49 protein-coding genes, 2 pseudogenes and 1 other annotated feature (1 of these 52 running past the window's edge) are annotated in these 57,671 nt (G+C 49.9%); of the genes and pseudogenes, 34 read left to right on the top strand and 17 right to left on the bottom strand.

Annotated elements, in window-relative coordinates; translation table 11 throughout:
• The first annotated feature begins 91 nt into the window (after positions 1-91).
• The 29 genes and pseudogenes from wbaP (at position 92) to FCN45_RS12400 (ending at position 36,781) form a co-directional block, all read left to right on the top strand.
• Entirely contained in the window at positions 92-1,525 is a 1,434-nt protein-coding gene (wbaP, locus tag FCN45_RS12540) for an undecaprenyl-phosphate galactose phosphotransferase WbaP (protein ID WP_008104880.1), read from the top strand.
• Positions 1,526-1,798: 273 nt separating this feature from the next.
• Complete coding sequence (locus FCN45_RS12535) at positions 1,799-2,929, top strand: polysaccharide export protein (protein WP_101763361.1); 1,131 nt, start codon at positions 1,799-1,801, stop codon at positions 2,927-2,929.
• Between the two features lie 9 nt (positions 2,930-2,938).
• Entirely contained in the window at positions 2,939-3,373 is a 435-nt protein-coding gene (locus tag FCN45_RS12530) for a protein tyrosine phosphatase (RefSeq protein WP_101763362.1), read from the top strand.
• A 12-nt stretch (positions 3,374-3,385) separates the two neighbouring features.
• Positions 3,386-5,563, top strand: coding sequence for a tyrosine-protein kinase Wzc (gene wzc, locus FCN45_RS12525; protein WP_137386121.1), 2,178 nt, complete (start codon positions 3,386-3,388; stop codon positions 5,561-5,563).
• Between the two features lie 181 nt (positions 5,564-5,744).
• Entirely contained in the window at positions 5,745-6,881 is a 1,137-nt protein-coding gene (locus tag FCN45_RS12520) for an EpsG family protein (protein WP_137386120.1), read from the top strand.
• A 15-nt stretch (positions 6,882-6,896) separates the two neighbouring features.
• Entirely contained in the window at positions 6,897-7,619 is a 723-nt protein-coding gene (locus FCN45_RS12515; protein WP_137386119.1) for an SGNH/GDSL hydrolase family protein, read from the top strand.
• A 24-nt stretch (positions 7,620-7,643) separates the two neighbouring features.
• Positions 7,644-8,822 carry an acyltransferase gene (locus FCN45_RS12510; protein WP_137386118.1) on the top strand — a complete coding sequence of 393 codons (1,179 nt, stop codon included), beginning with the start codon at positions 7,644-7,646 and terminating at the stop codon, positions 8,820-8,822.
• A gap of 74 nt (positions 8,823-8,896) precedes the next feature.
• The gene (locus tag FCN45_RS12505) at positions 8,897-9,814 is read left to right on the top strand and encodes a glycosyltransferase family 2 protein (RefSeq protein ID WP_101763367.1); all 918 of its coding nucleotides are present in this window, start codon (positions 8,897-8,899) and stop codon (positions 9,812-9,814) included.
• A gap of 73 nt (positions 9,815-9,887) precedes the next feature.
• Positions 9,888-10,640 carry a glycosyltransferase family 2 protein gene (locus FCN45_RS12500; RefSeq protein ID WP_137386117.1) on the top strand — a complete coding sequence of 251 codons (753 nt, stop codon included), beginning with the start codon at positions 9,888-9,890 and terminating at the stop codon, positions 10,638-10,640.
• A 50-nt stretch (positions 10,641-10,690) separates the two neighbouring features.
• Positions 10,691-11,725: a glycosyltransferase gene (locus tag FCN45_RS12495; protein WP_137386116.1), complete on the top strand. Its 1,035-nt coding sequence runs from the start codon at positions 10,691-10,693 to the stop codon at positions 11,723-11,725.
• Between the two features lie 57 nt (positions 11,726-11,782).
• A complete protein-coding gene (locus FCN45_RS12490; protein WP_137386115.1) occupies positions 11,783-13,993 on the top strand; it encodes a phage tailspike protein in 2,211 nt (736 codons plus the stop codon).
• A gap of 232 nt (positions 13,994-14,225) precedes the next feature.
• Entirely contained in the window at positions 14,226-15,488 is a 1,263-nt protein-coding gene (wcaK, locus tag FCN45_RS12485) for a colanic acid biosynthesis pyruvyl transferase WcaK (RefSeq protein ID WP_101763371.1), read from the top strand.
• Positions 15,489-15,492: 4 nt separating this feature from the next.
• A complete protein-coding gene (locus FCN45_RS12480; RefSeq protein WP_137386894.1) occupies positions 15,493-16,716 on the top strand; it encodes a glycosyltransferase in 1,224 nt (407 codons plus the stop codon).
• On the top strand, positions 16,713-18,053 hold the full coding sequence (locus tag FCN45_RS12475) for an MOP flippase family protein (RefSeq protein WP_137386114.1): 1,341 nt from the start codon (positions 16,713-16,715) through the stop codon (positions 18,051-18,053). Before FCN45_RS12480 ends, FCN45_RS12475 begins: the two co-directional genes overlap by 4 nt.
• 326 nt (positions 18,054-18,379) lie before the next feature.
• Entirely contained in the window at positions 18,380-19,273 is an 894-nt protein-coding gene (gene galF / locus FCN45_RS12470; protein ID WP_101763372.1) for a UTP--glucose-1-phosphate uridylyltransferase GalF, read from the top strand.
• A gap of 48 nt (positions 19,274-19,321) precedes the next feature.
• Positions 19,322-20,335 (top strand): UDP-glucose 4-epimerase GalE, encoded by a 1,014-nt coding sequence (galE, locus tag FCN45_RS12465; protein WP_137386113.1) that lies wholly within the window; start codon positions 19,322-19,324, stop codon positions 20,333-20,335.
• 309 nt (positions 20,336-20,644) lie between these two features.
• On the top strand, positions 20,645-21,412 hold the full coding sequence (locus FCN45_RS12460; protein WP_064739220.1) for an ABC transporter permease: 768 nt from the start codon (positions 20,645-20,647) through the stop codon (positions 21,410-21,412).
• Positions 21,412-22,149, top strand: a complete 738-nt coding sequence (locus tag FCN45_RS12455) for an ABC transporter ATP-binding protein (protein ID WP_064739219.1) — start codon at positions 21,412-21,414, stop codon at positions 22,147-22,149. The genes FCN45_RS12460 and FCN45_RS12455 overlap by 1 nt, the downstream gene beginning before the upstream one ends.
• 11 nt (positions 22,150-22,160) lie before the next feature.
• Positions 22,161-24,065 (top strand): DUF4422 domain-containing protein, encoded by a 1,905-nt coding sequence (locus tag FCN45_RS12450; protein ID WP_137386112.1) that lies wholly within the window; start codon positions 22,161-22,163, stop codon positions 24,063-24,065.
• A 5-nt stretch (positions 24,066-24,070) separates the two neighbouring features.
• Complete coding sequence (gene glf, locus FCN45_RS12445; protein ID WP_137386111.1) at positions 24,071-25,222, top strand: UDP-galactopyranose mutase; 1,152 nt, start codon at positions 24,071-24,073, stop codon at positions 25,220-25,222.
• Entirely contained in the window at positions 25,219-26,118 is a 900-nt protein-coding gene (locus FCN45_RS12440; protein ID WP_137386110.1) for a glycosyltransferase, read from the top strand. The genes glf and FCN45_RS12440 overlap by 4 nt, the downstream gene beginning before the upstream one ends.
• A complete protein-coding gene (locus FCN45_RS12435) occupies positions 26,119-27,246 on the top strand; it encodes a glycosyltransferase family 4 protein (protein ID WP_137386109.1) in 1,128 nt (375 codons plus the stop codon).
• A gap of 13 nt (positions 27,247-27,259) precedes the next feature.
• Positions 27,260-28,486: a hypothetical protein gene (locus tag FCN45_RS12430; protein ID WP_137386108.1), complete on the top strand. Its 1,227-nt coding sequence runs from the start codon at positions 27,260-27,262 to the stop codon at positions 28,484-28,486.
• A 160-nt stretch (positions 28,487-28,646) separates the two neighbouring features.
• Positions 28,647-30,056: an NADP-dependent phosphogluconate dehydrogenase gene (gndA, locus tag FCN45_RS12425; protein WP_137386107.1), complete on the top strand. Its 1,410-nt coding sequence runs from the start codon at positions 28,647-28,649 to the stop codon at positions 30,054-30,056.
• 127 nt (positions 30,057-30,183) lie between these two features.
• Positions 30,184-31,371: pseudogene (locus FCN45_RS12420) on the top strand (IS4 family transposase).
• A gap of 169 nt (positions 31,372-31,540) precedes the next feature.
• Positions 31,541-31,918: a GtrA family protein gene (locus FCN45_RS12415; RefSeq protein ID WP_246862527.1), complete on the top strand. Its 378-nt coding sequence runs from the start codon at positions 31,541-31,543 to the stop codon at positions 31,916-31,918.
• A complete protein-coding gene (locus FCN45_RS12410; RefSeq protein WP_137386106.1) occupies positions 31,915-32,922 on the top strand; it encodes a glycosyltransferase family 2 protein in 1,008 nt (335 codons plus the stop codon). The genes FCN45_RS12415 and FCN45_RS12410 overlap by 4 nt, the downstream gene beginning before the upstream one ends.
• Positions 32,915-34,960, top strand: coding sequence for a hypothetical protein (locus FCN45_RS12405; protein ID WP_137386105.1), 2,046 nt, complete (start codon positions 32,915-32,917; stop codon positions 34,958-34,960). The genes FCN45_RS12410 and FCN45_RS12405 overlap by 8 nt, the downstream gene beginning before the upstream one ends.
• A 729-nt stretch (positions 34,961-35,689) precedes the next feature.
• Positions 35,690-36,781, top strand: a complete 1,092-nt coding sequence (locus tag FCN45_RS12400; RefSeq protein WP_137386104.1) for an acyltransferase — start codon at positions 35,690-35,692, stop codon at positions 36,779-36,781.
• Positions 36,782-36,802: 21 nt separating this feature from the next.
• Here the strand turns inward: FCN45_RS12400 and FCN45_RS12395 are convergent.
• From FCN45_RS12395 to hisL, 13 genes and pseudogenes are all read right to left on the bottom strand, one after another.
• A pseudogene (locus FCN45_RS12395) lies at positions 36,803-37,242 on the bottom strand (transposase); the annotation flags it as partial.
• Positions 37,243-37,332: 90 nt separating this feature from the next.
• The gene (locus FCN45_RS12390; RefSeq protein ID WP_137386103.1) at positions 37,333-38,448 is read right to left on the bottom strand and encodes a succinylglutamate desuccinylase/aspartoacylase family protein; all 1,116 of its coding nucleotides are present in this window, start codon (positions 38,446-38,448) and stop codon (positions 37,333-37,335) included.
• 111 nt (positions 38,449-38,559) lie between these two features.
• Positions 38,560-39,357, bottom strand: coding sequence for an ABC transporter substrate-binding protein (locus FCN45_RS12385; protein ID WP_137386102.1), 798 nt, complete (start codon positions 39,355-39,357; stop codon positions 38,560-38,562).
• A 66-nt stretch (positions 39,358-39,423) separates the two neighbouring features.
• Positions 39,424-39,900: a YbaK/prolyl-tRNA synthetase associated domain-containing protein gene (locus FCN45_RS12380; protein ID WP_137386101.1), complete on the bottom strand. Its 477-nt coding sequence runs from the start codon at positions 39,898-39,900 to the stop codon at positions 39,424-39,426.
• 93 nt (positions 39,901-39,993) lie between these two features.
• A complete protein-coding gene (gene hisIE / locus FCN45_RS12375; protein ID WP_101763386.1) occupies positions 39,994-40,605 on the bottom strand; it encodes a bifunctional phosphoribosyl-AMP cyclohydrolase/phosphoribosyl-ATP diphosphatase HisIE in 612 nt (203 codons plus the stop codon).
• Positions 40,599-41,375: an imidazole glycerol phosphate synthase subunit HisF gene (gene hisF / locus FCN45_RS12370; RefSeq protein ID WP_137386100.1), complete on the bottom strand. Its 777-nt coding sequence runs from the start codon at positions 41,373-41,375 to the stop codon at positions 40,599-40,601. The genes hisIE and hisF overlap by 7 nt, the downstream gene beginning before the upstream one ends.
• Entirely contained in the window at positions 41,357-42,094 is a 738-nt protein-coding gene (gene hisA / locus FCN45_RS12365; RefSeq protein ID WP_137386099.1) for a 1-(5-phosphoribosyl)-5-[(5-phosphoribosylamino)methylideneamino]imidazole-4-carboxamide isomerase, read from the bottom strand. Before hisA ends, hisF begins: the two co-directional genes overlap by 19 nt.
• Complete coding sequence (hisH, locus tag FCN45_RS12360) at positions 42,094-42,684, bottom strand: imidazole glycerol phosphate synthase subunit HisH (protein WP_101763389.1); 591 nt, start codon at positions 42,682-42,684, stop codon at positions 42,094-42,096. The genes hisA and hisH overlap by 1 nt, the downstream gene beginning before the upstream one ends.
• Positions 42,684-43,751 carry a bifunctional histidinol-phosphatase/imidazoleglycerol-phosphate dehydratase HisB gene (gene hisB, locus FCN45_RS12355; RefSeq protein WP_137386098.1) on the bottom strand — a complete coding sequence of 356 codons (1,068 nt, stop codon included), beginning with the start codon at positions 43,749-43,751 and terminating at the stop codon, positions 42,684-42,686. Before hisB ends, hisH begins: the two co-directional genes overlap by 1 nt.
• On the bottom strand, positions 43,748-44,824 hold the full coding sequence (hisC, locus tag FCN45_RS12350; protein ID WP_137386097.1) for a histidinol-phosphate transaminase: 1,077 nt from the start codon (positions 44,822-44,824) through the stop codon (positions 43,748-43,750). Before hisC ends, hisB begins: the two co-directional genes overlap by 4 nt.
• Positions 44,821-46,128 carry a histidinol dehydrogenase gene (hisD, locus tag FCN45_RS12345; protein WP_137386096.1) on the bottom strand — a complete coding sequence of 436 codons (1,308 nt, stop codon included), beginning with the start codon at positions 46,126-46,128 and terminating at the stop codon, positions 44,821-44,823. The genes hisC and hisD overlap by 4 nt, the downstream gene beginning before the upstream one ends.
• 4 nt (positions 46,129-46,132) lie before the next feature.
• Positions 46,133-47,032, bottom strand: coding sequence for an ATP phosphoribosyltransferase (gene hisG, locus FCN45_RS12340; RefSeq protein ID WP_137386095.1), 900 nt, complete (start codon positions 47,030-47,032; stop codon positions 46,133-46,135).
• Between the two features lie 53 nt (positions 47,033-47,085).
• Positions 47,086-47,207: a sequence feature (His leader region), on the bottom strand.
• The gene (gene hisL / locus FCN45_RS12335) at positions 47,183-47,230 is read right to left on the bottom strand and encodes a his operon leader peptide (RefSeq protein ID WP_100396937.1); all 48 of its coding nucleotides are present in this window, start codon (positions 47,228-47,230) and stop codon (positions 47,183-47,185) included. (Overlaps the previous feature by 25 nt.)
• Before the next feature lie 176 nt (positions 47,231-47,406).
• On the opposite strand from hisL, the gene FCN45_RS12330 reads away from it, so the two are divergent.
• Positions 47,407-48,234: an SDR family oxidoreductase gene (locus tag FCN45_RS12330; protein WP_137386094.1), complete on the top strand. Its 828-nt coding sequence runs from the start codon at positions 47,407-47,409 to the stop codon at positions 48,232-48,234.
• A 100-nt stretch (positions 48,235-48,334) separates the two neighbouring features.
• Here FCN45_RS12330 and FCN45_RS12325 read toward each other — a convergent pair whose 3' ends face one another.
• From FCN45_RS12325 to puuD, 3 genes are read right to left on the bottom strand one after another with little or no spacing between them, the layout of a single operon-like run.
• Positions 48,335-49,612 (bottom strand): FAD-binding oxidoreductase, encoded by a 1,278-nt coding sequence (locus FCN45_RS12325; RefSeq protein WP_137386093.1) that lies wholly within the window; start codon positions 49,610-49,612, stop codon positions 48,335-48,337.
• A 24-nt stretch (positions 49,613-49,636) separates the two neighbouring features.
• The gene (gene puuR / locus FCN45_RS12320; RefSeq protein WP_008104818.1) at positions 49,637-50,194 is read right to left on the bottom strand and encodes an HTH-type transcriptional regulator PuuR; all 558 of its coding nucleotides are present in this window, start codon (positions 50,192-50,194) and stop codon (positions 49,637-49,639) included.
• On the bottom strand, positions 50,191-50,955 hold the full coding sequence (gene puuD / locus FCN45_RS12315; protein ID WP_137386092.1) for a gamma-glutamyl-gamma-aminobutyrate hydrolase: 765 nt from the start codon (positions 50,953-50,955) through the stop codon (positions 50,191-50,193). The genes puuR and puuD overlap by 4 nt, the downstream gene beginning before the upstream one ends.
• A gap of 213 nt (positions 50,956-51,168) precedes the next feature.
• On the opposite strand from puuD, the gene FCN45_RS12310 reads away from it, so the two are divergent.
• The gene (locus tag FCN45_RS12310; protein ID WP_101763399.1) at positions 51,169-52,584 is read left to right on the top strand and encodes a glutamine synthetase family protein; all 1,416 of its coding nucleotides are present in this window, start codon (positions 51,169-51,171) and stop codon (positions 52,582-52,584) included.
• 371 nt (positions 52,585-52,955) lie between these two features.
• Positions 52,956-54,314 (top strand): APC family permease, encoded by a 1,359-nt coding sequence (locus FCN45_RS12305; protein WP_101763400.1) that lies wholly within the window; start codon positions 52,956-52,958, stop codon positions 54,312-54,314.
• Between the two features lie 193 nt (positions 54,315-54,507).
• Here the strand turns inward: FCN45_RS12305 and ygbI are convergent, their stop codons facing one another.
• Positions 54,508-55,269, bottom strand: coding sequence for a DNA-binding transcriptional repressor YgbI (ygbI, locus tag FCN45_RS12300; protein ID WP_137386091.1), 762 nt, complete (start codon positions 55,267-55,269; stop codon positions 54,508-54,510).
• Positions 55,270-55,528: 259 nt separating this feature from the next.
• Between ygbI and ltnD the strand changes: the two genes are divergently transcribed.
• Both ltnD and otnK read left to right on the top strand, forming a co-directional pair.
• On the top strand, positions 55,529-56,437 hold the full coding sequence (ltnD, locus tag FCN45_RS12295) for an L-threonate dehydrogenase (RefSeq protein ID WP_101763402.1): 909 nt from the start codon (positions 55,529-55,531) through the stop codon (positions 56,435-56,437).
• 2 nt (positions 56,438-56,439) lie between these two features.
• Positions 56,440-57,671, top strand: partial view of a 3-oxo-tetronate kinase gene (gene otnK / locus FCN45_RS12290; RefSeq protein ID WP_137386090.1) — the 5' portion only. 28 nt of this gene lie beyond the right edge of the window; the window shows 1,232 of its 1,260 coding nt (coding positions 1-1,232); the start codon lies at positions 56,440-56,442; its stop codon lies beyond the right edge, outside the window.

The following is a 57,671-nucleotide window of genomic DNA, read 5'->3' as shown; positions in this document are numbered from 1 at the left end:
ATTGCCTCAACAAATGCAGTGAATATTTCGCTCATTTATCAAACAGCGTTGAGGCATTAGGGATTAAAGAAATAATATAAAAGAGTTAACTATGCGCGATAACGAAATTACATATAAAAGTCTTCTGACAAAAATTTTACTGGCGTGCTCGGATTTAATTTGTTTCAACGCAGCATTATTTATTGCGATGGCATTGATTAATTCGTTTACCCATTCTCCACTGGCAGATATATCTGAAAAATACCTGCATTTAAAAATTGCTACGCACATTGCGCTTTCCGTTATTTGCGTGGGCTGGTTCTGGGTTCGCCTGCGTCATTATACCTATCGCAAGCCATTCTGGTTCGAGCTCAAAGAGATCTTTCGTACCATTCTTATTTTCTCTGTCATCGATTTGTCAATTTCAGCCCTTTCACAGTGGCAAATGTCGCGCTTTGTCTGGGTAGCGACCTGGGTTCTGGCGTTGATTTTGATTCCTTTAGCGCGCGCCATCTCTAAGCGTGTGCTGAATCATTACGGCATGTGGAAGAAGCAAACCATCATCATCGGCAGCAGCCGCAATGCTCAGGAAGCCTGGCAGGCGCTGCAGAGCGAAGAAGTGATGGGCTTCGATGTTATCGCCTTCTTCGATGTCGATAAGAGCAGCCCACAGGCCAGCATCTCAGGCGTACCTGTGCTGCACAACGAACAAGAGTTGTGGCAGCTGACCAACAGCGAAACCCAGTTCATCGTGGCGGTGGAGTTCGAACAGAGCCAACACCGCGATCACTGGCTGAAAACCCTGGCGATGCACAATTGCCGTTCGGTTTCTGTTATTCCAACACTGCGAGGTGTACCGCTGTACGGCACCGACATGGCTTACATCTTCAGCCATGAAGTGATGATTCTGCGTGTGAATAACAATCTGGCGAAGCGCACATCACGTTTCCTTAAGCGTGCATTCGATATTGTCGGCGCGCTGAGCATTATCCTCGCGCTGTCCCCGGCGTTGCTGGTCCTTGGATTTATGGTTGGCCGCGATGGCGGACCACCGATTTACGGTCATGAACGTGTGGGCTTAGGCGGCCGTAAGTTCAAATGCCTGAAATTCCGCTCAATGGTGATTAACTCGAAAGAGGTGCTGGAAGAGGTACTGCGTACCGATCCTGTTGCCCGCGCCGAGTGGGATAAAGATTTCAAACTGAAGAACGATCCGCGCATTACCAAAGTCGGCCATTTCATCCGTAAAACCAGTCTGGATGAGCTGCCGCAGCTGTGGAACGTGGTACGTGGCGATATGAGCCTGGTGGGGCCGCGCCCGGTGATTGAAGATGAGCTCTGCCGTTATGCCGGTGATGTCGATTATTACCTGATGGCGAAACCAGGCATGACGGGATTGTGGCAGGTTAGCGGTCGTAACGACGTTGACTATGAAACACGCGTCTATTTCGACTCGTGGTATGTCAAGAACTGGTCGCTGTGGAATGACATCGCGATTCTGTTTAAGACGGTTGGCGTAGTGCTGAAACGCGACGGCGCCTATTGATAGACAGCGAAGCCGGGGAGGGCATGAAGCTTCCCGGTTGAAAACTGCGGGTGCTGGGTGTGTCGTTATTAGACAGCTGCACTGATTGAGTCTGTATAACCATTTTAATTGATGTCGTCTTTAGACTCGGTGACAACATAAAACCAAGGGAGCGCATAATAATGACCCACAGTTTCAGTGTTTAACCCGTCACATTCCATTTTTGTAAGACGCTACACAGCGGGCGATTTCGCCTCTATCAATCAATAACTGATAGCGAAGAATCAGATGATAATGAAAATTAAATTGATACCTTTACTGGTATCCGCGACTTTTCTCTCCGGATGCACCATTGAGCCGGGTTCTCACCTTTCCACCAGTGGAAAAGATGTCATAGAGCAACAGGATAGCAACTATGACATCGACAAATATGTCAACGTCTTCCCGCTGACGCCGCGTCTGGTTGAACAGATGCGTCCGAAGCCGTTAGTCGCGCAGGCTAACCCGATGCTGCAAAATGAAATTCAGAGCTACGAATACCGTATCGGTGTCGGCGACGTGCTTAACGTCACCGTCTGGGATCACCCAGAGTTGACCACACCTGCCGGTCAGTACCGTAGCGCCAGCGACACCGGTAACTGGGTACAGGCAGATGGCACCATTTTCTACCCGTACATCGGTAAAGTGCGCGTAGCAGGCCGAACGGTTACCGAGATCCGCAGCGAAGTGGCGCGTCGTCTGGCGCAATACATCGAAAGTCCGCAGGTTGACGTTAACGTCGCCTCGTTCCGTTCGCAGAAAGCGTACGTGACCGGTTCGGTCACCACCTCCGGACAACAGGCGATCACTAACGTGCCGCTGACCGTGCTGGATGCCGTCAACGCCGCCGGCGGTTTAGCGGCTGACGCTGACTGGCGCAACGTGGTGCTGACGCACAACGGCAAAGAACAACGCCTTTCGTTGCAGGCGCTAATGCAAAACGGCGACCTGAGCCAAAACCATCTGCTCTATCCGGGCGACATCCTTTACGTACCACGTAACGACGATCTCAAAGTCTTCGTGATGGGTGAAGTGAAGCAGCAGTCAACGCTGAAGATGGACCGCAGCGGCATGACGCTGGCCGAAGCACTGGGCAACTCGCAGGGTATGGATCAGACCACCTCTGATGCCACCGGCGTGTTCGTGATTCGTCCGATTCGCGGCGCCAACCGCACCAAGATCGCCAACATCTATCAGTTGAATACCAAAGATGCGGCATCGATGGTGATGGGCACCGAATTCCAACTGGAGCCGTACGACATCGTCTATGTCACCGCGACACCAATCACCCGTTGGAACCGTGTGATTTCGGGCCTGCTGCCGACCATCGTAGGTATTGACGATGCCAGCTCCTCGGCCCTTCGTTTCCGCAACTGGTCGAACTAAGGGTTCGCCATGATTAAGTCCGTGTTAGTCGTCTGCGTCGGCAATATCTGCCGCTCCCCCACCGGGGAGCGTCTGTTCAAACGCGCGCTACCAAACATCCGGATTGCCTCCGCAGGGCTCAGCGCGCTGCAAGGCTATCCGGCGGACCAGAAAGCCCTGGCTGTGGCCGCCGAACACGGCGTGTCGCTGGAAGGGCATCAGGCTCAGCAGTTAACGGCCAGCATGTGCCGTGACTATGACCTGATTCTGGTAATGGAAAAGCGCCATATTGAACAGGTGAATCGCATCGATCCAGCCGCACGCGGAAAGACCATGCTGCTTGGCCACTGGCTCAATCAGCAGGAAATTGCGGATCCGTACAAAAAAAGTCGCGAGGCCTTTGAAGAGGTCTACGGGTTACTGGAAAACGCTACCCAGAAATGGGTCAACGTATTAAGCCGATAGTTGGGAATATCCATGAATATCAAAAACAAGGTTATGACCGCGCCAAAGGAAGATTCGAATGGATGGGATCTGGCGCATCTTGTGGGACAGCTGATTGATCATCGCTGGATCATTGTTGCCGTTACCGCCTTCTTCATGCTGGTAGCCACGCTCTACACACTGTTTGCTACACCAATCTACAGCGCGGATGCGTTAGTCCAGGTTGAACAGAAGAATGCCAGCTCAGTACTGAATGAGTTAGACAGCATTCTGCCGCCAACGCCGGCGTCCGATACCGAGATTCAGATTCTGGAATCGCGCATGGTTATCGGTAAAACCGTTGACGATCTGGGTCTGGACACCGTTGTCACCCAGAACTATTTCCCGGTGATTGGTAAAGGTCTGTCGCGTTTGATGGGTAACAAGCCATCAACCGTCGCCATCTCCCGCCTGGAAATTCCACGCACCATCGATAAGCGTACTGTTGAACTGGAAGTGACCGGTCCTGACTCGTATACCGTGTCAGCGGACGGTGATGAACTGTTCAAAGGTAAAGTCGGTCAGCTGGAAACGCACGGTGATGTGACCATGCTGGTAAGCGGCATCAATGCCGATGAAGGCACCAGCTTCAGCGTTACCAAACTGAACGAGCTGCAGGCGATTAACTCGGTGCTGGCCAACCTGACCGTTGCGGATAAAGGCAAAGACACGGGCGTGCTGGGTCTGGAGTATCTGGGTGAAGATCCAGAGCAGATCAGCAAAGTGCTGAACCAAATCGTCAATAACTACCTGCTGCAGAACGTTGAACGTAAATCTGAGCAAGCGGAAAAAAGCCTGGAATTCCTGCGCAACCAGCTGCCGCAAGTACGTGGCAAACTGGATGATGCCGAAGACAAGCTGAATACCTTCCGTCGCCAGAACGAGTCGGTTGACCTGTCGCTGGAAGCGAAATCGGCGCTGGATTCTTCTGTCAGCGTGCAGAGCCAGTTGAACGAACTGACCTTCCGTGAAGCCGAAGTGTCTCAGCTGTTTACTAAAGATCACCCAACCTACCGCGCGTTGCTGGAAAAACGCAAAACGCTGGAAGGTGAGCAGGCGCAGCTGAATAAAAAGATTTCTCAGATGCCACAAACGCAGCAAGAGATCTTGCGTCTGACGCGTGATGTGCAGTCTGGTCAGGAAATCTACATGCAGTTGCTGAACCGTCAGCAAGAGCTGGGTATCAGTAAAGCCAGCACCGTGGGTGATGTACGCATCATCGATGGCGCAGCAACCGGCAACAGCCCGGTGGCACCGAAGAAACTGCTGATCATCGCGGCGAGCGTGATTCTGGGTCTGATGGTTTCTGTTGGTCTGGTGCTGCTGAAAGCGCTGCTGCATCACGGCATCGAAAATCCAGAGCAGCTGGAAGAGCTGGGCATGAACGTCTATGCCAGCGTACCGCTGTCAGAATGGCAACGTAAGAAAGATACCGAAGCACTGGCGCGTCGTGGCAACAAGGTGAAAACCGATCCCCACGAAACGCTGCTGGCGCTGGGCAATCCAACTGATCTGTCAATTGAAGCGATTCGTAGCCTGCGTACCAGCCTGCACTTCGCGATGATGGAAGCGAAAAACAACATCCTGATGATCACCGGCGCCAGCCCAGGTATTGGTAAAACCTTTATCTGTGCCAACCTGGCAACGCTGGTCGCCAAAGCGGGCCAACGTGTGCTGTTCATCGATGGTGATATGCGTCGCGGTTACACCCACGAACTGCTGTCAGCCGATAACAAATCCGGTCTGTCTAACGTGTTGTCAGGCAAAACCGAGTTCAGCCCGGCGCTGATTCAGAAAGGCCCGTACGGTTTTGACTTCCTGCCACGCGGTCAGGTGCCACCAAACCCATCTGAGCTGCTGATGCATCGTCGCATGGGTGAGCTGCTGGATTGGGCGAGCAAGAACTACGACCTGGTGTTGATTGATACGCCTCCGATTCTGGCGGTCACCGATGCGTCCATCATCGGTAAGCTGGCCGGTACGTCGCTAATGGTGGCGCGTTTCGAAACCAACACGCCGAAAGAACTGGATGTCAGCTTCAAGCGCTTTGCCCAGAACGGTATTGAGATTAAAGGTGTGATCCTTAACGCCGTGGTGCGTAAAGCCGCCAACTCTTATGGTTACGGTTACGACTATTACGACTACGAGTATGGCAAACCGACCAAAAGTTAATTTGCCCGTCATTCACAGTTAATGATGAGGGTAATCCGGTGAAGAAAGGGGCGGGTTGACCGCCCCTTTTGATCGCACCGTTTGAATGACGACACGCAACGATTTACACAGGTGATTCTCTCTATAACGCCATTAAAAGCCACCGCTGGCACGAGAACTTGTGGAATTAAGGAATCACACCATGGCTCCATATTGGTATTTATCAGGGTTTTTGCTGTTGCTTGCGCTGGTCGAAATCCTGTTGAAGAAAGACGAACGCACCACCCATATTCTGACTTACCTGCTGTGCATCGCCACGGTCACGCTGATTATTTTTGCCGGTATTCGCGGTCTCGGTACCGGGATGGACGACTATCAATATCGCAGCTTCTTTGCCGACTTCGTCCGCCGTATTGAGGTCAACGGTTTTGCCAACACCGTCGCCTTCTTCCGTTATGAACCGCTGATTTTTGCTATCGCGTGGATCACCAGCCTGTTTTCACACAATGCCAGCGTGTTCCTGTTTGTGTTCAGTATTCTGGCAGTTTCAACCAATGCCATCTTCTTCAAAAAGATGTCACCGTATCCGGTGTTGGCATTGGCGCTTTACTCGGCGCATATCTTTATCAACAAAGACGTAAACCAGATTCGTTTTGGCCTCAGCTCGGCGCTGTTCCTTGGCGTGATCTGGACTATCTACCTCAAGCAATACTGGTGGGCGTTTGCCTTCTTTATTCTGTCCTTCCTCAGCCACAACACCGCAGTAATGGTGGTGACCATCATTCCGTTCCTGTTTATTCGGGAATCGCGCTGGTGGCCGGTGGCCATCATTATATTCAGTGTGCCACTTTCGGTGGTGGGCGGGACCGGCTTTATTGCCTTGATCGCCGGACATCTGGGATCGATGGGCGAGAGGGCCGCAGGCTACAGTAACGAAGCCTCGAATGCCGGTGACGGCAGCGTGGTGTCAGTCTCCAACCTGAAAAACATCATGCTGGTGTTTATCTTTGTCTACTTCATGCTGAGCAACCAGCTCAAGCGCGAACAGTACGACGTGTGGAAGCTGAACTACCTGTTGATTCTCACTTTTGCCATCGGCGGCGGCATCAGGATCTTCTTCTACAACTACTCATCGGGTGCGCGCCTGTCGAATTATCTGCTGCAGGTCGAACCGATTATTTTGACATCGCTAATCTTCCAGTCAAAACGCGTACTGAAACCCGCGATGTTTGCGATGTTCGCTTTCTTCCTTGTTTATTACCTCTACTACAACACGATCTCACTGAAGCAGGCCGTTGTGGGCTATGAAGTTGCTCGTGAATTCAAATTGTTTCATTAACCGATGAGAGGAAATATGCGGAAGACTTTACTGGCAATTCTGATCACCTCTGCGCCGTTTCTGGCGCAGGCAGAGGATCATCCCGGCACCTTTATCATCGCCGCCTACGGTGACTCCACCACCGCTGGCGTTACCGCGTCGGGCAATCGCAATATCCTCAGTAAAAATAATGAAGTGAGTTTTTTGCAGCAGATGTTGCGTGAGAAATACGGCAACAACATTGAGGTGAAGAACCACGGCATGCCGGGTGCACAGGTTTCGGTGCTGGTTTACGACAAAGACAATACGCCGATGGATTGGTCAGAACGCATGGCGAAATCCGATGCCAATATGATTTTGATTAACTATGCCATCAACGATGCGCGCATCAACTTCTTCAAAGATAAAGGCGAGCGCATTGAAACGCCGCAAGAGTATAAGCGCATCATCACCGAGCTGGTAAAAGGCGCCAAAGCGAATAACAAGCTGGTGGTGTTACAGGAACCGAATCCCATTTGTGGCAAAGCCGAGCGCTGGAACGTCTGGCCGTATGTTTATCAGTTAAATGAAGTGGCTAAAGAGCAGCAGGTACCGATTGTGAAGCAGTACAGCGCCATCAAGCAGAACCGTGACTGGCAATCTGAGATGTCGCCTGATTGCATTCACCCGAACGAGATGCTTTATAAGCAGAAAGCAGAAAGAACCTTCAACGTCTTAAGCAGCACTTTCGATAGCGTTTTGTCGCGGCACAGCAGCTAACCCAACTCAGATTCAGGAGCTGACATGTATGTATTAATCATGGTGCTGTCATTTTGTCTGGCGCTAATCATTCTGCGAGTATTCTCCTTCCACAAAGGCGTGTACAACAGTAGCGGTATTAAAAGTATCTCTGGCATGCGCGCGCTGCTGGCCAGCATCGTGGCGTTCTCACACTTCGCGCACTACATCTATTCGCTGGATGGTCAGTGGGTGTTCGATAAAGACTATTTTGCCTGGTTCTCCGAAGGCAACTTCTTCGTTAACTCCGGTAAATTCGGTGTACTGCTGTTCTTCATGATCTCCGCCTTCCTGTTCTATCGCTGGCTGGATAATGAAACCCTGACGCCAGGGCAGCTGACGCACAAGCTGCTGAAGTCGCGTATCCGCCGTATCGTCCCGATGTTCTGGTTCTCCGGTTTTGTCATCATCGCGGTAGGCGTGGTGCAGGGCGATCTCACTTATAGCCTCACGGCAGTAAAAGATGCCGTGCTGTGGTTGCTGTTTATTGGCAGCTACCGCATGGGTGATTTCCTGACGGCGGATGTCAACGCCGGTGTGGAATGGACGCTGCGCCTCGAATGGTTGCTGTACCTGTCGATTCCGCTGATTTACGTGCTCAACCGCGCCACCAAAGGTAAATACAAAACGTTGCTGATTCTCGGCTCGATCGGCGTGATTTTCTGCGTGGCGGTTGGCCTGCGTCTGTGGGGCAAAACCTATACCGATCCGCGTCCGGTGCTGGGCTTCGCCATGGGTTATCTGGCGTATAAATATCGCGACATGTTTGCGCACTACAAAACCTCCAGCCTGGCCGGCTTAGCGGTGATTGTGCTGTCGCTGTTCTCGCTGTCGTTTACCAGCAACACCTTCTGGTATCTGATTTTCCTCTGCTGCCTGACGGTGATCTTCTTTATTGTCAGCAGCGGCAACGCGGTGTTTGGCATTCTGGAAAACAAAACCCTGATGTCGATTGGTGAGGTGAGTTACAGCCTGTATCTGATTCACGGTGTGGTGCTCTATTTCATCAAGCAGATCCCGGAAACGCTCTATCCGCATTCGTTCCTGTTCTACACCTTGCTTTCAACGTTGTTCTTTGTCGCCTCCTTCTATGTGGCGAAATTGACGTATCTGTTTGTCGAGAAACCGTTTATCGGCAGTAGCAACAAGAAGAAAGTGGCGATGAAGACCTCGCCGACAAATTAGGACATCACCCATTATTCTTTTGAGCCCACAAGTTATATCATTGATTTTGTAACTTTTTTAATGAGGTGCTGGCAATGCAGGAGATTCGCTTCTCAATTGTTATTCCCGCGTATAACGCGTCGAAATCGATTGTCACGACGCTAGATTGCGTCAAAGCGCAAACCTATCGCAATTTTGAAGTCATTATTGTTGATGACAAATCGGCCGATGCGGCTGAACTGGCGCAGGTGGTACGCAGCGAACGTTATCAGGATTTGGCTATCAAACTGGAGCTGTCTGAGGTCAAACTCAACGGCGCTGGCGCCCGTAACAAAGGTATTGAGCTGGCAACCGGCGACTTTATCAGCTTCCTCGATGCCGACGATGAGTGGCATCCGGACAAGTTATTGGTGGCGAGTGAAACCATCGCCAAACTGGAAGCGCAGGGCAAATCGCGCTACGTCATCTTTAGTCAGGTGAACATCCATCAGGATGGCAGCTTCCTCAAGGTGATGCCGATGCAACCGCCCGGCAAAAACGAAACCGTGGCCGAGTATCTGTTTGGCTGTTACGGCTTTATTCAAACCAGCACCATTGTGCTGAAGCGCGAAGATGCGGCGCAAATCCAGTTTGACGCGCGCTATATTCGCCATCAGGATTATGACTTCTGCATCCGCGCTGACCGCATGGGTTATGCCTTCGTGATGATCGATAAGCCGCTGGCAACCTACCATCTGGTGACCAAATTTGGTTCCAAGCACAAAGGCGAATCGGTCAAATACTCGTTCTTCTGGCTCGATACCATGAAGCCGCATCTGACCACGCGTGACATCCATACTTACAAGGCGTTCAAGCTGCCGCTGCGCTACAAGATGGATGGTAAATCGCTGCAGGCCAGCCTCAGCTTTGCACGCTACTTCTTCCTCACCAACCGTGACAATCGCGCCTACTTCATGAATCGCCTGCTCGATAAGGTGAAGTCGCGCTTCTCGGGCAGAAGAGCCGTCTCCTGATTCACTTTTAAACACTTTCACTTGCTCCCTACACGGGGGCAATTTTTTGGTTCCTGAAACTCCGGGTAGACAAATGACAAATCATGTTGGCACCGTCGGTATTGTGATGCCGATGTATAACGCGCGAAATACCGTTCTGCGCGCGGTTGAGTCGATCATCAACCAGACCTACAGCGACTGGCATCTTTACCTGATCAACGACAAATCCACCGATGATTCACTCGCCTTGGTGCGTGAACATTGTCAGGACGCGCGTATCACCATTCTCGACAACGAGGTCAATCAGGGCGCAGCCGAAACCCGTAACGTGGGGCTGCGCGCGGCGAAAGAAGAGATCATCGCGTTTCTCGACAGCGATGACGAATGGCATCGCGAAAAACTGGCCGAACAGACGGCTGCGATCGCCGCCGGCGATGATTTCGTGATCACGCATTATCACTACAAAACCAAAACCGCTGACCACGATATCAACTACAGCAAACCCTACCTACAGCAGGAAAACTTCGTGAAGAAGCAATATCGTGTTTGCTTCTCCTCGGTGTGTTTCCGCCGTCCTCCACAGGGCATCTTCTTCCAGCGTAAAGGCCACGAAGACTTCCTGTTCCTCTATGAGTTGTTCCTCCGCTACAAACAAGCCCGCGTGATCCAGAAAACCCTGGTCAACTATTACGAGTTGGGCGATTCACTGTCGCGCAACAAAAATAAAGCGGCGAAGTGGCACCTCGAATTATTAAGAATTATCTATAAAAACAATCCGTTAAAAGTATATTACTATTATACATGGTACATGGTGAACGGGGTTCTTTTTGCCTTAAAACACCGCTAAGCGCAACGGTGATTTAGCTGCTTATATATTTTTGAGGTGGAAAGGATTGTATGAAAAAGATCGTTTTGGTGATTAAAGATGCCTACTCGTATGCGGGCACGGAAAACATCTGCAACTTTATGTCTGAGTGCCTCGGCGAGCAGCATGAAGTCACCATTTACTCGCTGGAAGGCCATGGCAAAACCTTTTATCCGTTCGAACGGGTGAAAAAAATTGTCAGCTTTGAAGGCCACAGCAACCCAATTAAAAGCGCCGTTAGCAGCATTCATCGGGAAGGCTTTGACAGCGTATTCCTGATCAGCATGGGTCGCCTGAGCGTGATGTTCGCCTTCTGGAATCTGATGGCGCTGAAGAAGAAGCGCTTCAAGGCGTATGCCTGCGAACACATTGCGATTAACTCGTTCAGCAAGCCGATTAAGCTGCTGAAGTGGCTGATGCTGCGCTATTACGACCAGGTGATCGTCCTGACCTACAAAGATCATCAGGTGTTTAACCGCTGGAATATTGCCAGCCAGCAAATCCCCAATCCGGTGGTGTACAAAGCGTTTCAACGTCAAACGCGCAGCCGTCAGGCGCTGGCGGTGGGGCGTCTTGATAACCAGAAAGGCTTCGACCTGCTGCTGGATATCTGGGCCGACTTCAGCAAGAAACATCCCGAGTGGAAACTGGTGATTGCCGGTGACGGCGAACTACGCCAGCAGCTGCACGATCAGGCTGCGGCGTTAGGTATCACTAATAGCGTTAACTTTGTCGGCAAAGTCAGCAACATCAACGATTACTACCGCGAAAGCGACATGGCGCTGATGACGTCGCGCTATGAAGGCTTGCCGCTGGTGCTGCTGGAAGCCAAATCCTGGTCGCTGCCGGTGGTGGCGTACGATTGCCCAACCGGGCCGCAGGAGATCATCAACCACGGTGAAGATGGCTTCCTGGTGCCGATGAATGACAAAACCACCTTTATCAAGCGGATGGAGCAGCTCGCCAGTGATGATGGCCTGTTCTACGCCATGAGTGAAAAAACCAAAGAAACCGCGCTCAAGTTTGACGGTAATCAGATCAAGCAGAGCTGGCTCGCCCTTGTTTAGCGACAATTATCGTGCCTCGGGAATCCTTTTTGGCCGCACAACCACGGGAATTGAAGCATGAAAAGAAGAGAAGTCTTGCAGGCCGCAGCCTCCTCGATTGTTACTGCGCTCTCAGTGAGTGCGTTTTCCAGCTACGCCGCAAAAAGTGGTCAGCCAACGTTAAAATCCGTCGATCCTGCCAGCGTACCGGCAGGCGATGTGCCGATTCTGACGCCAGAAAACGTCTATACCATGCCGCCGCAATTCTGGCAGAACTTCGAGGGCAAACTGTGGATCGGTAAAGCGGGCAGCGATGCCAGCCAGGCCGGCAATCAGATCCCGGTGTTTCTGCGCGATGCCAATGGCAAAGTGTCACAAATCAGCCAGCCGATTGCGTTGAACAAGGGCAACTTTGCTCAGTTCATTCACGACAATGCGGCGCTGATCGCCAATCCCGCGCACTCAATGGTGGTGGAGGACGATCAGGGCCACACGCTGTTTTCCATCAGCGATGTCTCGCGCCCTAATCAAAGCAACTTCAGCCAGCGTCTGGCGCAGCCGAATGGTTACCAGCTGATTGGTGAAATCCCATCGGTTGAAGAGCTGCGCAAAACCCGTCCGCTGTTTGCCGGTGCCAAAATCAAGCTGAAAAGCTGGCACGAAGGGCTGGAAGTGGGCGGCGGCGAGTTCGTCGGCACCTTCGGTGATGGCAAAGATGACGGCGGCGTGAACTTCAGCGGCAACGGTTTTACCTGGCGTCGCGTGGTGGAAGATTTTAATCGCCTGACGCTGTTTGATTTCGGTGCTATTGCCGACGGCAAAACCGACACGGCACCGGCGATCAAAGCCATGTATCAATGGTCGATTGATGCCAGCCAGCAGATTTGCGTGCAATTCCCGGCTGGCACCTTCTTTGTCTCTGAATGTGATTTCGGTGACGAAGGACGTCGCTTCTTCCGCATTTCCGGCGCGATGGTCAACTTCGGTTACTTCCCGGCGACCACGCTGGTTTCCGACGGTCGCTCCGAATTCCTGTTCCAGGTGAATGCGCGCTGGACGGAAATCTCCAACCTGAATTTCAACGGCAATACCGACAAGCGTCCGAACAAGCAGGGTTTGTTCCGCAATACCTGTCCGGGCGGCCAGTTCTTCCGTGGTGCCTGCTTGCGCTTCAATCAGGTGGGCGGCGTTTCGCTCAGCCTGCTGGATACGCTGGATTGCAAAATCGACCAGTGGTACGCCAACGCCTGTACCGGCGATGTGATTAAGGCCAGCTGGTCGGGGCAAAAGGCCGGTGCCTGGGACCACAGCACCGCGATTGAGCTCTCCAACTTCAACGCCCAGCACTGTAAAGGCGGCATGGTGTTGAATCTGCCGCGCTGCAGCCAATCCATCATCCACAACGGCTGGATTGAGCACAGCGATTTCCCTGGCGATATCTCGAACGGCCAGTGGATTGTCGATGCGCTAAGCATTGAGGATTGTAAGAACCCGCTTAACGCGCGTAACTCGCGCCTTAATATGCGCCAGACCAATCTGCAGTCGGGCAGCTGGATTGATAACTCGCTGGAAGGCGAGCGCTGGCTGAACATCTGGGAAATGGGCTCAACGCGCATTGAATCTTACGGCGTCGCCATTGATGGCAGTCTGAAATACAACTACATCACCTCGCGCTTCCGCCTGACCAACAACAGCGATCAGCAAACCTGGTTTGAACTCGGCAACTTCTACTCGCCTACGGTGGGCGATAGCTGGGAGATCGAGGTATTTGGTCAGTCACAGTTTAATAACGGTACTGCCAATCAGCCGCTGATGGATGTCATCGACGGTAAAGGCACCGGCGGTCGCGCGGTGATTCATCTGCAGCGCAAGAAAAACAAAGCGGAAGCCAGCTGGTCAGCGGAAGGTAGCTCGCCGGTAGTGGAGGTACGTTTCGAACCGCGCACCGATACCGACACCAAAGTGTTCGTGAAGTTAGCGGGCTGGACGCCGACCACCGCTGTGCTGATCAAAAGCACCGCCAAGGATCGCTTCCTGACCGGTCGCTGCGCGCGCGTTGACGCCGTGATGGACAAAGGCGCGCCGGGCAGCGCAGCGCAACAGGCCCCGCAGCGTTTTAGCCTGCACAACGGCAAAGCCGGCGTCGGCGGTAACGAGCAGGGCGATCTGCTGCTGGCCTCGCGCGCGCTAAAGCCGGAACAGGTGGATACGCGCGAACCTAAAGGTTTCATCTCGGTGGTGATCAATGGCGAGCAGGTGGCTATGCCTTATTTCGCCGTTAAATCGTAACGCACACTAATCGTAGCGGCGCAATTCATTGCGCAATGCCAATTTCAGGTACGCGCGATGAATCGCGCCGCTACGGAATGTGCATAGTTTGTAAGCAGTACTGAATAGAAATGCAATTAGCACCACTTTTTTGGGGTTTACTCCCATTGCAGTCCTTTGAATCAGAGTTCACTTTGCCAGTGCAGCTATTGGCGGCTTGTAAAAATTACAAAAATTTTTCCGGAGTTTTTTTATGAAGATTTTATTGGTAGGAAACCATACCTGTGGAAATCGTGGGGATGGCGCGATTTTACGTGGGCTGATTGATTCACTGAAATCCGCGCGTGCGGATTTGGATATCGATGTGATCAGCCGTTATCCAACAAGCTCTGGCTATTTACTGCAGCAGGATATCCAGCAGGATTCCCTGTTCCTGCACAACAGCAAGTCGGGCAAAGGGTTAGTGGGCAGCCTGAAACGCAAGGTGGCGAACCGCTTGATGCCGGACATCATGATGGCGCACCTTGGCAAAGGCGGCGTATACAAATCCTTCTCGGTGCCACCGCATCTGGCGGCGTTCACCCAAAGCCTTGCGCAGTACGACGCGATTATTCAGGTTGGCGGCTCGTTCTTCGTCGATCTCTACGGCGTGACCCAATTCGACCACGCGCTTTGTGCGCTGATGGCGAAAAAGCCGCTGCATATGGTCGGTCACTCGGTCGGTCCGTTCGAGAACCCGCGCGTTAATGCGCTGGCGAACTTTGTCTTTGATCGCGTTGACAGCCTGGTGCTGCGCGAAGAGGTGAGCTACGACCGCCTGAAGCAGGATGGCGTGACCACCAGCAAAGTGAAGAAGGGCGTTGATACCGCATTTTTGGTTGAAGCGCGTGAAGTGGCCAATCCAAGCCATAACCTGCTGCACTGGCAGGCGATTATCAGCGCACGCAAAACCATTGCGATTACCGTGCGTGAACTGGCGCCGTTCGACAAACGTCTTGGCGTAACACAGAAAGAGTATGAAGCTGCCTTTGGCCGCGTGATCAACGCGATGATTGCCGAAGGTTATCAGGTGGTTGCCTTCTCTACCTGTACCGGTATTGATAGCTACGCCAAAGATGACCGCATGGTGGCGCTGACGTTGCGCGATCATGTCGAGCATCCCGAGCATTACCATGTCATCATGGACGAGTTCAACGACCTCGAACTCGGCATCCTCCTCAGCCATTGTCATCTGACCATTGGTACCCGCCTGCACTCCGCCATCATCTCCATGAACTTTGGTACGCCAGCCGTGGCCATCAACTACGAGCACAAGTCGCTCGGCGTGATGAAACAGCTTGGCCTGCCGCAGATGGCCACCGATGTGCAGAGCCTGATGGACGGTTCGCTCATTGATAAAGTGCAGACGGTGCTGGCCGACTACGACAACGTGAAACACAAAGTTGATACCGCGGTGGCGCAGGAGCGTGAGATTGGTAACCGCATTACAGCAGAAATTCTCAACGTCCTGGGGTGAAGTGATGAAGCTGACCTTTTTCACCATGCGTTTTCCTGTTGCCTCTGAGACCTTCGTGCTCAATCAGGTGACGCATTTCATCGACGCAGGCTACGACGTGGAGATTATCTCCGTGTTTCCGGGCGATATGATTAATCGCCACGCCGCGTTCGATGACTACAATTTGGCAGCGAAAACCCACTATTTACTGCCGGAAGAGAAAGTATCCAATCTTGATAAGCTGACGCAGCGTATCGGGTTGATACTGCCGAAAATCACCAAAGGCGCGCTGCTCAAGTCGCTGAATGTGCGTCGCTACGGCGCACAGGCCAGCAAACTGCTGCTGCCGGCGATTGTCGCCAATACTAAACAGCCTTACACCGCCGATGTGTTTCTGGTGCACTTCGGCTATGCCGGCGCGCTGGCTAACAAGCTGCGCGAACTCGGCGTGCTGAAAGGCAAGCAGGCGACGGTGTTCCACGGTGCGGACATTTCGCGTCGTCACATCCTCGAAGAGCATAAGCTCGACTACGTCAACCTGTTCAAACAGAGCGAACTGATGCTGCCTATCAGCCACTTGTGGGAGAACAAGCTGATTGAGATGGGTTGTCCGCGTGCCAAGGTGCATGTCACGCGTATGGGCATCGAGCCGGAGAAGTTTAACTTCCGTCCGCGCGAGGCGTTCCATCAACCGCTGCGCATAGTCTCAGTGGCGCGTCTGACCGAGAAGAAAGGGTTGGATGTGGCCGTGAAAGCCAGCGAAATCCTGCGCAATAACGGCGGCCAGTTCCAGTTCACCATCATCGGTAACGGCGAACAGGATGGCATGATGCGCGAGCACATCGCGCGCGCTGGATTGCAGGATTACGTCACCATGCCGGGCTTCAAGCCGCAGGATGAAATTCGTCAGGCGCTGAACGAGGCGGACATCTTCCTGCTGCCGTCTAAAACCGCCGCAGATGGCGATATGGAAGGCATTCCGGTGGCGCTGATGGAAGCGATGGCGGTTGGCTTGCCGGTGGTGTCGACCTATCACAGCGGCATTCCTGAACTGATTGAGAACGACGTCAGCGGATGGCTGGTGGCCGAAAACGATCCTGACGAGCTGGCAGCGACGTTGATGCGCCTGTCGCGTGGCGACGTGGATGTGGCACCGGTGGTCGCCGCTGCGCGGCAGAAAGTCGAAACTGAGTTCAATCAGCACATCGCTTACGGTGAGCTGGCGAAAATTCTGGAGCGCATGGTGTGAGCGGATTAAAAAAACAGGCCGTTTGGCTGTTTGGTAGTACCTGTTTTGCCGCATTGCTTCAGGTGTTACAGCTCGCCGTGCTGGCGCGCAAACTGGAAACGCACGAGCTGGGTTTACTGGCGATCATCAATGCGATTCTGGCGGTGGCGACCGTGCTGCAGGATATGGGCATGAGCAGCTATATCGTGCATCGCCAGGATATTAATCGCCGCGAGCAGAGCACTATTTACTGGGTGAACGTGTCGCTCAGTTTCTGCACCGGCTTGATTATGCTGGCGATTGCCTATCCGGTGGCGTGGTTCTATCACTTGCCGGAGCTGGTGGGCCTGATCATGCTCACCAGCCTCAACTTCCTGGTATTGGGACATCTGTCGCAGTATCAGGCGCACTATGTGAAAACCAAACGCATGGTGACGCTGGCGAAGATTGAGATGGCCACCAAGATGTTTGCGTTCCTGTGTACCGTGGCGATGCTGTATTACACCTCGCTTACCGTGGCGGCGGCGATTCTTGGTCTGTTCATCAACGCCTTCACGCGCATTCTTTGCATGATCTACTTCGGCGAGAAATCCTGGCGTCCGACGTGGGAGTTCGACGGCAAAACCTTCGTCAGCGCCGTGCGTTATGGCGTATATCAGCTCGGTTCGCAGACCATCAACCAGCTGCGTACCCAGGCCGATGCGCTGATCGTCGGTAAAGTGATGGGTGCGGAGATGCTGGGGATTTACTCGCTGGCAAAAGAGCTGATTCTGCAACCGCTGAAGCTGGTTTCGCCGGTGATTAACCGCCTGGCATTGCCGCGCTTCGCTGAGAAGCAGCACGATCCAGAGCAGCTGAAAAAGCTGTTCCTGAAAGGCACATTCGTCATCATGCTGTTCAGTAGCGCGATGTATCTGGCGATTGGCATCCTTTCCCCGGTCATTGTGCGCGTGCTATACGGCGCTTCACATGAGCAGGTTTACCATCTGATTCCGCTGATGCTGCTGTTTGGCATGCTGCGTCCGATGGGCGGCTTAACCGGCGCGATTTCGCAGGCCAACGGCCGCACCAATGTTGAGTTCTACTGGAACATTGTGGCGAGCCTGGTGGTGGTTGCGGTGCTGGCGACGACCTACATCTGGCCGAACGTGCTGTATGTGGCGCTGACGCTGTCGATCTCGCAGGTGCTGATTTCGGCCTTTGCCCATCCGTTCTTCATCAAGCCGGTGATTGGCATCCGCTTTATGCCGTATGCACGTCAGTGGGTTTCGGTGTCGGTGGTGTTTGTTGCGCTGATGATGCTGGTAAACCACTTCAACCTGTTCGTGATGCCGGAATGGTTTGAGGGCTGGCTGTAGTCATCAACATCCAACCCGCGTGATGAATCGCGCCGCTACAGATGACTCAATGTTTACACGGTCCGTAGCGGCGCCATTTATGGCGCATTATCGACACAGCTTTCAGTCAATCTCTGGTCTCGTCATCTCAAATCCTTTCACGATTTTTCAGCGGTTTAGCGCATCGGTTCCTCATTGGAATTTCGGCGTTTTTACCGGCCAAATTGGCGATTTTTGATGGTGTGACAGAGAGTTAGTGCCGGTTTTTCAGATAAAGATTATACTTGCTCGACCGGCCGATCCTGCATAATCGACCCCACGTATTCACTTCATGAAATGGAATAAATATGACCAAGCTTAAAGCAGTAATCCCCGTTGCGGGTCTCGGTATGCATATGCTTCCTGCGACGAAAGCCATTCCGAAAGAGATGCTGCCAATTGTCGACAAACCAATGATTCAATACATTGTTGACGAATGCGTCGCGGCTGGCATCAAGGAGATTGTGCTGGTCACCCATGCTTCCAAAAATGCAGTGGAAAACCACTTCGATACCACTTACGAGCTGGAAGCGCTGCTAGAAGCGCGCGTTAAACGTCAGCTGCTGAGCGAAGTGCAGTCAATCTGTCCGCCGGGCGTGACCATCATGAACGTGCGTCAGGCCAACCCGTTAGGCCTGGGCCACTCCGTGCTGTGCGCGCGTCCAATGATTGGCGACAACCCATTTGTGGTGGTGCTGCCAGACGTGCTGCTGGATGACTCCACCGCTGACCACCTGCGTTATAACCTCGCATCGATGGTTGCTCGCTTTGAAGATACCGGCCACAGCCAGGTGCTGGCGAAACACATGCCGGGCGAAGATCTTACTGAATATGGCGTGCTGACTACCGAAGAGCCGATTGATAACCCAGGCGATATCAGCACCATCACCAGCTTTGTTGAGAAGCCAGAAGCGGGTTCTACCGATTCTGACCTGACGGCAGTTGGCCGTTATGTGCTCTCTGCGGATATCTGGGAAGAGCTGGAGCGCACTGAGCCGGGCGCATGGGGCCGCATTCAGCTGACCGATGCTATCGCCTCTCTGAGCAAGAAGAAGCCAGTTGATGTGCAGCTGCTGACCGGTACCAGCTACGACTGCGGTCGTAAACTCGGTTATATGCAGGCATTCGTCTCTTACGGCTTGCGTAACAACGATCAGGGCCGCGATTTCCGCGAATCTATTCAGAAAATCCTGGCGAAATAAGCTTTCTCATTCTCTACCGCGCCTTTAGCGCGGTTTAAAGGAGTACACATGGCTATTTTGGTAACGGGCGGAGCGGGTTACATCGGCTCCCATACGGTGCTGGCGCTGTTAGAGCGCGGCGACGACGTTGTGGTCCTGGATAACCTTTGCAATGCTTCCCGCGAAGCCATCAACCGCGTGGAAAAGCTCTCAGGCAAAAAAGCGGTGTTCGTCGAAGGCGATATCCGCGATCGCGCCTGCCTGCGTGACCTGTTTGCCACTAACGATATCAGCGCTGTGATTCACTTCGCCGCACTGAAGGCCGTTGGTGAATCCACGCGCATGCCGCTGGAATATTACGAAAACAACGTGGCTGGCACCGTGGTGCTGCTGGAAGAGATGCGCGCTGCTGGCGTGTGGAACTTCATCTTCAGCTCATCTGCGACCGTTTATGGCGCCGATGCACCGGTTCCTTACGTGGAAACCACGCCAATTGGCGGCACGACCAGCCCGTACGGCACCTCGAAGCTGATGATTGAATTCGTGATGCGTGATTTCGCTAAAGCGGACCCCAACTTCAAAGCCATTGCGCTGCGCTACTTCAACCCGGTTGGCGCGCATGAATCTGGCGAAATCGGTGAAGATCCAACCGGTATTCCTAACAACCTGCTGCCGTATATCGCGCAGGTGGCGATTGGCCGTCTGGAGAAGCTGGGCGTGTTTGGCGATGATTACGACACGCCGGATGGCACCGCACAGCGCGACTACATTCACGTTGTCGACCTGGCAGAAGGGCACCTGAAAGCGCTGGACCACTTAGCCAAAGTTGAAGGCTACAAAGCTTACAACCTCGGTGGCGGCGTGGGCTTCTCCGTGCTGGAGATGATCAAGGCGTTTGAGAAAGCGTCCGGCAAGCCGATTCCGTTCGAGTTTAAGCCACGCCGTGACGGCGATTTGCCGGCGTTTTGGGCAGATGCGACGCTGGCGAACAACGAACTGGACTGGCGCGTGACGCGCGGGATTGATGCCATGATGCGTGATACGTGGAACTGGCAGTCGAAGAATCCGAATGGATTCCGCTAGTTATACTGTTTATAGCTCAAAGCCTGTCTACGGACAGGCTTTTTTGCTTTATAAATCATGGAGTTTTACAGGCTTTTAAGTAGTTATCGGAAATGATAACATTCTGCGCTTATCAAAAAGTGCGGATGGTCATTATAAAATTTAAGTTATGTGTTTAGCTTGTTATCGGAAATAGCAGCACGGACTTTCGAAACATGGATTGATTAGTAGTGTACTGGTAGCTATAGAGCCAGGGGCGGTAGCGTCTGCAGAACTAATCATCGAACATTAAATAATCATTAGCGTAAGCTTAAAATTAGAGCGTAAAGTATGAAGTTTAGTTTGGGATATCTCATTGATTTAATAACAGTAATCACTGAGAAGGAACTTAAAGTTCGCTATAAAAGCAGTTTTCTAGGTTATTTATGGTCAATAGCTAATCCACTTCTCTTTGCCATGATTTACTATTTTATCTTCAAGTTAATCATGCGAGTCCAAATCCCTAATTACACAATCTTTATTATCACAGGATTGTTTCCCTGGCAGTGGTTTGCAAGCACAACCTCTAACTCGCTGTTTTCGTTCATAGCTAACGCACAAATAATAAAGAAAACGGTTTTTCCAAGATCAGTTATTCCTTTCAGTAATGTCATGATGGAGTGCTTGCATTTCCTTTGCACCATTCCAGTTATCATTGTGTTTCTTTTAATATATGACATGACGCCTCATTGGAATTGGATCTATGGCATCCCATTGATTGGAATCGCACAATTAATTTTCTCCTATGGTATTGCTCTTTTCCTTTCAACGTTGAATCTCTTCTTCCGTGATTTAGAAAGGTTTATTACATTGGGTATTATGCTGCTGTTCTATTGCACGCCAATACTTTATGCCAGTGATATGATACCTGAAAAATATCAATGGTTAATAACCTATAATCCTCTCGCAGATATGGTTTTGAGCTGGAGAGAATTATTCATGAATGGTCATGTTGATTATGAAAAAATTCTTTCACTTTATGGTATGGGAATCGTGACGCTTACCATTGGTGCATGGGTTTTCAACAAATTAAAATACCGTTTCGCAGAGATTTTATAATGGAAGTCGCAATTGAATTTAAAGCGGTAACTAAAAGTTATCCCTTATATCATCATATAGGCTCAGGAATTAAAGAGCTGATTTTTAACCCCAAAAGAGCATTAACCCTTTTATCAGGTAGAAGCTATCTGGCTATTGAGGATATCAACTTCACGGTTAATAAAGGGGAATCTGTTGCTTTGATAGGCAGAAATGGTGCTGGTAAAAGCACTTCTTTAGGTTTAGTTGCTGGAGTAATTAAGCCTACGGCAGGGAGTGTGACCACCAAAGGCCGAGTAGCTTCGATGCTAGAATTGGGAGGAGGCTTTCATCCTGAACTCACTGGTAGAGAAAATATTAGATTGAATGCAACTCTACTCGGGTTGAGACGCAAGCAATTAAATGAACGAATTGATAAGATCATCGAATTTTCTGAGCTTGGTGAATTTATTGATGAACCGATTCGTGTTTATTCAAGCGGCATGTTGGCAAAATTGGGTTTCTCGGTTATTACTCAAGTCGATCCGGATATTTTGATTATTGATGAGGTTTTAGCTGTAGGTGATTATGCATTTCAAAAGAAATGCATTGAGACTATTAACAAATTTAAAGAGAAAGGCGTAACGATACTTTTTGTTAGCCATAATTTAACCGATATTGAAAAGATTTGTGACAGAGTTATATGGATTGAGAACCACCGATTAAAGGCGAGTGGCAATGCGGGTGTAATTTTAGAACAATATCGATCTTCAATGTAAGGAAACAATGAATGAACATTACAAATGAAAAAGTAAAAATATATACTAGCCACCATAAGCCTAGCGCCTTTTTATCATCAAATGTAATAAAACCAATACATGTAGGAAAAGCTAATAGCTATAATGATATTTGCTGTATAGGTGATAATACTGGAGAAAATATTTCTTTTAAGAATCCATTTTATTGTGAACTTACAGCTCAATATTGGGTGTGGAAGAATGATCTATCATCAGATTATGTCGGCTTTATGCACTACAGGAGGCATTTAAATTTTTCATCAGATCAAAGCTTTGATGAAGATGTTTGGGGCGTAATTAATGAAGACGTTATATCTCCTGAATATGAAAAAAAGTTTGGATTAGATGAAAGCAGCATCATTAGTGCAATAGCCGATTATGATATCTTGTTGCCTAAAAAATGGAGTGTAAAGCAGGCGGGGAGTAAGAATAATTATGAACATTATAAAATATCTCAGCATTTACATATTGAAGATTACCAGTCAGCAATAGACAGCTTATTGTATCTATATCCTGAATATGCTGCAGCAGTAAAAGAATTTAATACTGCGCACGATGGATATTATACGAATATGTTCGTTATGAAATCTGAATTATTTTCAGATTATTCAGAATGGTTATTTTCAATACTTGAAGATCTTGAAAATAATTTCGCGCTCCGTAATTATGATGCACAAGAAAAAAGAGTTGTAGGCCATATCTCAGAAAGGCTGTTCAATATTTATCTGATTCATAAAGAAAAAACTAGCGGGTTAAATAAAAAAGAAATTCAAAGAACTTTTGTTAAAAATGAAACATTTAACGGGAAGTTAAAACAGAATTTTGAATCAAAAAATATACCTATTGTCATTTGTTTTGATGATAATTACTCATTAAGTGGTGGAGCCTTAATAAACTCCATAGTTAAAAATAGCACTGAAAAAGATAACTACGATATTGTTGTATTAGAAAATGGTGTTTCGGCAAGAAATAAGTCGCGTTTAATTTCACTAATAAAAAACAAAAATAACTTTTCAATACGCTTTTTTGATGTTAACGCATTCAGTGAAATGAAAAGTGTTTATACGCGCGCGCATTTTAGCGCTGCGACTTATGCCAGATTATTTATTCCTTCTTTATTTTCAAATTTCGAAAAAGTCTTGTTTATCGATGCTGATACTATAGTTGAAAGTGATGTAGCAGAATTAGTTCATATTGATATGAAGAATAACCTTGTGGCAGCTGTGAAAGATATTGTCATGGAAGGTTTTGTAAAGTTCGGCGCTATTGCTCATTCTGAGGAAGGCAAAAACGAAACAGCAAAAGAATACTTAAATAATGTTCTGGTAATGAAGGATACAGAGCGTTATTTTCAGGCTGGCTTAATTCTGTTCAATGTTGCGCAGATGAATGCTGAGAATACATACACTCAGCTAATGGCTACTATGAAATCCAGATCGTTTTGGTTTTTAGACCAAGACATTATGAACAAGGTTTTTTACGACCGGGTGCATTATCTGCCATTTGAGTGGAATGTATATCATGGTAATGGGAATACAGATGATTTCTTCCCAAATCTAAAATTTGCCTCATACATGCAGTTTTTGGCTTCCAGAAGAAAACCAAAAATGATTCATTTTGCAGGTGAAAACAAGCCCTGGGATGCTCCCCACGTTGATTTCTTTGATAACTTCATGTCATATATTGATGGAACACCCTGGCAACAAGAAGTTATTAACCGCTTATACGGCAAGGTTAATGTAATTGCGAATAATACAGGTAGTAACCAAATATTATTCCAGACAAAAGTAAAGCGCAAATTGATGCCATATTTAAATCGCTATGCTCCAGTTGGTAGTAAGCGTCGGCAGCATATAGCAAAAACGTATTATAAAATTCGTCGGATGATTTTAGGTTAATTTCAATGAGAAAAAATATTTTAATTGTAGGTGCTGGTTTTTCGGGTGCAGTGATTGGGCGTGAACTGGCTGAGGACGGGCACAATGTAAGAATCATTGATTCTCGTGCCCATATCGCTGGAAATTGCTATAGCGAGCGAGACGAAAAAACTAATGTAATGATTCATACATATGGGCCTCATATATTTCATACCGATAATGAAGAAGTCTGGAATTATATCAGTTCGCATTGCGAGATGATGCCATACGTAAATAGAGTTAAAGCAACTGTAAATGGACAGGTTTTCTCTTTACCGATCAACTTACACACGATCAATCAGTTTTTTAAAACTACATGTAATCCTGAAGAAGCTAAAAAGCTCATTGAATCAAAGGGTGATGCAACAATCCTTGATCCTAAAACATTCGAAGATCAAGCGTTAAGATTTGTTGGTAAAGAATTATATGAGTCATTCTTTAAGGGCTATACCATTAAACAATGGGGGATGGAGCCAAAAGAGTTGCCAGCTTCTATCTTAAAAAGGCTCCCGATACGTTTTAATTATGATGACAACTATTTCAATCATAAGTATCAAGGCATGCCAAAAGAGGGTTATACCCCAATTGTTGAATCGATTCTAAATCACGAAAATATTACTGTTGAATTGAACACTGATTATAACCCTCAAGAAAAAGAAAATTATGACCATGTGTTTTATAGTGGTCAGTTGGATGGATACTTCGGTTATAGTCTAGGGCGCTTAGGATACAGAACTCTAGACTTTGATAAATTCACTGTCGAAGGTGATTATCAAGGTTGTGCCGTAATGAATTACTGTGAGGTTGATGTACCCTATACCAGGATCACCGAACATAAATATTTTGCCCCATGGGAAAAGCATGATTCAACTGTATGTTATAAAGAGTTTAGTCGCTCTTGTACTGAGAAAGACATTCCTTATTATCCAATTAGACAAATGGGCGAGATGACGTTATTAGGCAAATATTTGGACAGCGCAGAAAAAGAACAAAATATCACTTTTATTGGCCGTCTTGGTACTTATCGTTATCTTGATATGGATGTAACGATTGCTGAAGCATTGGATGTTGTTCGTGCGTATCGTCTTTCAGTGCAAGAAAATACCGTAATGCCTAATTTCGTGGTTAATCCAAGATGAAAATCTCGGCTTTAGTCGTAACTTTTAACCGACTAGACAAATTAAAAAAATGCTGGGCTGCTGTAAAGCAGCTCTCTTTTCATCAAGTCGTAATCGTTGATAATGCATCTACAGATGGAACATATGAGTGGTTATCAACAATAAATGATCCTCGTTTAGTTATACTACGTAATGAAAATAACGAAGGTGGAGCAGGAGGTTTTTTACTCGGTTCAGAATGGATCTCAAATAATACTCAACCTGACTGGGTTCTTTTTTTTGATGACGATGCCTACCCAGAAAAAAACATCATCGATAAATTTTTACTTAGCGACAAAGGAAATGCGAAAGTTATAGCTTCAAATGTTTATGATCTGAATGGTTCAAGATGCAAAATGAATATTCCTTGGGTAAAAATACCAAACAATATCCAAGATATTTACTTATATAAGAAATCACCTTTTTTATATGCGGCTGAAGAAGAAGGTTGTTCTGAAATTATCACCTTCTCATTTGTAGGAGTTTTCATTGATTTTGAAACTTTGAAAAGTTCTTATCTTGAAATAAAGAAAGATCTTTTCATTTATTTTGATGATGTTTATTACTCGTGGTCATTAAAAAAAATGGGTTGTAAGATGATTTATAATCCAGATCTCATTTTTCATCATGATGTTGTAGAATCGTCTTCAGCAATTCTTCCGTGGAAAATATATTACCTCGCGCGAAATTTAATATTGTCAAGGAAGATATTTCCATCTGAACCTCCATTTAGTCTGTTTTCAATTATTCTAAGATTGTGTAAGTACATTTGTATGGTTAGAAATTCAAATAACAAAATTGATTATTTGAAGTCGCTGTTTAAAGGGATGATGGATGGGGTGATATATAATTTCAAGGGGAAGGTAGATGGTAATTAAATGAAAAAGATTTGTTTCTATATTAATTCAGATTGGTATTTCAACCTTCACTGGCTTGACAGGGCGACTGCTGGGATAAATGAAGGTTATGAAGTTCATGTTATTTGCAACTTTGAAAGTAAAGAAATTATTAATAAATTTCGTTCTCTAGGTATTATTACGCATAATTCCAAAATGTCAGAGCAGTCATTGAACCCGCTCATTATTATAAAAGATATTTTGCAATCGATAAAATTAATAAACGCTATCAATCCTGATATTTTACATTGCATAACAATTAAGCCCTGCCTGATTGGCGGTTGCTACGCTAAACTTCGTAAAAAGAATCTCGTTTTAAGTTTTGTCGGATTAGGTCGGGTATTCTCTTCAGACGAAAAAAAATATTTATTTTTAAAAAATATGGTGGCACCTCTTTATCGCTGGATAACAGCAAAAAAAGATGTGTTCCTTATTTTTGAACATGAAAATGACAGAAGTAGAATAATTCAAATGACTGGTGTTCGACAAGATAAAACCATTGTCATTGAAGGTGCTGGCATTGATGTTAAAGATTTTGATTATGTAAAAGAAGAAATTAAACCAACCCCAATTGTTCTTTTTGCAAGTCGTTTGATTTGGAGTAAAGGTTTAGCAGATTTGGTTGAAGTTAAAAAAAACCTTGAAGCTAAAAATGTTTTTTTTGAACTGAATGTTGCTGGAATTTCGGTAAAAAATGATCCCGATTGCATCCCTGATAATATTATTGAACAATGGTCTGCTGAAAATAAAATAAATTGGCTTGGTAAAAGTAATAACGTTAAAGAACTTATCGAGATGTCTAATATTGTTGCTCTTCCCTCAGTTTATGCTGAAGGCGTACCCAGAATCTTAATCGAAGCTGCTGCGGTCGGGCGTGCATCAATAGCATATGACACGGGAGGATGTACCAGTATCATCGAAAATAATTTAACAGGCTTTATAGTTCCAAAAAATGATATCGCACAATTATCTGAAAAAATTGAGGAATTGTTAACTAATTCTCGGTTAAGAGAAGAACTTGGACTGCGTGCGCGGGAAAGAGTAACGAATCTTTTCTCCTCTACTAGCGTTATTGAAAAAACACTGCTCATATATAAAAGCCTGGGCTAATAAAGGAGATTTTATGATACAGAAGATAATAGTTGAAATTCCTATTTCGTGGACTAAGAACCCTATCGATGGTTTTAAACATAAAAATTTTATTAGCAATTTGATTTTCGCATTAACTGACAGGAAAATCCCACTTTATTTTAGGGATGTACCTTTTGGGGCAGATGAGGCACCACGATTACCAGAAAAAGGGACGATGGTATTTTCATACCATTCATGGGGCAGTGAAAAAAATGTTTATAGAATGAAAGAATCCCCAGTAGTTCCTCTTTTCTCAATTGATTCTCATGGTTATTCAGGTTGGGCTGATATAGTTGTTAACCCACTTAAATATGAAGATAATATAAAATCTATATCAGACTATGATGCAGAATCAATAATCTCACATTGGCGTGATTTCTTCATTGAAACAAAATCTTCAAAATACCCACAATCGGAAGACATTCTCCCTGATGACATTGAAGATTATGTTTTCTATCCAATGCAGGTTCAAAATGATCCCGTTGCTATTCACAGTAATTATGATGGCATTCAATTATTAATTGATGCTGCTGAGTTGGCAAAAAGAAATGAAACTTTTTTGGTTGTAAAGAGACATCCTTTTTGTGAGTCATTTGCAGTTCAGCAAGCAATTGAAAATTTAATCAAGACAAACCACTGGGTTGTAAAAAGTAACAGTAACATTCATGAACTTATAAAAAAATCTAAGTCAGTTATTACTATTAATTCAGGGGTTGGTATTGAAGCTCTTATTGATGGTGCTTCCGTTTACTGTGCTGGCAAATGCGAATGGCAAATAGCTTGCCACCCATTGAATGGAAAAGATGATCTGCTAAATGCTTTTTCATCGTCTTCATCAGGTATGAATATTAATCAAAAGAAGCATTTGGCTTTTTTACTCAATACATATTGGATTAACCCAGAAAAACCTGAAAACTTTGACTTATTCCTGAATAAAGCATTTGAAGAGTTTGATCCTGAGTATGGAGTATCGGTTCAAACAGTATCTCCAGCGGATGTGCTAATGCCAATAATTCTAGATTTTCAAGGACGCTTAGAATTCGAGCGTAGACGTTCAGTGCAAGCCTTAATAGATGTAAAAGCTGCTATCGATAGTAATTTTACTCTCAAGAAAGAAAATCAACAAATTTTAAGTCAATTTAGTGATTATGTTGAACGTGTACGTCTTTATGAAAACGAGCTCGAGCAACTGAGGAAAAAAGTATCTGTCTCTGAATGAAAATTAAGCTATAAACAAAAATGATAAGTGAGTTTCAAGTTTCCTTTACGTGCTTAATTTTCTCTTGAATGTTAAGTTACGGGTAACATAAGGTAAGATGTTTGTGACTCGTTGGCCGAAATAGACACTTTCGTCCACTCATTTCAGATAGGAGTATAAAATGTCCAAGCAACAAATCGGTGTTGTAGGTATGGCAGTGATGGGCCGTAACTTGGCTCTTAACATTGAGAGCCGCGGTTACACTGTTTCTATCTTTAACCGTTCGCGCGAAAAGACTGATGAAGTCATCGCCGAGAATCAAGGTAAAAAACTCGCACCTTTTTATACTGTTGAAGAGTTTGTTGAATCGCTGGAAAAACCACGTCGTATCCTCCTGATGGTACAAGCAGGTGAAGCAACTGATAAAACTATCGCTTCCCTGACTCCGCATTTGGATAAGGGCGATATCCTGATCGATGGCGGTAACACTTTCTACAAAGATACCATTCGTCGTAATAAAGAACTGTCTGACCAAGGGTTCAATTTCATCGGTACCGGTGTTTCTGGCGGTGAAGAGGGTGCTTTGAAAGGCCCATCCATCATGCCTGGCGGCCAGAAAGAAGCGTACGAATTGGTTGCTCCAATCCTTGATAAAATTGCCGCCCGTGCTGAAGATGGCGAAGCTTGTGTTGCTTACATCGGTCCGAACGGTGCTGGGCACTATGTGAAGATGGTTCACAATGGTATTGAATATGGCGACATGCAGCTGATTGCTGAAGCTTATGCTTTGCTGAAAGGCGCGCTGGGTCTTAACAACGAAGAGCTCGCTGAAACCTTTACTGAGTGGAACAACGGTGAGCTGAGCAGCTACCTGATCGACATCACTAAAGATATCTTCACTAAGAAAGATGAAGACGGTAAATATCTGGTTGATGTCATTCTGGATGAAGCAGCTAACAAAGGCACAGGTAAATGGACCAGCCAGAGCTCATTGGATCTGGGTGAGCCACTGTCATTGATCACCGAATCTGTATTTGCCCGCTATTTGTCTTCTCTGAAAACCCAGCGTGTTGCAGCTTCCAAAGTACTCAGCGGCCCGCAGGCGAAAGCCTTTACCGGAGATAAAGCTGAGTTCGTAGAAAAAGTGCGTCGTGCATTGTACCTGGGCAAAATCGTCTCATATGCTCAGGGCTTCTCTCAACTGCGTGCTGCTTCCGAAGAAAACAACTGGGATCTGCATTACGGCGAGATTGCTAAGATTTTCCGCGCTGGTTGCATCATCCGTGCTCAGTTCCTGCAGAAAATTACTGATGCTTATGCTAATGATGCAGACATCGCAAACCTGCTGCTGGATCCATACTTCAAGAATATTGCTGACGATTACCAGCAGGCACTGCGTGATGTGGTGTCTTACGCTATTCAAAACGGTATCCCGACGCCAACCTTCTCTGCAGCTGTTGCATACTACGACAGCTACCGCTCAGAAGTTTTGCCAGCGAACTTAATTCAGGCTCAGCGTGACTATTTCGGTGCACATACTTATAAACGTATCGATAAAGACGGTGTTTTCCATACAGAGTGGTTAGAGTAAAATTAGATATCTAAATGCAAGAAGCCTCTTAGAGCTGAGGAATCCCCAGTAATGGGCGGTTAAAAAAAGACAGGCATAGAGTTATGTGTTCTACTGATTGTTCCAGCAATTCAATAAGATCACCTCTATGCCTGCTCGCATATTATGCCAGAAGTTTTTTCAGACCGCTTTAGCTCCGTTTCACCAATACAGGCAAAATGCGCTTCTCGATGCTACTGTTGCGTTAACCCGTGGTGCATCACTTAACCTCACCAGCATCGGACGGCATCTTCCGGGCTCTTCAGGTTAAAAACAAAATTAAACGTATTGACCGCCTGTTGGGAAAAGGCGATCTGCACGATGATATCCCCATGATTTTTCATAATATTACGTATCTTCTTACTCGTCAGCTCTCCTGGTGTGTCGTTGCTGTTGACTGGAGTGGCTATCCTTCACAGCAATATCACGTACTGCGGGCCAGCCTCCTCTGTGATGGCCGTTGCTCCCGCTACAGAGCCGCATTGTTCCTTCAAAGCAGCAAAACAACACTCTAATTCAGAATGAATTTTTAAATGCGCTTGCTGCAGCCATCAATCCCAACGCAAAAGTCATCATCGTGGCCGATGCCGGTTTTCAGAATGCCTGGTTTCAACATATCAAATCTCTGGGCTGGGATTTTATTGGCAGGGTAAGAGGACAAACCTTGGTGCAGCTTGATATAAAAGGCGACATCTGGTTTAAACCACTGGAATTAAAAGCCAGTAGTCATCCGGAATATCTGGGGCCGGGAACACTTTCGCGGGCGAAGTATGCCCGATGCGAAGGTCACTTTTATCTTCATAAGAAGGCGGCGAAGAAGCGTAAAAACAGGCGCGCGCGGAAGGCCGTTCAGCCCGAAGACCGAAAAAGAGCAGCAGGCATCAGGCCGGGAAGCGTGGCTGATATTCACCAGTACAGATCAGTTCAAGCCTCGGGAAATCATGAAGTTATACAGCAGAAGAATGCAGATTGAACAGAACCTCCGCGATGAAAAAAGCGAGCGCTTCGGATTCGGGCTTCGTTCAAGTTACAGCCGTTCAGCGGGCCGTATGCTGGTACTAAGCCTGCTGGCCACACTCGCCACGGCGGTAATGTGGTTACTGGGATATCACGCTGAAAATAAAGGATTACATCTGAGGTACCAGGCTAACAGCCTGTAATCAGGCGGGTTATCTCATATCTGACGTTAGCGGAGAATGTCTTGCGACATTCTCCGCTAATTATCAGGCTAACTAAACTGGACACTGTTCTCAATCACCTGGCCAAAACCTATCGAAATATGGTGTTGGTTTATTAAAGATGATTTAGTGGGGATCCCTCAGCCGTCGCCGGGGCTTTTTTCTAATGGTAGAATCAATGTAGTTAATTACTGATATTTTATACAGTGCGCGCTGGGAAGATCCATATTGATGTAACTGAAAAGATATAAATGATAAGATTTACAAAATTTTCGAAAGGATTTCGTTGTGTCAATTGCAACCTTCAAAATTCAGGTTATAAAGTACGCTTTGGTAGGGTTAGCAAACACCGCTATCACAGCAGTGGTTATCTTTGCATGCATGCATTCAGGCATGGGTGTTTACAGTGCAAATGCGGCAGGATATATATGTGGAATAATTTTCAGTTTCATTGCAAACTCATTATTCACTTTCTCTTCTAACATATCATCCAAAAGATTCGCTAAGTTTTTGATATCATGTCTAATTTGTTGGGTAATTAATTTACTTGCAATAAAATTATTTCTAGTTATTTATCCTGGTAATTTGTATATATCACAGCTTGTTGGCATGTTTGTTTATACTATTACTGGCTTTGCAATTAATAAATTATGGGTAATGAAATGAAGTATTTTGGTGTAGAGACTATCGTTAAGGACCGTTTGAATGAGGGTGTTGTTCATAAACGATCAATCCCTGTTCTGTCAATTATAGTCCCTTGCTATAATGAGCAAGAGATTTTTGATTATTCTTTAAAAAAATTGCATTCATTATTAGAAAATTTAATTAAAAGAAATTTAATATCTGAACGTAGTCATTTATTATTTGTAGATGATGGCAGCAAGGATGATACATGGAATCTTATTTATAATGCTTCAAAAAGTTTCGAGCGAGTTATAGGCATAAAGCTTTCAAGGAACAAGGGGCACCAAGTAGCTTTGCTAGCGGGACTAAGTGAGTCCATTTCCGATGTTACAATAAGTATAGATGCAGACCTTCAGGACGACACCTCAGTAATCGAAGAGATGATTAAACATTATCTTGATGGGAGTGATGTTGTTTATGGTGTAAGAAATGACAGGAAATCTGATTCATTTTTCAAAAGAAAAACTGCAGGCTTATTTTACAGGATAATGAAGTGGATGGGTGTTGAGCAAATACCACATCATGCTGACTTCAGGCTTCTCAGTAAAAGGGCAAAAGATGCGCTTTTGTCTTACAAAGAGCAAAGCTTATATCTTAGGGGCCTTGTACCATTAGTTGGATTTCAGTCAAGTCAAGTTGAATACTCTCGCTCGGCACGCACGGCAGGAGAATCTAAATATCCACTTAGCAAAATGCTGTCTTTGGCAATAAGTGGGATAACTTCGCTCACTGTCACACCACTAAGAATCATTGCAGCTTTAGGTTTTGTCATAAGTGGGATATCTGTTTTAGCTGCCCTCTATGCTCTTTATGAGAAGATTTGCGGCAATACTGTTGAAGGGTGGGCATCGGTAATGATCGCAATTATATTCCTCGGTGGAGTTCAGATGCTTTCACTGGGAATTATAGGGGAGTACATAGGAAAGATTTATCTTGAATCCAAAAAAAGACCAAAATATTTTGTAGAAGAGAAGATCGATGAATAACATGGTGAGATTTAGCTTCAAGCTAATAAGTTTTTTTATTGTGTTTTTATTAATTGTACTTCAGACTTCATATTTTATTAGACATGAGCAAAATATTTACTCATGGGATTACAATGGATACTGGCGTGTATGGGAGAATTTTTCTCAGTTACTGCATTCCAATACAGGAGCCGCTTTTAAGCAATTAAAACAATCCGTACTACAGGATGATTACAATATTTTGCCAATCTTTATACTATCTCTTTTAGATATTATAAAGCTTCCATCCAGGCTATTGTATATTGAACTTATAAATATAGTTTATTTCTTACCAGTTCTTTTCTTATTCAAATGCGTAGTCGATTTCTTTACTGAAGATAAGAACAAGAATAACATTCTTTGGAACTTTTCAACAATCTTTATACCAGCTTTATTTGTTGCCTTTTGGGCTCCTTCCCTGAGAGGTTACCCTGACATATCTGGGTTAATTTTTGTTTTAGCTTCGGTATTAATTACATCAAGACATGATCTAACTTCAAAAATTAATATCCCATCAGCAATTATGCTAGGTCTCAGTTTGTGGGGGGCATTTCTTTTCCGTCGCTGGTACGCATTTACAGTGGTGTCATTATATTGCAGCTTGCCAATATTAAATTACTATTTGCACAGTAACTCATCTTTAAAATTAAAAAAAATCCTGATAACTGCTTTTAATTTTTTTATTTCAGGATTCACATCTTGCATTGCAGTAATATTTTTACAACATGAGCTTTTTGAAAGGATCTTACACACAGATTATTCAGAAATATATGGAGCCTATCAAGCTCCATTTGCAACGTCAGTACGCATGGTTTTTTATAATATTGGAATATATTTATTTCCACTAATCCTAATAGGCTTAGTGGGTTCTTTCCATTCAAAAAACAAAAAGTCTAGACCAATAGTACTCTTCTCGGCTTTCAATCTTATATTGAGTTTTCTACTCTTCACCAGAACGCAGGCTCCAGGCGTCCAGCACTGTTTACCCTTCTCTCTATGGGCGGTGATAATTATAGTTTTTGGCATTAAATTTATATTAGATTTCATTAAAAACAAAACCCTAAAAATAGCCACCTTAAGTTTAATTTTAGTAATTCATGCAACAATATTTGCGATTTCTTTAAATCGTAATCAACTTGAAACCTTTGCAGGATCTTCTTATTTGTTGCCAACTAAGGTGCTACCTTTAAAAATTGATAACTTTTCTAACTATGTTGATTTAGTACAAGATATTGAAGGCTTGACTAAAAACGGTGAACATATAACGGTATTTTCATCAAATGGAGTTCTAAATGATGATATGCTTAATACAATTTCAAACCTAGGTTTAAGTGGGAAAATTTCCTATGCATCTCAGGTGGATCTTAGAGATCAAATTCACGTAGATTCTCTGATGTCCAGCTATTTCATTGTTACATCGCCCGCACAAACCCACTTGGTACCATCAGGGCAGCAGGTAATTACAATACCGGTTAATCAGATTATTAAGCATGAAAGCATCGGTAAAACAATGATAAAACTTGATAAAGAATATATTCTTTCAGGGGGTGTCACAGCTTATATTTATAAAAAAGTAAGGAATTACACCCCAGCAGAAGTTGACGACTTTTATCAGCTTTTCTTCGAATCCTATCCTGCTTGGGACGGGCAGATCAATAAAGGTTTTCCTTATATACTCCTATCATCAGATATAACAGTAGGAGACATTTGGGGGGGCTTTGGAATTACCTATGACGGTAAAATTGAAGCACATCCTGGTGAACATACTCCCACATTTGTAAAATGGAACTTGCGTGGAGTGAATAAATTAACTATACATTCAGTAAATACTAATTGCGTTAATGCTGATGGTGTAGATATCAATATCTCCGCTCCAAATAAGATAAGCAAATTTATCCATATTGATAATGGAAAATCTAACGTAATAGATGTTAAAGAGTTCAATAACTTAGACAGCCAATTATCTATATCAAAACATTTTAACTCAGCTTGTGACGCAGTCGAAATATCAGGCGAGTAATTAAATTAGAGCTCCGCGTAGAGCGGAGCCTAAAACCTTTAATAACTTGCTAAATAAACACCGCATGTTACATACATTTATATCCCTAATGGTGTCGCAGTGACAATCATTTCTGTGCGGGTGAGAAAATCGTATTTGTCAAAATAAATCCGTAATTCAAAATAAAAACACGCCGAAGATTAAGCTTAAATCTTTCAGAATAAGACATTAGGTTAGTATAAATTGTAAAACAGTCGGTTTATTGGATACGCATAAGATTGCGTATTTAAAGCTGAGCGTAAAAAAAATCAAAAAATCTTCACTCAAATAATTTACAAAATGTAATTCATATATTTCTAGGTGGTTAAAATAAATATTACGGCCTGCGATCCCACGCCTGTCATAGCTTGAAAAATTTCGATCTAATGATATTTATTAAGTTCGATTTCCAATCATCAAGCTCTAGCTCCACATCATGACTTGAAGAATTTTGTTACTATCAAAAACCTTTTCTTGACATTTCTAAGGCTATTCCTAGGATAACCCTTTACCTTTCTTTATGGAAACTTTACGCATGAGTTTGCACCAGCTATTCAAGCTCATAATCCGCATTAGTGGTATCACTTGCGGGATCGCAATCATAATGAACATCGACCTCTTTTACTTCAACGGACTTTTCCTTGTCGTAGTTGCCACTTGGATGTGGTCAGAGCACGACTGGTATCGCGCACGCAAAGAGAAGGCGAATTGATGAAAAGGCTCTCTGGACTTGATGGCTTGCGGGGGTTGCTCGCTCTTGGTGTCGCGCTGTCACACGCTTACAGCCACTTCACGGGATGGCGAACTGGCTTCGATATTTTCCATAACGCAGACTACGCAGTAGATGTTTTCTTCATTCTTTCCGGGATCGTCCTTTACCATTCCTACAGAGAGAAGGTATCGAGCGGCAAGATGGGCGCAGGTGAGTTTTTTGTCGTGCGAATTTTCCGCCTTTATCCATTGCACCTTGTAGCCGTAGTGCTTGTACCAATTTCTCTTTTTATTTCAACCGGATCTTTCTTTCCAGAGTGGCTGGGCAAGATAACGCCTTGGAATCTTATAGGTGACCTAACCCTCACAAACTCACTTGGAGTTGGATTCATACCTAAAACGAATATACCGAGCTGGTCTATTTCCGTTGAGCTTTTCGCTGGCACTCTTGTTCTGCTTCTTAGCTTCCTGCATCGCGTTGTACCTTGGATTACTGCGGTGATTGGTTTATTACTTTGCCTGAACTTCCATATTGATGTTAAAGGGGCTTCTCAAGCCTCAATGCCTTTGCTTAGTGATGGGGTTATTCGCTGCATATTGAGCGTATCTCTCGGCATTTGCGCTTATCAAATTGCAATGAGCAAAGCTGAGTGGATCAAGAAAAACGAGGGGTTAGTCGGAAAGGGAATCTTTGCGGTATTTATGCTGTCGCTGATCATACTTTTTGGCATGAATATATCTCTAAATGCTTACCTTCTTTTTACGCCGATAGTTGCCATATCCATAGCCGCGCTTCCGCTTGTAGAGTGTGATACAAAAAATTTCCTTGAGTCGGATAAACTGGTCTTCCTTGGCAAGATTTCTTTCTCCCTTTATTTGATACACACGCCAGTTGTATACTCTATGCTGTGGATGAAAGGCGAAAGCATGAATTTGAACATCCTCGCAGCAACATTCTCAGTTGGCCTTGCATGCGCCATTTCTGTGCTCACCCTGAAATATATCGAGCTTCCTTGCTACGACTACGGTAAACGATTAATCAAAACCTCTCACATACAGAGCAATAAAAAACAAAGCCCCGGCGACGGCTGAGGGATCCCCACTAAATCATCTTTAATAAACCAACACCATATTTCGATAGGTTTTGGCCAGGTGATTGAGAACAGTGTCCAGTTTAGTTAGCCTGATAATTAGCGGAGAATGTCGCAGGACATTCTCCGCTAACGTCAGATATGAGATAACCCGCCTGATTACAGGCTGTTAGCCTGGTACCTCAGATGTAATCCTTTATTTTCAGCGTGATATCCCAGTAACCACATTACCGCCGTGGCGAGTGTGGCCAGCAGGCTTAGTACCAGCATACGGCCCGCTGAACGGCTGTAACTTGAACGAAGCCCGAATCCGAAGCGCTCGCTTTTTTCATCGCGGAGGTTCTGTTCAATCTGCATTCTTCTGCTGTATAACTTCATGATTTCCCGAGGCTTGAACTGATCTGTACTGGTGAATATCAGCCACGCTTCCCGGCCTGATGCCTGCTGCTCTTTTTCGGTCTTCGGGCTGAACGGCCTTCCGCGCGCGCCTGTTTTTACGCTTCTACATTGTTTTTCAAATATTATTCTCATCATTTGTTTCACATATTGATCTTACCCCACCAACAACTCCCCCCGCCTCCCAGCATTCTCCCCAGCTAACCGCACCACCAACATCCCCGCCGTCACAAACTTGGTCAAATTCCTCGCATACAACACGCCACCAAACTCCGCCACCAGCGGCATCACCTGGTCAGTAATCGGATCAACAACCTCAGCCACCACTTCCCCAGCCTTAATCCACTCGCCCAAATTACGTCGGTAAAACACCAATCCAGATTGAGCTGCATGAATATACTCACATCCCGCCAGCGCCGTCGCCGGATGAATCAGGGCAGGGGACTCAACCACTTCACCGGCAATATAACCGCCTTCAATCAGTGCATTGATAATCGCGTCAGCATCTTTCTCCGCCATCTCAGGCGATACATCCGCCACACCGCGTAGTTCCAGCGTCACCGGCAGCAAGCCGCGCGGCATCGGATACTCATCACCAAAACGCTCTGCCAATGTCAGCCACGGCTCACAGCAAGCCTCATCAAACGGTTCACCGCCAGATATCTGCGCCAGCAACTGCACTTCACTGCCTAACCAACGCGCCAAAGGTTCAATGTCCGGCCACGCGTGCGGCGTGGTGTAGAGGTGCGGCAGCGCATCCCAGTCACAATGCAGATCAATCATCAAATCGGCCTGGCTCGCCATACGCATTAGCGTAAAGCGCTGGGCATCCAGTTCGGTGCGAGCAATGCGGTCACGATAATGGCGATCAATCGCTTCCCTGATCAGGCGTTTGTTTTCGTATTCACTTTGCGTCAGTGAGCCGGCGAGTTCTTCAACCAAGGCTTCACCCAATGCCGGAAAGCGGCGGTTAAAGTCTTGTCCTGATAACGTATGGAAACGCCCCAAATGGCTACCATGCCAATGCTGTCCCATGGCTAAAGGATTGGCCACCGGCACCAATGTGATTTTGGCTTTGAGTTGTCCAGCAGATTCCAGCGCCAGCAGTTTCTGTTTCAAGTACCACGCCACCGCCATACCCGGCAGTTCATCACCGTGCAGCGCAGCCTGAATATAGACGCGTTGCTGTGAATCCGTACCGAAGTGGAAGCTGACAATTTCGCGTTGCGTGCCCAGCGAGGCGCTTAATAGAGGATGATGTTGTTGTTGCATAACGCTATCGATGTCCTTTATTCATGGCACGCTTTCAGCGACGCCAGATGCATTTTCTGATGGAATTATAGTGCTGAGTGCAAAAAGGGCGGCAAAAAAGCCGCCAAAAGATTACTGCTGGATGGAGATGTCCGTCGCGAAGTACTGTTTCTGAATTTTATCGAAAGTGCCGTTCTTCTTCAGTTCGGCAAACGCGTTATCCAGTGCGGTTTTCAGTTCGGTGTCGCCTTTACGCAGGCCAATCGCGGTGCCCGGACCGATAATCGGATCCTGCACAATCGGGCCGGCCAGTTCGAAATCTTTGCCCTGCGGATGTTTCAGGAAACCATTGGCGGCTTGAGCAGCATCGGTAAACACCACATCAAGACGACCCGAAATTAAATCGCTCTCAACTTGTGCCTGATCGCCATAAGGTACAACCTGCACGCCATGCGGCTGCCATTTGGCCAGCGCATAACGCTCCTGCACGGTGCCTTGCTCAACGCCAACGGTTTTGCCTTTTAGCGATTCAGCAGTTGGCAGCAAGCCAGAACCTCTACGCGCAATCAGCTGCGTATGGGTGTCGTAGAGCGGCACGGTGAAATCAATCTGCTTCAAACGTTCTTCGGTGATGCCCATATCCGACAAGATGGCGTCGAACTTACGCGCTTTCAGCGCCGGGATCATGCCATCGAACTGGCTCTCCACCCACACGCATTTTGCCTGCATCTGCTGGCACAGCGCATTGCCGAGATCGATATCAAAACCGACCAGTTTGCCCTGTGGCGTTTTGGATTCGAAAGGAGGATAGGTGGGATCCACTGCGAAACGCACCTGATCAATTTTTGCCTGTGCGCCAAACGCGCAACCTGCCAGCACAGCCAGCGCCAGCGTGTGACGCAGGCGGGCGGTTAAACGAGAACTTGCCATAATATCGGTCTTCTTTTGATGTGATGTTGAGTCAGAAAGAGTACCGCTCAGGGTCGGGCAAGGCAATTAGAGGATTATTTTCATCACGTTACCATTATGCAGCGCCTGATAATCCGCTACATTCAGCACTACCGATTGCTCCAGCAATCCGGCATTGAAGGCGATTTCGTCATAGCGTTCAAACAGCAGCGGATCGACCACCAGCTGTAAATCAGGATGGAAGCTAAACGGCGGAATAGCCCCGAATACGCAGCCTGTCAGCGTATCCACTTCCGCAGGCGAGGCCAGCGAAGCACGGCGACCGCCAACCGCTGCAGCAACCTTGCTGAGATCCGCTTGCTGATCGGCAGGCAGCACCGCCAGCACATGTTGCTTGATGCCGTTGCCTTTCACATGACACACCAGCGCCTTCGCACCTTGACCCACTTGCGTACCACGAATCGCTGCCACCGCTTCGCACTTGCCGGTCGCTTCATGCTCCATCACGCGATAGCGCGCCTGATGTTGGTCGAGCAGGGCGATCAGTTTTTCATGGGTGGTCATGGCGTTCTCCATTGTCTAAACGTGGGTTTTGAGCAGTAAGCTGCTCAAAACTAGCCAGAAAAGCCAATTTTGAGCAGCATGTTGCACAATCTGCTATTTATGACGCGCACGCAGATTATTGATAATGGTGCTCAAATCCAGCTCCTGATCCTGCAACAGCACCATCAGGTGATAAAGCAGATCCGAAGCTTCATTGGTCAACTCGTGACGATCGTTAACCGTTGCCGCCAACGCCGTTTCCACGCCTTCTTCACCCACTTTCTGCGCGATACGCTTGGTGCCGCTGGCGTACAGCTTCGCGGTGTACGAACTCTCTGGATCGGCGCTTTTGCGTGAGGCCAGCAGCTGCTCCAGCTGATAGAGGAACGTCCAGTCTGGCGCAGCCGGTGAGAAGCAGCTGGAGGTACCGAGATGGCAGGTTGGGCCGATCGGATTCGCCAGCACCAGCAAGGTATCGTTGTCGCAATCCGGCGTAATGCTCGCCACTTGCAGGAAGTGGCCCGAGGTTTCGCCTTTGGTCCATAAACGGTTTTTGGTGCGTGAGAAGAAGGTGACGTTGCCCTCACTGAGGGTTTTTTGCAGCGCTTCTTCGTTCATATAACCGTGCATCAGCACTTCGCCGGAAACGTTGTGCTGGACGATAACGGGCATCATGCCCGCGGTTTTGACCCAATCCAGCCTGGCCAGTTGTTCTGCAGTTAACACGCGCGAATCTCCACACCGTTGTCGATCAGGAAGTTTTTCAACTCGCCGATATTGATAATTTGTTTGTGAAACACCGAAGCTGCCAGCGCACCATCGACGTTCGCCTGCTCAAAGGCGTCGAGGAAGTGCGGCATAGTGCCTGCGCCGCCGGAGGCGATCAGCGGCACTTTGCAGACATCGCGCACTTTCTTCAGCTGCACCAGATCGTAGCCGTTACGCACGCCATCCTGATTCATCATGTTGAGGACGATTTCACCCGCGCCCAGCTTCTGCACTTCCTGCACCCAATCCAGAGTTTCCCACGTGGTCACTTTGGTACGAGCTTCGTCACCGGTGTATTGATTGACGTGATATTTGCCGCTCGCTTCGTCAAACCAGGTATCGATGCCCACCACGATGCACTGCACGCCAAAGCGATCGGCCAGGCGCGTAATCAGCGTCGGATCGGCTAAGGCCGGCGAGTTGATGGAAATCTTGTCGGCACCAAACTGCAGAATGCGCGCCGCGTCTTCTTCGCTCTTAATGCCGCCCGCCACGCAGAAAGGAATATCGATCACTTCCGCCACGCGCGACACCCAGCTTTTGTCCACGACGCGGCCATCTGATGAGGCGGTGATATCGTAGAATACCAGCTCGTCCGCACCTTCCTGCGCATAACGCTGCGCCAGCGGCACGATGTCGCCGATGATTTCGTGATTGCGGAACTGAACGCCTTTCACCACTTGCCCGTCACGCACATCGAGACAAGGAATTATCCGTTTTGCCAGCATGCGATTGCCTCCGCCACCGTGAATTTATCTTCCAGTAACGCGCGACCAACGATCACGCCCTGTGCGCCGCTGCCGCGTAACGCCGCGATGTCATCCAGCGAACCGATGCCGCCTGAAGACTGAAAAGCGATGTCCGGGAAGGCCGCAGACACTTCTTTATACAGCGCGACGTTGGATCCGCTCAGCGTACCGTCGCGCGAAATGTCAGTGCACAACACATGCTTGAGGCCAACCGGCTGATACCAGCCAATCACCTCTTCCAGCGTAACGCCCGCCGCTTCCTGCCAGCCGCTGATTGCCACCTCTTTGCGGTTGTTGGCATCAATGCGCACATCTAATGCCAGCACAATGGCGTCGGCGCCAAACTCGTTAAACCAGCTTTTGACTTCTTCCGGTTGCTTCACCGCGGTGGAACCGACCACCACGCGCGTGGCACCCGCTGCCAGCAGCGCCGCCACATCATCGCGATGGCGGATGCCGCCGCCGACCTGTACCGGCACGGTCACACCGCGCAGTAAGGTGGTGAGCAGGGGAATCTGACGTTTGGCCGGATCTTTCGCGCCGGTCAAATCCACCAGATGCAGCACTTCTACACCCTGGCGTTGGTAATCCTGTAAACGCGGCAGCGGATCGCTGCCGTAATCGCGCTGCTGGCCGTAATCGCCCTGATGCAGGCGCACCACTTTGCCGTCGATTAAATCTAATGCGGGGATAATCATCACATCTCCAGGAAATTTTTCAGCAGCTGCGCGCCGGCTTTGCCCGAACGCTCCGGGTGGAACTGCACGCCGAAGAAGTTATCTTTCTGCAGGGCAGCAGTGAACGGATAACCGTAATCGCACTGGGCGATGGTGGCGGCATTCACCGGCATGGCGTAGCTGTGCACGAAGTAGAAGTAGCTGCCATCGGGAATGTCGCGGAACAGATGATGGCCCGCTTTGGCGGTGATCTGGTTCCAGCCCATGTGCGGCAGCGGTAAATCCTGCGTGTCCATTAGCGTGACGGGCTCATCAACCAGGCCGAGCGTGGTGACGCCGCCATTCTCATCGCTACCGCGACCGAGCAGCTGCATGCCGAGGCAAATACCGAGCACCGGCTGAGTACAGGCTTTGATTAAGTCGATGAGATCGCGCTCCTGCAGCTGATTCATCGCCGCCTGCGCGGTGCCCACGCCGGGCAGCAGCAGCTTGTCGGCATGCAGCACCACATCCGGGTCGCGGCTCACCTGCGGCGTGTAGCCGAGGCGCTCAATGGCCCACTTCACCGAAGACAGGTTGGCGCAGCCGGTATCGAGGATCACCACGTTCATCACAGCACTCCTTTCGAGCTCGGCAAGGTGTTGCCTTCCACGCGAATCGCCTGGCGCAGCGTGCGGCCAAAGGCTTTAAACAGGCTTTCCACACGATGGTGATCGTTGCGGCCTTTGGTTTTCAGATGCAGCGTGCTCATCATCGCGTAGGAGAGGGAGCTGAAGAAGTGCTCGACCATCTCGGTGCTGAGATCGCCGACGCGCTGGTAGCTGAACTCGGCTTTGAATTCGATGTGCGGACGGCCGGAGATATCCAGCGCGCAGCGTGCCAGGCACTCATCCATGGGCAGCACAAAGCCGAAACGGCCGATGCCACGTTTGTCGCCCAGCGCTTTCAGCAGCGCTTCGCCGAGCGCCAAACCGGTATCTTCCACGGTGTGGTGATCGTCGATGTAGAGATCGCCTTTCACATCAATGTTCATGCGGAAGCCGCCGTGCACCGCAATCTGGTCCAGCATGTGATCGAAGAAGCCGACGCCGGTGTTAATTTTGCTGCCGCCTTCACGATCCAGCCACACTTCGACTTTAATCTGCGTCTCTTTGGTGTTGCGTTGCACCAGCGCGTAACGATCGCGTTTGGTCAGGCGCGCCTGAATCGCATCCCAATCTTCGCCTTCCGCACCGTAACGCAGGCCCTGAATGCCCATGTTCTGCGCCAGCTGAATATCGGTGAGACGATCGCCAATCACGTAGCTGTTGGCGGTATCAAGTGCACCGGCGGCCAGCCAGGCTTCCACCATTTTGGTCTTTGGCTTGCGGCAATCGCAGTTATCTTCCGGCATATGCGGGCAGATCAGGATGTCGCTGAAATTCACGCCTTGTGAGCGGAGAATCTGCATCATCAGGTTGTGCGGGCCGTCAAAATCCGCCTGCGGGAAGCTGTCGGTGCCGAGGCCATCCTGATTGGTGATCATCACCAGCTGATAACCCGCTGCTTGCAACGCCAGCAGCGCCGGAATGGCGTTCTTCTCAAACGCCAGCTTCTCCATGCGATCCACCTGATAATCAGTCGGTGGCTCAGAGATGATGGTGCCGTCGCGGTCGATAAAAAGGATCTTCTGACTCATGCTTGCTCCACTGATAAGGCTTGCAGCGCGGCGATCAGGCGCTCGCACTCTTCACGGGTGCCGATGGAGATGCGCAGGCATCCCGCAAGGCCGGGGTTTTTATTTTGGTCGCGCAGAATAATGCCTTGATCCCACAGCGTTTTAAACACTTTTGGCGAATCAGTGAAGCGCGCCAGAATATAGTTGGTTTCACTCGGGAACACCTGCTGCACTACGCTAATCTGCGGCAACTGCTCAAACAGCCAGGCACGATTGGCGTTCAGCTCGGCAACGTGTTGACGCATCAGCGTAATGCCTTGCTCGCTCAGCGCTTGTCCAGCCACATCCGCCACCGGCGTCGCCAGCGGATAGGGCGCAATCACCTTCATCAGCAGATCGATCACCGGCTTGTTCGCGAGGGTGAAGCCGCAGCGCAAACCGGCCAGCGCAAAGGCTTTAGACAGCGTGCGCAGAATCACTAAGTGCGGATATTCCTGCAGCCAGCCCGCCAGCGTCGCGTCCGGGCAGAACTCGATATAGGCTTCATCGGCCACCACCAGCGCTTTACCGGCGGTCATCGCCAGCAGCGCGCGGATGTCATCCTGATTGATCAGGTTGCCGGTCGGATTATTCGGGCTGCACATATAGACAACTTTCACGCCGTCGAGCTGGTCAGCAATCGCCGGCAGATTCAGCTGCCAGTCATCGAGTGCCGCCACGGTGCGGTATTCAATGCCGATGGTTTCGGCGCTGACGCTGTACATGCCGTAGGTTGGCGGGCAGAACAGAATCGCATCTTTGCCCGGCTCGCAAAACGCGCGCATCAGCAGTTCGATACCTTCATCCGCGCCGCGGCTGACCAGAACCTGCTCCGGCGTCAAACCGGCGTAAGCGGCGTAGCGCTCAATGACAATCTTTGGCTGGCATTCCGGATAGCGATTCAGCGTCTGCTGCGACAGCTCAAACGGCACCGGCAGCGGGAATTCGTTGGCATTCAGCCACACATCACCGTTGCCACCCAGACGACGCGCCGATTGATACGGCGTCAGCGCTCGCACGTTAGCGCGCGCTAACTCTTCAATATTCAGGCTCATGCTTGCTCCTTCAGCGCGGCAACACGCAGGGTAACGGCATTTTTGTGGGCTTCCAGCTGCTCGGCGGCGGCCAGCGTTTCAATCGTTGCGGCAAGATTGAGGAAGCCTTGCGGCGTCAGCTCTTGCACCGTCATACGTTTCTGGAAATCGGCCAGGCCAAGGCTGGAACAGGTCGCGGTGTAACCGTAGGTCGGCAGCACGTGGTTAGTGCCGGACGCGTAATCGCCGGCCGATTCCGGGGACCAGTCGCCAAGGAATACCGAACCGGCGCTGGTGATGCTTTCGACCAGATCGCGCGGCTGGCGCGTCTGAATGATCAGGTGCTCCGGGCCGTACAGGTTGGAGATCTCAATGCACTGCTCCAAATCGCGCAGCACAATCAGGCGGCTGCTCGCTAACGCCTGACGCGCGGTAGCCGCGCGCGGCAGCTGCGCCAGTTGCTCTTCAACCGCTTGCGCCACGCCTTCGGCCAGTTGCAGCGACGGCGTCAGCAGAATTACCTGCGAATCCGGGCCGTGTTCCGCCTGCGACAGCAAATCAGATGCCACGAACGCGGGCGTGGCGCCTTCGTCGGCGATCACCAGCACTTCCGATGGACCGGCTGGCATATCAATTGCCGCGCCATCTAAACGCTGGCTGACCTGACGTTTGGCTTCGGTCACATACGCGTTGCCTGGGCCAAAAATCTTGTCCACTTTCGGCACGGTTTCGGTGCCGAAGGCGAGGGCGGCGATGGCTTGTGAACCGCCCACCTGAAACACCTCTTTCACGCCACACAGCTGGGCCGCGTAAAGAATTTCATCGGCAATCGGCGGCGGCGAGCACAGCACCACGCGACCGCAACCGGCGATGCGTGCCGGTGTCGCCAGCATCAATACGGTTGAGAACAGCGGGGCGGAACCGCCAGGAATGTACAAACCCACCGATTTCACCGGACGGGTAATCTGCTGGCAGCGCACGCCAGGCTGAGTTTCCACATCCACTTCCGCCAGAATCTGCGCGTTGTGGAAAGTCTCGATATTACTCACGGCCACGGCCATCGCCTGCTTCAGCGTGTCGCTCAGACGATCGCTGGCCGCTTGCATCTCTTCGGTGCTGACGCGCAGGTTATCCACCTGCGCTTTATCGAAGCGCGCGCTAAATTCACGCAGCGCCGCATCGCCGCTCTCTTTCACTTGCACTAACACGTCGCGCACGATCTGGCTGATAGTTTCTGAAGCCGAAATCGCCGGACGCATCAGCAGCGCTTGCTGCTGCTCTGCGCTGCATTGCTGCCAATCAATGGGTGTCATCAGCGTGCTCATGGTATTACTCCAACATTTTTTCAATTGGCAGCACGAGGATCGAGCTGGCACCCAGCGACTTCAGCTTTTCCATGGTTTCCCAGAACAGCGTTTCGCTGCTCACCATGTGCATCGCCACGCGGCTCACATCGCCGGCCAGCGGCAGCACGGTTGGACGCTCAGCGCCCGGCAGCAGCGCAATCACTTCATCCAGGCGCTCGCTTGGCGCGTGCAGCATGATGTATTTGGATTCACGCGCTTTAATTACGCCCTGAATACGCGTCATCATTTTGTCGACCAGCTCTTGCTTGGCGGCCGGCAGTTCGCCATCGCGCTGAATCAGCACCGCTTTAGAGCGGTAGATTACTTCCACTTCGCGCAGGCCGTTGGCTTCCAGCGTGGCGCCGGTTGAAACCAGGTCACAAATCGCATCGGCCAAACCCGCGCGTGGTGCGACTTCAACCGATCCGTTCAGCAGGCAGGATTTAAAGGCAATGCCTTGTTTATCAAGGTATTTCTTCAGCAGGTGTGGATAAGAGGTGGCGATGCGTGCATTATTCAGGCATTGCGGGCCGGTGTACTCTTCATCAACCGGCATCGCTAGCGACAGGCGACAACCGCCGAAATCCAGACGACGCAGCGTGAAGTAACGCGGATCTTCCCCCTGAGCACGGCGATTCAGCAGCTCCTCTTCCAGCACGTTTTCACCGACGATACCGAGATCGACCACGCCATCCATTACCAGGCCAGGGATATCGTCATCGCGCACACGCAGGATGTCGATCGGCATGTTCTCCGCAAACGCAATCAGACGCTGCTGCTGAAGGTTAATTTTGATACCGCAGCGTGCCAGCAGTTCGCGTGATTCATCACTTAAACGGCCAGATTTCTGCATAGCTATGCGAATACGGGTGTTATCTAACATGGTTCCTGTCCTCTTATTCAATCCTGTCTGAACGTGTTGGTTGGCGTTCGCCCATAAAAAAACCCCCGGAAGATGATCTTCCGGGGGCTCTCTTTGCGTTCGCACCACTGGAAGATCCTAATCGTCTCCCAGCACACATCGCCTGAAAGACTAGTCAGGGTGATGGTGATGATGGTGGTTGAACTGAACGCGTGTCATAGTAAATTCCGTTGCTGAATGAGTATTCATTTGCGTGCTGAATAACCTAACGAAGATGGTGACAATTGGCAACCCTTTTTTAACCGTCAATTTCCGGAATCTCCCGAAACAGTTTGCGCTGGTTTGGCACATCTACCCGCACTAAGATGAAGTGTGAGCCCATAGCAGGAGTCGATATGAAAAAGGTCGCGATTGTAGGTCTGGGATGGCTGGGTATGCCGCTGGCGATGGCGCTAACGGCACGCGGCTGGCAGGTCACCGGCAGTAAAACCTCGCCGGATGGCGTGGACGCCGCTCGCCGCTGTGGCATCGAAGCCTGCCAGCTGGTGCTAACCCCCGAACTGGAGTGTGAAGCTGAAGAGTTAGATACGCTGATGGCAGTCGATGCGCTGGTGCTGACATTACCTGCCAGCCGCACGGTGAAAGGCGGTGAAGATTACATGCAGGCGGTGCAGAACGTGGTGGATACCGCGCTGGCGAAGAAAGTGCCGCGCATTATTTTCACCAGCTCAACCTCAGTGTACGGCAGCGGTGAGGGCGTAATGAAAGAGAGCAGTCCGCTGCAGCCGGAAACCGTCGCCGGCAAGACGTTGGTGGAGCTGGAAAATTGGCTGCACGATCTGCCCGGCACCAGCGTGGACATTGTGCGTCTCGCGGGATTAGTGGGGCCGAATCGTCATCCGGGGCGTTTCCTTGCCGGTAAAACCGGGCTGGAAAACGGCGGTCATGCGGTCAATCTGGTACATCTCGATGATGTGGTCGATGCGATTGTGCTGTTGCTGCAAACCCCGAAAGGCGGGCATGTTTACAATTTGTGTGCCTCGAAACATCCGTCGCGCGACAGTTTTTATCCTAGCGTGTCGAAGCAGCTGGGGCTTGAGCCACCGACGTTTGTCGCTGAGCCGGAGCGTTCTAACGGCAAGGTGATTGATGGCTCGAAGATCGCGAGTGAGCTGGGGTTTGAGTATAGGTATGATGACCCGATGAAAATGCCGCTGGAGTGATTTCCCCTCACCCTAACCCTCTCCCGCAGGCGGGCGAGGGAATCTTTTGCTCCCTCTCCCGTAGCAGAGGGCCGGGGTGAGGGCATCAGCGCGCAGCAGATTAAACCCCAAACCGATCCCTTAACGCATACCACGCCGCTCCCATCGCGGTGAGCGGCACCTTAAACCGTCTCCCACCTGGAAACGGCAGATGCGGCAATTTTGCGAACGCATCAAATCTCTCGGCGTGCCCACGTAGCACTTCAGCAATCAACTTTCCTGAAAGATGGGTACAGGTCACGCCGTGTCCGCTGTCACCCTGCATAAAGAACGCATTCTTCTCCACCTGCCCAAACTGCGGCATGCGCGATAGCGTGAGCAGGAAATTGCCGCTCCAGCGGTGGCTGATTTTGATGTCACGCAGCTGCGGAAAGGTGCGCAGCAGCTTAGGACGAATCAGCGCTTCGATATCATCCGGTTCGCGTGCGCCATAAACTACGCCGCCGCCGTAGAGCAGGCGGTTATCGGCGGTGAGGCGGAAGTAGTCGAGCAGATAGTTACAATCTTCAACGCAGTAATTGTTCGGCAGCAAACCCAGCGCCTGATCGCGCGTTAAAGGTTCGGTGGTGACGATCTGCGAACCGCACGGCATGCTTTTGCCCGTCAGGCGCGGTTCAAGCTGTGACGGCAAATAAGCGTTACCGGCAAAAATCACGAAGGTGGCGCTGACTTCGCCCTTAGCGGTTTTTATGCGATGCGGTGCGCCGTATTTCACTTCAATCGCCGCCGACTGCTCATAAATGCGCCCGCCGTGACGGCGAATCGCTTCGGCTTCACCCAGCGCCAGATTAAGCGGATGAAGATGCCCGCCGCGCTTATCGAGTAAGCCACCGACGTAGCGATCGGTCGCTACTTCGCGCCGAATGCCGCGTTCGTCGAGCAGCTCCAAATCGTGATTGCCGTAGCGTGCCCAAAGGGCTTTTTGGCTGCGCAGATGGCCCATTTGCCGCTGATTCAGTGCGGCGAAAATGCCGCCGGGACGATAGTCGCAGGCGATAGCGTAACGGTCGATGCGGTCGCGAATAATCTCCGCGCCTTCAAACATCATGCTGCCAAGCATTTGTGCGGTCTGTTTGCCGTAGCGCTGCTCAATCACATCCACGTCGCGGCTGTAGGAGTTGACGACCTGGCCGCCGTTGCGGCCGCTGGCGCCAAAGCCGATTTTCGCCGCTTCAAGCAGCACCACGTCGTAACCGGCTTCGGTGAGAAACAGCGCGGATGAAAGTCCGGTAAAGCCACCGCCAATGATGCAGACATCGCACTGCACTGACTCTTGCAGCTCTGGCCACGGCTCATGGGCGTTGGCGGTAGCGGCGTAATAACTTCCCACATGTTGCATGACATCCTCCTTAAGCGCGAAATCTTAGAAATTGGCGGGCGTATGCGCGCTAACAATGCGACACGGCTGATCTGAGGTATTGGTAAAACTGTGCGGCAAGCCGGTATCAATCACATAGCTTTCACCGCGATAGAGATGGTAACTCTGGCCGTTGACCACCAGCGTGATTTCCCCTTCCAGCACGGTGCCGGTTTCCTCGCCGGGATGGCGTAACTTCTCGCCGGTGCTGGCGCCGGGTTCATAACGCTCCAGCAGCATCGCCAGCGCGCGTCGTGCGGCACCGTTATCGATCAGCATCAGCGATACGCCAAGGCTGCCGATCTCCACGCACTCTTCCGGGCGCACAATCACCCGCGGCGTGGCATTGATTTTGGGTTCGGAGAAAAACTCTGAGAGCGAAAGCCCGTAAACTTTCAGCAGCTTCTGTAAGGTGCTGACGGCCGGGCTCACTTTGTCCTGTTCGATGGTGCTAATGGCGCTGTGCGTTAAACCTGATAACTCAGCGACGCGACGCTGAGACAATCCCAACTCCTGCCGGATCTGCGATAAGCGACGTCCGGGTGCCAGAGTGGCATCATTCATGGCTGTTTTTCCTTGTGATAACAGACCGCGGCGTGGATAAAAGCCTCAAACAAACGGCGCGAGACCGGATCGCGATCGGAGTGCCATTCCGGATGCCATTGCACCGCAAGGGCGAAAGGGTGCTTTGGCAGGCTTACGGCTTCAACCAGCCCGTCGGGCGCGCGCGCTTCGATATGCAGCTGCGGACCGGTTTCGCGGATGCCTTGCCCGTGCAGCGAGTTGACGGCAAAAGGTTCGGCGCTGCCCAGCAGCTGGCTCAGCATGCCATCCACTTCTGGCTGCACGGTATGCACCGGCGCGTATTGCTCATCCAGCGGCAGCGCGTCGTTTTCGCGGTGCTCCTGAAACAGATGTGTCATATGCAGTTGGCGATGCAGCGCACCGCCATTAGCGACCACCAGCTCCTGCAAGCCGCGGCAGATACCGAACATCGGCATCTTTTTACCGATCGCATGGGTGATGAGCCCAAAAGCGAGGCGATCGCGCGCCGGATCGGCATGCGCCTCTTTACCGTCTGCGCCGTAATGCCAGGGTTCAATGTTGCTGGGACTGCCGGTCAGCAAAATGCCATCCAGCACTGTCATACTGTTTTCTAATAGATGAGGTGCCTGAATCAGTTGATGCGGCAATGGCAGCGGTACGCCACCGGCAAGCACGATAGCGTCGAGATATTTGTTGTGAACGGTTTGCCCTGCGTGGCTGCCAATAAAGTTCTGGCACATCACTACGCCAATCAAGGGCTTGTCAAAAATAATGCCCATAACGTCTCCGCGTTGCTGTTCAATATTTTCGCCGAAAATGCGCGGCTGGCCTTAAAAGTGTGCAATATTTTGTCAATCTAGCAACCGATCGTTCATTCCTCAAACAGAATTGTTACATTTGCACACTTTTTGCGTTAGCGCTATGTTAGTGGAGTGGCTGTTATTTTGAGCATTGCGCGCACCAATATTAAACGGTAAAGGGCGGGTGGGATCATGACGAACCTCGTAGAAGTAGAAGACTTCACGCGACACAGTGAAGAGAAGCGAACAAGCGCGTTCCAGCTGGAGGTCAAAACCTGGCTGGAACGCCATCCTGAAACGCAATATGTCGATATTCTTCTTAATGATTTAAATGGGGTATTTCGCGGTAAACGCATTCCCATCTCCGCATTGGCAAAACTGGAAAAAGGGTGTTACTTCCCGGCCTCGGTTTTCGCTATGGATATCCTCGGTAACACCGTCGAAGACGCCGGACTGGGTCAGTCACTGGGCGAACCCGACCACCTCTGCATGCCGGTGCCCGGCACCTTAATTCCTTCTGCCGCCGATCCCACGCACATCGCTCAGCTGTTGCTGACCATGTGTAACCAAGATGGCACTCCCTTTGACGTTGAACCCCGTAATGTCCTTAATCGGCTGTGGCAACAGCTGCGCAATCGAGGATTGTTCCCGGTGGTAGCGGTAGAGCTGGAGTTCTATCTGGTGGATAAAAAGCGTGATGCGGAGGGCTTCATTCAGCCGCCGTGCTCGCCGGGCAGTGACGAACGCAATATGCAGAGCCAGGTGTATTCGGTGGATAATCTCGATCACTTCGCCGACGTACTGCGTGACATCGACCATCTGGCCAAGCTGCAAGGCATTCCCGCCGATGGCGCGCTGGCGGAAGCCTCGCCCGGCCAGTTCGAAATCAACCTGCATCACACACGTGACGTGTTGAAAGCCTGCGACCACGCTATTCAGCTGAAACGGCTTGTGCGTCAGGTGGCGGAAAATCACGGCATGACCGCCACTTTCATGGCCAAGCCTTATGAAGAGTACGCGGGCAGCGGCATGCATGTGCATATCAGCATGCTGGATGCCGCCGATCACAACGCCTTTGCGCTCGATGATGGCAGCGATTCACCGCTGATGAAACGCGCGCTGGCGGGCATGATCGATTTAATGCCGGCTTCGATGGCGTTGCTGGCGCCGAACGTGAACGCTTATCGCCGCTTCCTGCCGGAAGCCTATGTACCGCTACAGGCCTCATGGGGACACAACAACCGCACGGTTGCGCTGCGTGTGCCTTGTGGCGATGCGGATAACCATCGCATCGAGTATCGCGTGGCCGGTGCGGATGCAAATCCCTATCTGGTGGTGTCAACAATTCTTGCCGGTATTTTGCACGGTCTGGATAATCAGCTACCTTTACCGCATGCGGTGCAGGGCAATGGACATGAAGCAGAAGGGCTGGCATTACCGATTCGGCAGAGCGATGCGCTGTATGAATTCGAGAATAGCTATCCGCTGCAAAAGCTGCTGGGCGAGCGTTTCAGCGGGGTGTGGCACAGCTGCAAACAGTATGAACTGATGCAGTTTGAGCGCTTAATCACCTCGACGGAAATCGACTGGATGCTCAAGAATGCCTGAGTGCCGGAAGAATTGATCTAACGTCTTGTGCCGATGGCATAAGTTGGGGCAAAATACGCGCCCTGCAAAATGAGAACTAACCGACGTTAACCGCGTCGGTTATTTTTTTGCATGATGTACTCACTGACATTCACACGAGGCCGGACACGCATCCGGATAGATAGATACTGACAAACACGCTTGTGCGTGAGATTTGAGGAAAACAAAGATGGGACTGTTTAACATTGCACCAGCGCAGGCTGGTTCTCGCTTCCGTGATGACTACGGCGCCGCGACAATCGTAAACACTAATATCACTTCTCACTGCAGCAAATTGCGCAGTAGCCCTGTAGCCCAACCGATCGCGGTTGTCGTCTGCGGGGGCCTGAACAATGTCGCTTAACACCTCTGCCGCACCTCAGCGTGCACACCTGAAAAAATCTCTGACCCTGATCCCGGTTGTCATGATGGGCCTGGCGTACATGCAGCCAATGACCCTGTTTGATACTTTCGGTATCGTGTCTGGATTGACCGACGGCCACGTCGCCACCGCTTATGCTTTCGCCCTGATCGCGATTCTGTTTACTGCCGTGAGCTACGGCAAGTTGGTACGCCGCTTCCCATCTGCGGGCTCCGCTTACACCTATGCTCAGAAGGCAATCAGTCCGCACGTCGGCTTTATGGTTGGCTGGTCATCACTGCTGGACTACTTGTTCATGCCGATGATCAACATCCTGCTGGCGAAAAGCTACTTTGAGACGCTGGTGCCGGGCATTCCGTCGTGGATTTTCGTGGTGCTGCTGGTGGCCTTTATGACCATCTCCAACCTGCGTGGAATCAAAACCGTTGCCAACTTCAACAGCGTGATCGTGGTGCTGCAGGTGGTAGTGATGGTAGTGATTACCGGTATGGTGGTTTACGGTGTGGCACACGGTGTTGGCGAGGGGACATTGACCAGCAGCAGACCGTTCTGGTCTGAGAATGCGCACGTAGTCCCGATGATTACCGGTGCGACCATTCTCTGCTTCTCGTTCCTTGGTTTTGACGGTATCAGTTCGCTGTCAGAAGAGACCAAAGATGCTGAACGCACGATCCCGCGCGCAATTTTCCTCACCGCGCTGATTGGTGGTGTGATCTTTATCGGTGTTTCTTACTTCCTGCAGCTGTACTTCCCGGACATCTCGCGTTTCCAGAATCCGGACTCTTCACAGCCAGAGATCATGCTGTTCGTGGCGGGTAAAGCGCTGCAAATTGGCATCCTGATCTTCTCGGTGGTGACGGTGCTGGCATCCGGTATGGCCGCGCACGCAGGCGTTTCACGTCTGATGTACGTGATGGGCCGCGATGGCGTGTTCCCGCAGCGTTTCTTTGGCTTCGTGCACCCGAAATACCGCACGCCGTCACTGAACGTGCTGCTGGTGGGCGCGGTCGCGCTGATGGCGATCAACTTCGACCTGGTAACCGCAACTGCGCTGATTAACTTCGGTGCGCTGGTGGCGTTCACCTTTGTGAACCTGTCGGTGATTGCGCAGTTCTGGATCCGTGAGAAGCGTAACAAGACGCTGAAAGATCACATCAACTATCTGGTGCTGCCGGTGATGGGTGCCCTGACAGTCGGTGCGTTGTGGATTAACCTGGAAGAGACCTCCATGGTGCTCGGCCTGGTGTGGGCAGCGATTGGTATTATTTACCTCGCCTTTGTGACCCGCACCTTCCGCAACCCGGTTCCGCAGTTCAGCGAAGAAGTGTGATTTGATCGACGTCGCTGTCCCCCATCCCGGCCTTCCCCCGCAAGCGGGGGAAGGAGACGCTGCCACATGCACCTCCTCACTCGTATAGAGCACCATCTTCCTCCCCCATTTATGGGGGAGGACCGAGGAGGGGGACAGCAAGCACGGACCAGGGATAGGGGACAGCGAGCACCGACCGAAGGGACAGCACGCACTATCCCGCCAACACCAACTCCCAACTCCCCGCACCTAACGCCTCGCGTCCCGCTTTACTCAACCCCGCATCGGTAATCAAGGTATCAAACCGCTCCAACGGCAACGCCAGATGCGTCGCAATCTTGTTGTACTTCGAACTGTCGCTTAACAACACGCGCTTACTACTCACATCGCTCGCCGCCAGCTTCACCGGCACCTTATCCTCATCCGGCGTAAACAGCCCGCGCGGGCCCCAGCAGGACGCGGAGATAAACGCGATATCAATCGCCAGCTGGCGCAAACTCCTGGCGGCCGCTTCACCGACGCTGGAACGGTTCTCACGACATACCGTGCCGCCGGTGTGAATCAACTTGCAGCCGCTGCTCTCCATCAGCAGGCGCGCAATCACGAAATCGTTGGTCACCACCAGCAAGTCATCACGCTCAAGCAACTCGCGCGCCAGCGCCAGTGTGGTAGTGCCGGCATCGAGATAGATGCAGCTATTACGCGGAATATGACGCGCGGCATACTGCCCAATCGCCATCTTCTCGCCGCTGTACATATTGGTCTTCGCCAGATGCGACGGCTCCGCCGCCAGACGATCTGCTGAGCGCACGCCGCCCGAAACAGACAATACCGCACCTTGCTCTTCCAGCTTCTGCACATCGCGACGTATCGTCATATGCGACACACCCAAGCGCTCAGTGAGCTCGGCAATACTAACCACGCCGCGTTCGCCAACCAGCGCTAAAATTTGTTGATGACGTTCAACTGGAATCACCTTGCTCTCCCTGAATTATCATTTTTTCACATTGTAGATCATCGATTCACAGCCCGCAGCACAATTTATCTTGCCGTAATCTAAGCAGAAATCCCATCTGGACTGACTTCGAAGCGCTCACCTCCGGCTGTGAATCCATGTTAATCATTGAGCAGCTAAGTTAATTTTTGTGATATCACGCACGTTTATTCGCCACTGACTGCGGCAGACTTAACATCAATGAACAAATTATCACTTAAATTAACAATGGAGGTTTGCTATGTCAGCAACCGTGAATAACATCGGCGTGATTGGTTTAGGTTCCATGGGCATGGGTGCAGCGCAGTCTTGCATCCGTGCAGGATTAAATACCTGGGGTGTTGATCTCAATCCGCAGGCGCTGGAAACCCTGCGTCAGGCCGGTGCACGTGATGCGCAAACCTCCGCTGCCCGCTTTGCCGCTGAACTCGATGCGGTGCTGCTGCTTGTGGTGAACGCCGCGCAGGTTAAAGCAATCCTGTTCGGTGAGAACGGCGTGGCGGCGCAGCTCAAGCCCGGCACCGTGGTCATGGTCTCTTCTACCATCTCTTCACAGGATGCGCAGGCGATTGAACAACAGCTGGCGCAGCATCAGTTGCTGATGCTGGATGCACCGGTTTCCGGCGGCGCAGCCAAAGCCGCAGTCGGCGAGATGACGGTGATGGCGTCCGGCAGCGATGAAGCTTTTGCCCTGCTCAAGCCCGTGCTGGATGCGGTGGCGGCGAAAGTCTATCGCGTGGGCAGCGAAATCGGTCTCGGCTCAACCGTTAAAATCATTCACCAGCTGCTGGCGGGCGTGCACATTGCCGTCGGCGCTGAAGCGATGGCGCTGGCCGCGCGCGCCGGGATTCCGCTCGACACCATGTATGACGTGGTGACCAACGCCGCCGGAAACTCATGGATGTTCGAGAACCGCATGCGTCACGTGGTGGATGGCGATTACTCGCCGAAATCAGCGGTCGATATCTTCGTTAAAGATCTCAATCTGGTGGCGGATACCGCCAAGTCGCTGCACTTCCCGCTGCCGCTGGCTTCTACTGCGCTCAATATGTTTACCGAAGCCAGCAACGCCGGCCACGGTCGTGAAGATGACAGCGCAGTGATCAAGATCTTCAGCGGCATCACGCTGCCGCAGGCGAAGGAGCAATAATCATGCGTTTAGGCGTTATTGCAGACGATTTTACCGGCGCAACCGACATCGCCAGTTTTCTGGTGCAGAACGGTTTGCCGACCATCCAGTTCAACGGCGTGCCGGAAAGTCATGACGCGCTGAGCGCGCAGGCGATTGTTATCAGCCTGAAGTCGCGCTCATGCCCGGCGCAGCAGGCGATCGATCAGTCTCTGGCCGCGCTGCAGTGGCTGCAACAGCAGGGCTGCGATCGTTTCTATTTCAAATATTGCTCCACCTTTGACAGCAACGAGCAGGGCAACATCGGTCCGGTAACCGATGCGCTGCTGGCAGCGTTGGGCGAAACGCAAACGGTGATTTCGCCGTCGCTGCCGGTTAACGGTCGTACGGTGTATCAAGGCTATCTTTTTGTCGCCGATCAGCTGCTGTCTGAATCGGGCATGCGCCATCATCCGGTAACGCCAATGACCGACAGCAATCTGGTGCGTTTGATGACGCGGCAGGCCAAAGGCCAGGCCGCAGTGATCAACGCCGCGCAGCTCGATCAAGGTGCTGATGCGGTGCGTGCGCAGCTGGATACCCTGAAAGCGCAGGGCATCAACTATGTGGTGCTGGACGCGCTGCACGAGCAGCATCTGCTGACGCAGGGCGAAGCGCTGAAAGAGACGCGTCTGGTGACCGGCGGTTCAGGCCTGGCGATCGGTATCGCCCGCGCCTGGGCAACGCAGCAGCAGAACAGTGATGCTGAACACGCCGGGCGCCCACAAGGCGATCGCGCGGTGGTGATCTCAGGCTCCTGCTCGCAAATGACCAACCGTCAGGTGCAGGCGTATCGTCAGCAAGCGCCCTCGCATGAAGTGCTGGTGGAGCGCTGCCTCGATAACGCCGAAAGCTATGCGCAGGAACTCTGTGATTGGGTGGCAGCCAATCATCAGTCCGAACTGGCACCTTTGCTGTTTGCTACCGCCGATGCCCAGCAGCTGCAGGCCATTCAGCAGCAATACGGCGCAGCGCGCAGCAGTGAAGCGATTGAGCAGCTGTTTGCCGCAGTAACCCGTGAACTGAAAACCCGTGGCTGGCAGCGCTTCATCGTTGCTGGCGGTGAAACCTCGGGCGTGGTGGCACAAAGCCTTGGCGTTACCGCATTCCACATTGGCCCGATGATTTCACCGGGCGTGCCGTGGGTACGCGATATCCATCAGCCGCTGTCGCTGGCGCTGAAATCAGGCAACTTTGGCGACGAACAGTTCTTTGC

Source organism: Pantoea sp. SO10, assembly GCF_005281435.1.
In the GTDB taxonomy this organism is placed as follows: Bacteria; Pseudomonadota; Gammaproteobacteria; order Enterobacterales; family Enterobacteriaceae; genus Pantoea; species Pantoea leporis.
The sequence above is the reverse complement of the archived record's forward strand: the minus strand, read 5'-3'. Positions and strand labels throughout refer to the sequence as shown.

Coding starts and splice junctions, on each gene's coding strand:
- FCN45_RS12480 (WP_137386894.1), top strand. CDS start 15,493: ATGAAGCTGACCTTTTTCACCATGCGTTTTCCTGTTGCCTCTGAGACC.
- puuD (WP_137386092.1), bottom strand. CDS start 50,955: ATGGGCATTATTTTTGACAAGCCCTTGATTGGCGTAGTGATGTGCCAG.
- hisC (WP_137386097.1), bottom strand. CDS start 44,824: ATGAGCCTGAATATTGAAGAGTTAGCGCGCGCTAACGTGCGAGCGCTG.
- FCN45_RS12430 (WP_137386108.1), top strand. CDS start 27,260: ATGATACAGAAGATAATAGTTGAAATTCCTATTTCGTGGACTAAGAAC.
- wcaK (WP_101763371.1), top strand. CDS start 14,226: ATGAAGATTTTATTGGTAGGAAACCATACCTGTGGAAATCGTGGGGAT.
- FCN45_RS12530 (WP_101763362.1), top strand. CDS start 2,939: ATGATTAAGTCCGTGTTAGTCGTCTGCGTCGGCAATATCTGCCGCTCC.
- hisA (WP_137386099.1), bottom strand. CDS start 42,094: ATGATTATCCCCGCATTAGATTTAATCGACGGCAAAGTGGTGCGCCTG.
- FCN45_RS12450 (WP_137386112.1), top strand. CDS start 22,161: ATGAACATTACAAATGAAAAAGTAAAAATATATACTAGCCACCATAAG.
- FCN45_RS12385 (WP_137386102.1), bottom strand. CDS start 39,357: ATGGCAAGTTCTCGTTTAACCGCCCGCCTGCGTCACACGCTGGCGCTG.
- FCN45_RS12390 (WP_137386103.1), bottom strand. CDS start 38,448: ATGCAACAACAACATCATCCTCTATTAAGCGCCTCGCTGGGCACGCAA.
- gndA (WP_137386107.1), top strand. CDS start 28,647: ATGTCCAAGCAACAAATCGGTGTTGTAGGTATGGCAGTGATGGGCCGT.
- FCN45_RS12505 (WP_101763367.1), top strand. CDS start 8,897: ATGCAGGAGATTCGCTTCTCAATTGTTATTCCCGCGTATAACGCGTCG.
- glf (WP_137386111.1), top strand. CDS start 24,071: ATGAGAAAAAATATTTTAATTGTAGGTGCTGGTTTTTCGGGTGCAGTG.
- FCN45_RS12405 (WP_137386105.1), top strand. CDS start 32,915: ATGAATAACATGGTGAGATTTAGCTTCAAGCTAATAAGTTTTTTTATT.
- hisF (WP_137386100.1), bottom strand. CDS start 41,375: ATGCTGGCAAAACGGATAATTCCTTGTCTCGATGTGCGTGACGGGCAA.
- hisD (WP_137386096.1), bottom strand. CDS start 46,128: ATGAGCACGCTGATGACACCCATTGATTGGCAGCAATGCAGCGCAGAG.
- FCN45_RS12500 (WP_137386117.1), top strand. CDS start 9,888: ATGACAAATCATGTTGGCACCGTCGGTATTGTGATGCCGATGTATAAC.
- hisG (WP_137386095.1), bottom strand. CDS start 47,032: ATGTTAGATAACACCCGTATTCGCATAGCTATGCAGAAATCTGGCCGT.
- ltnD (WP_101763402.1), top strand. CDS start 55,529: ATGTCAGCAACCGTGAATAACATCGGCGTGATTGGTTTAGGTTCCATG.
- wbaP (WP_008104880.1), top strand. CDS start 92: ATGCGCGATAACGAAATTACATATAAAAGTCTTCTGACAAAAATTTTA.
- FCN45_RS12535 (WP_101763361.1), top strand. CDS start 1,799: ATGAAAATTAAATTGATACCTTTACTGGTATCCGCGACTTTTCTCTCC.
- FCN45_RS12310 (WP_101763399.1), top strand. CDS start 51,169: ATGACGAACCTCGTAGAAGTAGAAGACTTCACGCGACACAGTGAAGAG.
- FCN45_RS12455 (WP_064739219.1), top strand. CDS start 21,412: ATGGAAGTCGCAATTGAATTTAAAGCGGTAACTAAAAGTTATCCCTTA.
- FCN45_RS12510 (WP_137386118.1), top strand. CDS start 7,644: ATGTATGTATTAATCATGGTGCTGTCATTTTGTCTGGCGCTAATCATT.
- FCN45_RS12515 (WP_137386119.1), top strand. CDS start 6,897: ATGCGGAAGACTTTACTGGCAATTCTGATCACCTCTGCGCCGTTTCTG.
- FCN45_RS12330 (WP_137386094.1), top strand. CDS start 47,407: ATGAAAAAGGTCGCGATTGTAGGTCTGGGATGGCTGGGTATGCCGCTG.
- galE (WP_137386113.1), top strand. CDS start 19,322: ATGGCTATTTTGGTAACGGGCGGAGCGGGTTACATCGGCTCCCATACG.
- puuR (WP_008104818.1), bottom strand. CDS start 50,194: ATGAATGATGCCACTCTGGCACCCGGACGTCGCTTATCGCAGATCCGG.
- FCN45_RS12435 (WP_137386109.1), top strand. CDS start 26,119: ATGAAAAAGATTTGTTTCTATATTAATTCAGATTGGTATTTCAACCTT.
- hisH (WP_101763389.1), bottom strand. CDS start 42,684: ATGAACGTGGTGATCCTCGATACCGGCTGCGCCAACCTGTCTTCGGTG.
- wzc (WP_137386121.1), top strand. CDS start 3,386: ATGAATATCAAAAACAAGGTTATGACCGCGCCAAAGGAAGATTCGAAT.
- FCN45_RS12495 (WP_137386116.1), top strand. CDS start 10,691: ATGAAAAAGATCGTTTTGGTGATTAAAGATGCCTACTCGTATGCGGGC.
- FCN45_RS12380 (WP_137386101.1), bottom strand. CDS start 39,900: ATGACCACCCATGAAAAACTGATCGCCCTGCTCGACCAACATCAGGCG.
- FCN45_RS12400 (WP_137386104.1), top strand. CDS start 35,690: ATGAAAAGGCTCTCTGGACTTGATGGCTTGCGGGGGTTGCTCGCTCTT.
- FCN45_RS12325 (WP_137386093.1), bottom strand. CDS start 49,612: ATGCAACATGTGGGAAGTTATTACGCCGCTACCGCCAACGCCCATGAG.
- FCN45_RS12440 (WP_137386110.1), top strand. CDS start 25,219: ATGAAAATCTCGGCTTTAGTCGTAACTTTTAACCGACTAGACAAATTA.
- FCN45_RS12305 (WP_101763400.1), top strand. CDS start 52,956: ATGTCGCTTAACACCTCTGCCGCACCTCAGCGTGCACACCTGAAAAAA.
- galF (WP_101763372.1), top strand. CDS start 18,380: ATGACCAAGCTTAAAGCAGTAATCCCCGTTGCGGGTCTCGGTATGCAT.
- FCN45_RS12410 (WP_137386106.1), top strand. CDS start 31,915: ATGAAGTATTTTGGTGTAGAGACTATCGTTAAGGACCGTTTGAATGAG.
- FCN45_RS12460 (WP_064739220.1), top strand. CDS start 20,645: ATGAAGTTTAGTTTGGGATATCTCATTGATTTAATAACAGTAATCACT.
- FCN45_RS12520 (WP_137386120.1), top strand. CDS start 5,745: ATGGCTCCATATTGGTATTTATCAGGGTTTTTGCTGTTGCTTGCGCTG.
- hisB (WP_137386098.1), bottom strand. CDS start 43,751: ATGAGTCAGAAGATCCTTTTTATCGACCGCGACGGCACCATCATCTCT.
- FCN45_RS12490 (WP_137386115.1), top strand. CDS start 11,783: ATGAAAAGAAGAGAAGTCTTGCAGGCCGCAGCCTCCTCGATTGTTACT.